Below are 57,671 nucleotides of genomic sequence, written 5' to 3'. Positions count from 1 at the left end.
TGTCGGAGTTGGAATTAGCCCGTCTTTTCAGCACGTCAGATCTATCCTTCGACTTCTTTCGATGCGAACTTTTGCCAAGAGGGAAGCCTTGGCGTCACCCACCTTTGATTCCCTGTTTGCTATTGTCGGCAACCTTAGGGATTTGCTTAGGCTGGCGGCAGATGCCCCAAACCCGGTCTGGGGGCGGTGTCAGGCGGCTCTGGGTTGTTGAGAAACGGTGTTGGTCGGCAGGTCAGACTGATGGCTGTGCTTACTTGGGACTTGTAGATTCTGGAGTCTGCGCTGCTTTCTGTTGACGCTGTAGGTTCTTGACCAATACATTGCGCAGCGTCTCGGCGATTTCGACATTTTTGAAGGGCTTGGTGATAAAGGCATCGGCCCCTGCCGACAGTGCGTCCTGGACGGAGTACTCCCCGGCGTAGGCAGTAATCAAAATCACACTGACATGGGCGTAGTTGGCTTTGATCTCGGAAAGCAGCTCAATACCATCCATGTTCGGCATTTTAATGTCTGAGATTACTATCTGGCAGGGCGTTTCGGCCAGAGATTTCAGGGCGTCCTTGCCGTCGGAGGCCTGGTGAACCTGGTACCCTTCGCGGCTCACAATTCGGGACAGGATTTGTCGAATGAAACTCTCGTCATCAACGACTAATACAGATGCCTGCGGATGCATTCATAGCTCCTGAAAATCACGACTCAATCACATCATGCGACGTATTATAGCGCCGTATGACACACTATTCTTCTAATCGGAACATTAGGGCGAACCTTAACACCTCAACGGCGAATTCTGTGGCCGTGACCAGCAATACCAGGCATCCTGCTGAATCGGTGCTGTAAGGCGACTCGCCTGACAGCCTGTGAAAAGGCAGGAGTGTGTCGGGCGGGATCGCCCAACACCACCTGCATAGTGCAGTGATGAGGTTTTGACTACAAGCCCCGGCTTTAGCCTTCTCCCCAGAAAACGTGAGCCCACGCCAAAAGGGCCACGGTAAGGCTGAACAACATTCCGACCAGAAAACCCATCCTGAATGTCTGATACCTGGCCAGCCGCGACTTCTTCTGATTCTTTCGGGCGACCATATCCGCCTGACAATGTTTGCAGCGGGTTGCTCCAGCCATAATCGGCTCAAGGCAGAAGGGGCACTTCTGAAGTTGCTTGACTACTGACATGAGAGCACCATGATGGAATCAACTCTGGAAATCAACCAAAAACAAGCTGACCGGAAAACCTGAGGATACCTTGTGAATAACGTGGAGGTTTGTTGAAGTATTACTTCTCGTCGTCACTGCGAACGACTAAAGGGAGCGCGGCATTCCCACACAACAAGCCCAGGTCTCTCAATACATGTGACAGACCGTTCAACTCCGCACTAAGGGTGCCGCAGGATACTCCACGGTGGCGAACCATTCCAGGTCGATGTCATCAAATAAGCAGTCTCGGGCTGAGCATTCTTTGAAGAACTCGGTGTCACCGGTGTCCAGCGGAGAACCTGCGAGCTTTTTCTCGGCCATGGCCGCCAGTCGCGTAAAGTCGTTAAAGTGTTCGCTGATTCTGAGTTCACCGTAATCCCGCGCCGACCAGGTCGAGATCAAAAATTGCCAATCCGAGGATGACAATAACATGAGTTCACGTGCAGCCTGTTTCAGGACAGCCTCCAATTCGGCGTCCTGCCTTTCGGTCCCGGACGCCCAGCGACGGGCCAGCTCGCACATCGTGTCTTCCGCTTCGTAGATATGTTTCCAGGTCCATTCGGTATGTTTGTTGAGCCAGATATAGTGATGGTTCCCTTGTCCCCAACTGCCTTCCGGGATGGATACCACACTGGTCGGTTTCCGTCGGGCCAGGTGTTCGTGCAGAAAAGTAGACTCGACATCGGCGCTGTGGTCAATATGGCGCAGCACCCGCTTGAGGAACTGAGGGCCTTCAAACCACCAATGTCCGAAAAGCTCGGCATCATACGGCGCCACCAGGATGCCGTCCTCACCACCGCTATCAGTGTAGTCGGTCAGAATCTCAGTCACTTTGCCGGCAAAGTGGTCGGCGTTCTCAGGTATGCGCTGAAGCGCTTTTTCGCGATAGTATGGTTTCTTGTCGGCCAGGTCGGCCTCGGCCGAGGTGACCGACCAGTAGCGGTGTCCACCGGGATGTCTCTTCTTATGAAAGTCAAGATAGGCACCGTCGCCGGGGTATCCGTGTTCGCCTGACCATACCAACAACCCGGTTTCCGGATCGCGCGTAAACACTGCGGTCGGCTTTTTGCCTTCCGGGGCTGAGTTTACCAGATAGATTTCACGCGGCGTCCTGTCCACAGCTTCACTACGTGGCTGGTACTGACTTTCGAACTGACCCCACAAGGTCTTCAGGGCGTCGAACCGATCAATATAAACGCCGACCGATTTCCCCCCCTTCAGCAAGGCCGAATCAATGATGAAGAAATCCAGGCCGTTCTCCGTCAGGAATTCATCTGCTCCTTTACGCGGATACGGCTCGGTAGCTACCCCGCTGCCGAGCGGGCGTTGCCAATCGTAACGCGGTCTATAGGCGCACTCCGGGAGCCAGATACCTTTGGGGTCGCGCCCGAAGTGTCGTTGGTAATTGCGCACGGCCATCTTGGTCTGAACCTGCAGCGACTCGTCGCGGGCCAGAAGCGGGTAGTAGCCGTGTGTTGCGCCGCAGGTGATGATTTCCAGATAGCCGGCATCCTGAAGTTTTCTGAACTCAAACAGAATATCCTGGCCGATACCGGCGAAGTGCTCCAGGGTATCGCGATAGAACGTCTCCCAATACTGAGACGTGGCCAGCATGGTGTTGTCGCCGAATCGGTAGAACTCCTCTGAGTCGTATTCGGCTGCCTTGATCTTGTGGTTAAGATAGTAAACGAATTCATCTTTGAACGAATTGTCGGCCAGCTGTTCGCACAGCACCGGCGACAGTCCGATGGTCAGTTTGGGATGACCGCCTTCACCTACCAGTTCGTTCATGATCCGAATAATCGGCAGATAGGTCTCGGCCGCCGCCTCGGTTAGCCAATCGGTACCATGAGGCCAGCGCCCGTGCGAAAGAACGTAGGGGAGATGACTGTGCAGGACAAATGCAAAGTAGCCTTGGCTCACTTGTTCTCCTCGTTGTTGCCTGAGTGATCGGACTCAAAGCCGATTGGATTGGAGCTTTTTTCTTTACCCCGGTGGATCTTGATCTCACCGAACTGCTTTTCAAATTTCTTCAGGTTGTCATCCAACGTCTGCAACATCATCTTCGCATGCATCGGCGTCATGATTATTCGTGCCAGGACGCGGGCTTTTTGTGAGCGGGGCATGACGCGCGCATAGTCCAATACTATCTCCGTTGGTGAGTGCATGATCATACACATGTTGGAGTAAATACCCTCGGCCTCGGTGTCACCCAACTCCACTTTAATCTGTTGCTGCGGGTGTTGCTGCATTTTATCATCGTTCCTTTTTTTCAAATGATAGGATTTCTTAGCTTGTACAAAACATCGCATTCTAATATATTCCTTTGCTAAGTCAACCTTAAATCAGGCTAAATGGCCTCGCAGGGATGACACAGGCAGCCAAAAAGGTGAGAAAATGCCGTTGACTAACGAAAGAATCGAACAAATCATCGGGAATCTCGGTCGCTCCAAGATACTCATCCTGGGCGACATCATGCTTGATGAATACTTGCTTGGCGTTGTCGACCGGATCTCACCCGAAGCACCGGTGCCGGTGGTCGAAATCACCTCCAGCAAGCAGCTTTTGGGCGGAGCGGCCAACGTGGCAGCCAACATCCGCACTCTCAGCGAGCAGCCGATTCTGTTGGGCGTGGTTGGGCCGGATGAAGCATCGTCCAAGCTGAACGGGTTGCTCAAACAGAAGGACATCACCGCCGACGCTATAATCTCCGATGAAACCAGGCACACCACTATAAAAACCCGGGTGATAGCTCACGGCCAACAGGTGGTGCGGGCCGACCGGGAAGACCGTCACGAGTTGTCGCCTGAGACCGAGCAGCGCGTTCTAAGTAAATTCGCCTCCTGGGCCGACGACATCCGGGCGGTGATCATCTCGGATTATGGTAAAGGTGTCATCACGGCCAGTCTGCTTGAGAAAGTAATCCGAATATGCCTGGACAAGGATATCTTCATCGCGGTTGACCCCAAGGAAACACATTTCTTCAATTATCGCCAGGTGTCGCTGATTACGCCCAACCATCACGAAGCGGGCTTTGCCTACGGGCGTCGGATTCGGACCGAGGCCGACCTTATGGAAGTAGGGGCCGGGTTGCTCAAGAAACTCGAAGCCCGTTCGATATTGATCACGCGCGGTCAGGATGGTATGTCGTTGTTTCAGGACGGCGCCGAACCGACCCACATTCCTACGTTTGCGCGCAAGGTGTACGATGTTACCGGCGCCGGTGATACCGTTATCGCCACTTTCGTGGCTGCCGTCGCCGCCGGGGCCGATCTGGTCGAGGCGGCTGTCGTAGCCAACGCCGCAGCCGGGCGCACTATCGGTGAGATTGGCACGGCCAGTGTCACACCGGCGCAACTGAGGCACGAACTACTGCTCAATGTCAAAAACGGCAATCTCATCACGGCCGGTTCCGGCGGGTGATGTTCAGAGCATGCCGGTCAAGAACCTGATACCCCGAACCAAAATCACAGCGCTGTCGAATCGTTTGAGACGAAGCGGCCAGCGGATCGTTTTCACCAACGGCGTTTTTGACATCCTGCATCGTGGGCATGTCGAGTATCTGTCCAAAGCCAGGTCGTTCGGCGATGTCCTGATCCTTGGGCTCAACAGCGATGCTTCAGTGCGTAGAATCAAGGGACCAACCCGACCCCTGCAGAAACAGACCGACCGAGCGGTGATCCTGTTGGCTCTTGAATCTGTCGACTATGTCGTTATCTTTGGCGAAGACACACCCGACAAACTGATCGGTCAGATCAAGCCGGACGTTTTGGTCAAAGGGGCCGACTACAAGATTTCCGAAATCGTCGGCGCCGATTTTGTGCGCTCTTATGGCGGTCGTGTCCGCCGCGTCCGGTTGACCAGAGGCCGTTCGACCAGCGGTTTGGTGAAGCGGGTTGTTCGGTAGTTTTTAGGCGGTCTCCTGCCTTATCAGGTTCCACGGGGGTTGATGCGTCTGAATCACCTACCTTTTATCCCCCCCTGTTCAGTTTCTGCACATAGCTGCCGATAAAGAAAACATGACAGCGAAGAAATCGACTTTAGAGCTTCGAAAACCGCCTACCGAAGACAAGCATGGGGCCGAGCGTCAGATCGCTCTCCAGATTCAGGCCAAAATCGACCGTGTCATACTCCCGATGTTGGACCAACTTGCCGGCAGTACCGAACCGCACCGGGCCGAACTGATTGCACGGATTCGGGCCGGTCTCAAAGAGATTTCAACGCCGTTTACCGGGAAGCTAAAGTACAGTTACTCCGCCCTTTCTCCGCGCGAGCTTGAAATCTGCAATATGATAAAAAACGGTTTGTCCTCCAAAGAGGTGGCGGCCACTCTGAACACTTCAGAAGGAACCGTGCGCAACCAACGCAAGAGCATTCGTCGCAAGCTCGGTCTTACCAAAGACAAGACCAATCTCCAGACAGCCCTCAAGACCGAGTAAGACCACTCAGTAACGACTTCCTCCATGAAACCCGGACTGAAGTCCGGGCCACCCGGCAGACAGAGGCGGGTCCGTCTTCGCCTGCGCGCCGCGGCGTGAACCCGCCGTTATTGCTTGTCAATCCGGGCTTTGACCCGGAATCCAGTACTCGACTCGAAGACTGGATGCTGGATCAGGGTGTAGGGCGGGTCCGTCTTCGCCTGCGCGCCGTGGCGTGAACCCGCCAATGTCAGCAGCGCAATGCTCCTGCCCTAGTTGGTTTGATCGTGGTGGACGAAATCCGGTCCCCATTTGCCGAAGGCAGCTTCCTTGAGCGCCTGCTCATAGTCGGTTTGATGATCGACCCGGTTTACGGTAACGAACAGGCATTCGTTGCCGACCGAGATCAGATACAGGCGGTCGCGTTGCACCTCGTAGATTCCACGACGACGCCTTGGTCCGGGACCGGGCAGTTCATCAAAGAGCATTAGCAACTCCTGCAGACCTTTGAACACCTGAGCGAATGATTTCCTGAACTGATCACTAACGGCCTGGCTATGGAAGAGTCCTGAGTTTTCAAGGCGGAAGATATGTTCGACGCCCGGCACCTCGCGCAATATATCCTTGACCGATTTTGCAGTCTCAGCCGGGTCCGGAGTTTCAGCCCCGGGTGGTTCCTCCGGGCGTTCGGTTGTTTCGGTTTGCAGTTGGTCGGGCCGGCGGCGAACGATTGCTTCTACTTCGGCGTGTTGCCGCTTCATGATATCTTCCATCAGTTGCTGCTCTTCGATGGAGCCTATCTCTTTTTCCAGACGCTTTTCAACTTTGTGCAGCACCTGCCCGGAAGATTGGATGGTGGTCGTGATACGAGGGTAGGGGTGGTAGGCGTACTCGGTCTGCAATTGCAGAGGGGTGGCGCCTGTCTTTACCAGAGAGGTTCTGCCTGCGGGTATGTATCTTTCAACCATCATAATAAGCGCACATTGGTTGATACCGTGCTACGCTTTAGTATCGGCAGTTTTAGCAGTTGGAATAACCGCAGGCGCGACACGTGAAGCAGCCCGAATCGAAAACCATGGCGCCCGAACACTCCGGGCAGATTTCATCCGGTGCGACGGGCTGTCCTGTAGAAGACCCGAAATGGGCGGCAAGCACCTGGGCGATAGCATCCGGAATCGACGACACTTTTGACCCGCCGGAGAAAACCGGGCTGGACCCGCCGATGCCCCGGAGTTGACCAATAATCCGATCCACCGGCACATGGGCGCGCAAGGCAAGCGAAACCAGCCGACAGATGGCCTCGGTATCAGCCATGGTGGTGTAGCCGGACTTGCCGATATGGGCGAATAGTTCGAACGGCTGTGAATTTCGGGTGTTCACGGTGACATACAGGTTGCCGTAACCGGTTCTGATTTTCTGAGTGAAACCGCTCAGTACTTCAGGTCGTTTCTCGACTTTCGATGTCGACTGAGACACCTGTTCGGCCGGGCCGGTAGTGGATAGCACCTGCTCAGGTCGAGAGCCGTCGCGGTAGATAGTCACTCCTTTGCAGCTTAAGTTGAAAGCCAATTCAAAAGCATGCCTGACTTCATCACGGTCGGCTGATTGGGCGAGATTGATCGTCTTGGAAACCGACGAGTCGCAGTGGTTTTGAAAGACCGCCTGCATTCGAGTATGGTCCTCCGGCGAGATATCCGCTGCCGTGAGGAAAACCGCCTTTATTTCATCGGGGACGCCATCAATGCTCTCAAGGGAACCCTCCCGCGAAACCTGGCTGATAAGCTCGTCGGAGTAAAAACCTCCTTGCTGCGCCGCCTGCCTGAAAAGTGGATTGACCTCGGTAAGGCGGGTGCCGTCGAGTACGTTTCGTTGGTAGGCGATGGCGAAGAATGGTTCGATCCCTGACGAGCAACCGGCAATTATCGATAGTGTCCCGGTCGGTGCGATTGTGCTCACGGTGCAATTGCGCATGATTAAGTTTTCTTGCGCAAATGATGAGTCTTCCCAGTTGGGGAATTTGCCGCGTTGCTTGGCCAACTCCGATGAGTGGTTGCGTGCCTCTGTCTGGAGAAAGGCCATCGTTCGCTCGGCTAAGTTCAGGGCCTCATCGCTGTTGTACGGTAGTCCCAATTGCACCAACATATCGGCCCAACCCATAACGCCCAGGCCAACCCGGCGATTTTTGAGCGTCTGTTGTCTGATTGACTCCAGGGGATAGCGGTTCTGATCGATGACGTTGTCCAAAAAGTGTACCGCGGTGCGGATTACCGAAGCCAGCCGCTCCCAGTCGATACCTTCATGCGGTTGCCCATTCGAGTAATTGGAGGGCAACGAGTCTTTGACAAAGTGTGACAGATTTATCGAACCGAGGTTGCAGGAGTCATACGGCGGCAACGGTTGCTCGCCGCAGGGATTGGTGGCTTCGATTGACTCGAAGGGATAGGTTGGGTTGGCCCGATTCATACGGTCCAGAAAAATGACTCCCGGTTCACCGGTGCGCCAGGCGCGGTCGACAATCAGGCCAAAGACATCCGCGGCATCAAGAGTCTGTTCGCGACCGTCCACGCTGTGGGTGGAGTCGGTGTGCGGGTTGTACAGCGGATAGCTCCCACCGTCGGCCAGCGCTTTCATGAAAGCGTCGGTGATACCGACTGAGATGTTGAAATTGGTAATCTGAGCCAGGTCATCTTTGCAGGTAATAAACTCGACAATGTCCGGATGATCGACTCTCAGTACACCCATATTGGCGCCACGCCGAGTGCCTCCCTGTTTGACCGCTTCGGTGGCCGCGTTGTATACTTTCATGAATGACACCGGGCCGGATGCCACGCCGTGCGTCGAAGCAACGATGGAACCGCGCGGACGCAGGCGCGAAAACGAAAAGCCGGTGCCGCCGCCAGACTGATGTATCAGTGCGGCCTGCTTATTGGTCTCGAATATCTCTTCCATCGAATCACCAACCGGCAGAACGAAACAAGCTGAGAGCTGGCCCAGCGCTCGCCCCGCGTTCATGAGAGTAGGGGAGTTCGGCAGGAAATCCAGGTCCGCCATAATCTCGAAGAAACTGGCTGCTGTGCTGTCGACCTGGGTGTCGTCACCTGAGTAATTGCGGTCGGCCTCGGCAATGTGACGGGCCACTCGTATGAACATCTCGCGCGGTGTCTCGACCGGGCGTCCTTGTTTATCCTTGCCGAGGTAACGACGCTTGAGCACGGTCAGCGCGTTTTCTGAGAGTTTGATTTCTTTTTTCGACCACATATTATGACTCCGTCGTCCTTGACTATATCGGTCCGATGGTCTCTATCTATTATAACGTCCAGAGCCGGGGGAGAGGGTCACATTTTTTTGCTGCGGAAGTGCTACAGCCGAGTCTGAAGACTCGGCCGGCACAACGCCTGCGGATATTGCCGGGTGGTGTTGGGCGACTCCGCCCGACACCCACTCTGCGTCCAGCCTGACGGTTTGGCGGGTTCACGCCGCGGCACGCGGGCGAGGACGGACCCGCCCTGCTTCCAGCACATAAAAAAAGGGGACACCGGAGTGTCCCCTACAGGAGCGTACTATGCCTTTGCAGGCTTAGAAATAATCTATCGAGAGAGATGACAGCCGCTCGTCCAGATCAACCTCGATCTGGGTTTTCATGCTGTCATAGCCATCGCTTTGGAAGGTGTCATCATCGCCGATCAAGCCCAGTCGTTCAAGATAACTGCGATACTCGGAGCCACGGACCCTCAGACCGACCGACTGGGGAATGCGCAACTTGAACCTGGAGTCCCTGCCGTCCACGACGATACGTACAAACGGCTCAAGCTCGCCAATCTTCAGATAAATAGTAGCGTCATCGGTATTCAGGTTCAAATGTTTGAGCGGCGTGGTCGACAGGTTCAGGTGCATGTCGGATTCGCTGCCGGTTAGAACCAGGTCCAATGGCGTCTTCTCATTGAACCAGACCCGCCAATCCAGGTCCTCTTCGATATCCATCTTTAAGGCGCCGCCGAAGAAGGCCAGCGGTTTGCTCTCAAGGGCTATCTTGGCCGTGTTACCCTCGAAGAGTTCCGTGATTACCGCTTTTCGGGTAAAGCGGTCAAACTCGGCGTACACGAGATCATCGCCTGAATCCCTGATAGTCAGGTTGGTACCGTCCAATGCGATCTCGGCTTGAAGGGTTCTAAGCCCCGGTTCGTAGCGGGTGGTGTGACTGCTTTCGGTGAAGAAGCTGCTTTGGTAACCTCCCGACCCGGAATAGAAGGCTATACCCAGTCCGCCGAAGAGCAGAAAGGCCGAGGTCAGATATGAAACAATCTGGACGCGGGTGCGGGTGAATATCTTCTCTAAGCCAATAGCGATCAACACCAGCGGCGAGTAAACCAGCAGCGCAATCCAGATGTCATCGTTGAAAACACCCATGTTGCGCAACAGTAACAGCAGGCCGACCGTAACCAGCAGGGTACCCCAACGTAATCGCGCCGGCGTCATGTGATCGGCCCTCCGTTAGACGGTTGAGCACTGCCGTTGTTAGCAGCAGGTTGTGTGTCACTCTTTCTGCCCCGTCTGAAAATGAGAGCTAACCCGGCCAGAATCATCAACACCGGCCAGAACTCCGACCAATCAAACCAGTAGAAACTCTCACGAATCAAAAGCACCGCCCCGATACCTATCAACACCAGCCCGGGGAGATACTTGCGCCACGATGTATCCGATTTCGGTTCTGAGGCGACTGGAGTTTCCGATTCGGCTTGCCCCTCACGCGACGGGACGATAATCCAGGCGGCGATATAGGCAAAAATCGCCACGCCGGTGGCTAAGGTCAGAATCACGGTCACTACCCGGACAAGGACCGGGTCGACTTCGAAGTACTCCCCCAATCCGCCACAAACCCCGGAGATGACTTTGTTGGTTTCCGACCGGTACAAACGTTTTTCCATAGCAACAGCTCCTGAAGATAAGGTAAGCCTGTCTCTGGTTATAAGGTACGTGGATTAACTGAGGAAGTTCAACCGTTTTACAGGCGGGAATCAGCATGAGATTATTATGGCTGTCGGGCGACTGGCCTGACAGCACTAATACAAGACCCGAGGACTTCCCGGCAACGGCTTGGCAGAAAGTGACGACGCGCCAAGCCCAAGGAAGCGACTTGTCGCCTTACCGGTGTCGGGCGAGGTCGCCCAACACCACCGACGAACGTGAACAGACAGTACCCACCTCACCCTGAGCGGAGTACCCACCTCACCCTGAGCGGAGTACCCACCTCACCCTGAGCGGAGTACCCACCTCACCCTGAGCGGAGTCGAAGGGTGAATCTTACCAAGCGTTCATGGTTCGACTCCGCTCACCATGAGGTGGAGTCCGGTGCGTAGTTCCTTGTGCCCTCTGAGTCTTCAGACTCAGAGGGTTTCCAGTACCGTCAGGCTACTACTCTTGAAGCTCATCGATCAGGTCGAGGTAATGACGGGCCCGATGCCGTGCCGGTGAGTATCTGTCTCTGGCGTGTTTCTCTATAACGACCAAGGCGCTGTCGTACTCACTTTCTCGGTCGGTCAATTCGGCAATCTTGTAACATGCTTCCAGGTATCGTTCCAGTTGCCTGGGTGACACCACGGTGTCGACTACGGGGGCAGGGGAAGCCGGTGGCGATGCCGACCCGTCCGTGGCTTCTATAGACTTTTGTGCCCTCAGGCCATATACCAACTGCTTATCCGCGAAATACGGTTGCAGTGAATCTCGCACCGCTCGCCAGTCGTCCAGGCTCTTAGTCGTATCCGGTTTTGCTTCGGCTTCCGGGGGGATTACGGCTATGTCCGATAGATCGATACTGCCTGTGGGGTAGTTTTGGTAGGCCTCTTTTGAACCGGGGAAGTCCAACGGCCCATCCACGTCCCGGGATAGACCCAGGTCCAGAGTGTAGCGAAGCGAATCGGTGGCAGAGGTGGTCAGATAGGTATCAGCTACCTCCTTCCTGGCTGAGTCTGGAGGTGCAGAGTCAACGATATACACGACCTCTCCAGCCCGGCCGCCTCGGATGAAAACATCACCATCGGCATCGGTAACCACACCAGCTCCTGATTCCAGTAGCTCATCGACCGACTCAGCCGGCTGTTCATCCGCTTCGAGTGCTGACGTCACATCCTCAGATTTGGACGGGGCTTTCTGTTTTTTGTCGACACCTCGCCCGGCGGCCTCTGCATCCTTGAGTTCTGTTATCACATCACTCTCCGCCGAAACATCAACGGGCGGGGGAGCCGCCGGTTCGTCGGACGGTGCCGCTTTACGCGCATCCGGCTCAGCCGCAGACTCGGGCGTTACTTCTGACTCGTCGGTCATGCCGACGGCGTCGATCTCATCTCGCGCCTCAAGGAGCCCGGTGTCGGGTGTCGGTGGGGCCATGATAGTGCGTGGACTTGTCTTCCCGATCCCTGAGGATTCATCGGACTTGATTGCGGTATCCCGGATTTCTCCTTCATGCAGGGCGACAAAGGTCAAGGCCGCAATCGAAGCCGCCGCCGCGGCCAGTTTCCACCCCAATCCGAACCATCCTGAACGAACAACGGTTACTTTGGATTCCTCAGCTACAGTGAGTCGGTCTTCGATCTTGCGGGCAGCAGTTTCCCAATAATCGGACTCACCCAGTCCGGCCTTGTCCTCGATCAGGCTGTCTAACCGGGCCAGATCATCCAGCCGGGCTCGACACTCGGCGCAAGACGTGAGATGCTCTTTGATCATCTGCATCTCTTCACCGGTGAGAGCCTGATCGAAGTAGGCCGAGAGTCTATCCTGATAGTATCCGTGGTTCATTTTACAACAGGTCCTTCAGACTGTCTACGAGCATCTTGCGGGCGCGATACAATCGCGAGTCGACCGTTCCGGGCGGTATTTTGAGCAAGGTGGCAATCTCGGTGTAGCTTTGGTCCTCAAAATGACGCATCACAAACACTGCGCGAAACTTGTCGGGCAATGCCTTAACCGCTTGATAGAACCTCTTTTGCGTCTCATCGTTCAAGAGATTCTCCAGAGGGCCCAATTGAGTTGACTCAGGCTCAAAGCCTTTTTCCTGCAGTTGTTCCAGCGATTCTTTTTTCTGCTCCCGTTCCAACAGGTTGAAGGCAGTGTTGCGGGCAATGGTGGCCAGCCAGGGGTAGAAACTGTGGTTCAGGTCAAACCGGTCGATGGCCTGATACGCTTTGACAAATGCTTCCTGCACAATATCCTCGGTTGCATCAAATGAACCCAACAAACCGTAAACAAATCGAAACAGCCGCTTCTGGTGGCTGCGAATCAGCAGGCCATAAGCTCTCTGGTCGCCGTTTTGTGCGGCCTCAATCAGGCTGCGCTCGCTGGTGGCGGCCTCACTTTTGTTTACCGGCGATCCGGCCTTTTCTTCCGGAGAAGTTTCATCCATCTAAAACTTGCCGCCGATCACTTTCAGGGCCAGAATCTCAAGCGCCGCCTCAGGTCTTAGGGCTTGTTTTCTAAACTCGGCATCGGTGGCGGCGATTTCGATAATAATCCGTTCCAGGCGACTCTGGTCATACAGGGCGGCTTGCTGACGAAACTTAGCAACCAGGAAACTCCGATTGCCCAACGGCTTTTTGCCGCTCTTGACAAGGTAGAGGCTGATAAAATGGGCCTGCAACAGTGAGGCGATGACAAAGGGGGCGTTTCCGTCGGCAATCAACCCGTCGATCATCTTGAGCACCGTCTGTGTTCGCCCGGCCACGATCTCATCGGCCAACGCGAATATGCTGTAGTCGGCATAACCGGAGCAGACCGATGAGATATCTTCCTCGGTCACCGTTTCGCCGGCTTGCTTGTAGTTGATCAGCTTGTTAATCTCAGCCTCCATCGGCCCGAGATTACCAGCCACTAACGCCGAGAGCAAGGTCAAAGCCTGGGGCTCAATCCCTATTTCGACTTTTTGCAGCCGACTGCGAATCGTTTTCTTCACGTCCTCCTGGGCAATCTTCTTGAATTCGACTACCTGCACCAGACTGTTCATCTTTTTGATGAAAGCGGACTTGCTCTTGGGCGCCTTGGCCACCGGAGAGGACAGGATGACCAGACGGTTGGGGTCGGCTGGTGTGAGCATCTTCAGGATTCTGTCGACTTCGGTCGGTTTGTAGCTTTGAAAGTTCGAGACAATCACGGCCTGTTTTTCACCAAGCATTGGCAGGGTGGCCAGCTCGGTGAGTACTTCGGTGCATGAAGCTTTACGAGCATCCATCTTGCGGCAATTGGTCAGTTTCAGCATGTCCGGCATGAAACTGTGGACCAGAAATTTCTGTGCCTCGACAATGCGGTAGTCGTCGGCGCCGAAAAAATAGTAGGCGGGATGAAATTTACCGGCGGATACCTCGGTCCTCAGTGTCCGGGGAGTTATCATATATGATTATACTCCCGGCAGGATGATGGCGTCAATCAAAAAGCTGATCGAAGATCGGATTGTCGCGGGCGGCGACCCAGTCGAGAGAGAAGCGATATTTGGAACGGTAGTCCAACGCTCTTTCCAAAAGGTTGGCGAATTCACCGGGCGGATGTTCGACACGGTTCACGGCGTTGATGACGTGGTGGTTGTTTCCAAATATCTGGTAGGTGTGGTTGGAAAAGTACTTCTGATTACTGTCGATGAATTCGAGCAAAGCCAGTAGCGAGGCAAAGTCGGAATGGTCCGAATTGGCTCCGGAAAACGGCGCCTTAAACGATATCCCGATATCCGGGATGATAAAAGTCACCACCGCGCTCTTGGCCAGCTGGTTATCGGACGGTAGCTCATACGAACCGAAGAAGCACTCCATGCCTTCCACAATGCAATTAGTGTGCCCCTTTAGACGACTTGCGTATCTTTATGTGAGACAGTAGAATACTCTCCCTTGCGATGGCGCAGCCGTGAAGTCGATTGCGGAAGTTTGCACAATTGTGCTTCTGCATAATCAACAAACTCCTCCACAAATCCCTTGTTGAAGCGTGGTTATAGCCTTAGCTTGAGCATGCGTTGCTACAGACTCTGACTGTGGCAAGTTCCACCTCCTGCCTCACTGACCCGAGCGCTGTACTTAGACAGAGGAGGTCCTGCGTGTTGAGTCAATCCCGATTTCCGGCTCTTTGCCGAGCGGTCGTATGCTGTTTTTTGCTGACGGTCACCACCGTATCTGCTCGCTCTCCGGCCGGGGACAACCCCCCTTCCAGCGGGATGAGTCTGGTCGATGAACCGGCTTACTGCAACACATTCCACAATGTCGGCAAACTGAAGCTGGCCGTATCAAATGTCGGCCGTCCAGGCGGATTTGTGATGAAAGAAAGGTATGGGGATGGGTATGGGGGTTGTTTTGAAATAATCAACTGGGATGCTCCTCAATGGGTCTGCGAGTATCCGAAACAAACGGGGCTTGAACATCTCCATAGTGCTGCCCTGTGGGTGGGCGCGATTGTGGGAATTGATACTCTGGTGACAAGCGGTGAAGATGACTGGTGGGGGCGAAGTGAGTTTGCACCGGATTTTGCGCCATCCGGACAGATGGAGCGCCGTTCGATTCTGGACCCCGAGTCACCCGAATATGAAGGAGCTCACTCTGAGCAAGATATTATCGCCGTTTACTATGACACCCTGGAGTCTCTTCACCGATGGGCGTGGGGCTCACGGCGTCCCAAACCGATAGGCATCAAGGTTACTCAAAAATCGTATGCCTGGTCTTACCAATACGCAGAGGACTTTGTGCTGTACGACCTCAAGATCGAAAACATGGATTACCGACCGCTAAAGGATGTATACATTGGACTATTTGTGACTTCCTCCGTAGGCTTCGCAGGGGGGTACGGTGACGACATTTGTGGTTTTCTGCGCACCTTCCCATCGCACCGGGGTTGCGAATTTGATGATACACTTAACCTGGCCTGGGCGGCCGACGCCGATGGAGATTGGTATGAGTATGTCCCACCGAGGAGGTGGTTATATCGAGCCGAACGGCTGTGGTACGGGGGGGCTACATGGTTGCTGAGTCGGTCGATCTTTAGCGTCGCCGGTACTGAAATCCTGCGGTCACCCTCCGCCGACTGGGACCTCTCGTACAACTGGTGGACATGGGGTTGGGGCGGGACTGACTTTGGCCCTCAGTCACGCGACCACTACAGGAGATTTGAAAGCGGTGGCACAGGAGTACCATACACGGATGCAGAAAAGTACTTCGTCATGTCCAATGAAGAGTTCGACTATGATCAGGTGCGCACCGGACGTATCGCACCGGGCCATCAAACATGGCCGTATCCGGGCCCGGAAATTGCCGACGGGGTGGCGCAAGGGGGAGGAATGCAGTACTTGTTGTCGTATGGTCCCTTCCAGGTGGGTCCATACGCTTCGCTTCCGCTTTCCTTTGCGACTGTGCTGGGCGAAAACTTCCACTCCGACCTTTTCAATGCCGACAATTTGCCTGACCGCCCTTACGAGTACTACTCCAATGTCGACTTCTCTGATTTGGCGCTCAATGCCAGGTGGGCGCGCTGGATATATGATAACCCCGGCTATGACACCGACAATGACGGTTATCGGGGTGAGTTCAGAGTGTGTGGTGTGGAATCGACGCTGTCTGACAGTGGATGGCTCCTGACCGAAGCCGACACTTTTTGGTATCGGGGCGACGGCGTTCCGGATTTTCGAGGTGCGTCGCCCCCACCGGCCCCGGAGTTCTGGGTCACGCCGACTGTTCGCGGGTTACACGTCCGGATTAACGGCCAGCGATCCGAAACCGAGAAGGATGTCTTTTCGGGCATTGCCGACTTCGAAGGTTATCGTATCTATATCGGACGCGACAATCGTAAAGCAAGCTTCTCTGTGGTGGCATCGTACGACCGTGAAAACTACGACCGCTACACCTGGGACAACGAACGTGTGGACGAAATCGGTTTCCCGGAACCCGGTTTTGTTCTGATGGATGTTCCATTCACGCTCCGTGAGTTGCGTTGTTTATACGGCGGCGGTTCTAATCCGTGCGACGATTCAAGCTTCCACCCTCTCCATTACCCCCACAGCCGACCCTTCTTCCACCGGGAGTTCGGTGACTCAGTGTTTTACTTCGTCCCGCACGATTTCAATACGACTCAATACCCGGAAGACATGCCAATTCGAAAACGCTTCCCGCAAGCCCCGGACCCCAGAGGGATACCTGTCGACGAACTGACCGACGATTACTACACTGAGGATAGTAGCCTGAAGTTCTTTGAGTATGAGTATACTATCGAGAATCTTCTGCCAACGGTACCCTATTGGGTGAGCGTCACGGCTTTCGATTTCGGCTCGCCCACCGGTGGGGTTGACGCTCTTGAAACAGTTATCACCGATGTTATGGTCGAAGCGTACCCTATCAACTCCGAAGCCGAAGCGTCCGGCGAGTTTGGCAATGTCTATGTCTATCCGAATCCGTATCGTGGCGATGCGGGCTTTCGAGACAAGGGCTATGAACTGCGGACGCGCTCGGACCTTCCCAAGTACCGCGTACATACGATTCACTTCACCAACCTGCCGCCCAAGTGCATCATAAGAATCCATACTCCCGACGGTGATCTGGTGCGTGAGATTCGTCATGATTTCGATCCTGCCGACCCGGTCGCGCGCGACCATGATTGGCATCTGGTGACACAGAATCATCAGTTGGCAGTGAGTGGATGGTATTACTGGACGGTGGAGTCACCCGACGGTCGTGTCCAGATCGGCAAGCTGGCCATTCTGTTGTAGTTTGTAAAACCCGGCTTTATTGGTCCCGTTACGTCAAGTTTCGTGCCCGGCAAATGTCCACATCTGCCGCCTCGGGTGTCCGGCTCAAACCTACAGGCTGTGTCACAATGTGGTTTCGCAGGGTCCTGACCACGCCCTAGGCGTGGTTGTGACCCTGCGATTATCACTAATGCGTTGTGTAAGAGCAGCCTTTGAAACCTCCGGTTCACACGCTCCCTTTCGGCGAACGCAGGAACCGGAGGAACTTGCATCTGCCGCCTCGGGTGGCTATCGCAAACCTTGTGTGGAGCGGGAATCCATCCGAGTAAGAACCACCCCCAAAGCGACTTTGAGGATGCCACCCAGAAACGCGCGAGACCCGTTTGATGGGTGCCACCCGGCAAGGCCTCGGGCGCTATTCATACTTATGAAATCTGCAGTACCAACCGACATAATAAAGACAATCGTGTCGTGGTTCGAAGTAGCACAAGAGAATAAAGAACTCTCTGGCAAGGAGGGAGATATGCAAACAAAAGTCGGAGAAACCGCCGGCAAGATCTGGGAAGCTCTGGCCGAACGAGGCGAAGTGAGCATCTCTCGCGTTCCCAATATCGTTAGCGAGAAACTGGTGATCACCTATCAGGCTCTGGGCTGGCTGGCCCGTGAGGGCAAGATCAAGTATTCATGTAAGGGCAACGGGACATACGTGTCACTACCCTGATTCTCACTACTGAATAATCTGCGCAAATCAACATGCTTCCCTGGGATGTGATGGTGATGCGGATGGTTCAGTACTTCAACGGTCGTCTGAAAAAGCTCAGCATCCTCGACCTGAAGCTGATTCAGGTAGCCGCCATGCTGTTCGCCCTGATTGCCGTGAACCTGGTTTCACTGCTTGTAACGGTGAACATCTGGTGGCTGTTCGGGATATTATTCCTGGCTTTGATCAGACCGACCTATGCGTTCTGCATAAAGACAGAGGCTGATTCAACAATCTCGACACATCCTGCAACGTACCTGTTCTGATACACCCCTCGACCCCAGGCTGTGTGATAATGTGGTTTCGCAGGTTCCTGACCACGCCCTAGGCGTGGTTGTGACCCTGCGATTATCACTAAAGCGTTGTCTAAGAGCAGCCTTTGAGACCTCCGGTTCACACGCTCCCCTTCGGCGAACGCAGGAACCGGAGGAACTTGCCTGCCGGGTCTTGGTCCCGCGTGGGACCAGGGAGGAACCGGTTTGTTTTACCTGAGATTCTTTTGACTTAGCTGGGCGAAAACCGTATTGTAGTCCTGTAGCCCGGGGAGGTGCTCCGGCGAGGACACAGAGTCTTGAGATCAGACAACACGGAGGATCCAGTGATGAAGAACATGTGCTTACTGATAGTCACCGTTATGCTAATGGCCCTTGCAGGTTGCGGGGATGACGGTGTGTCCACCGGCAACGGCCAGCCGACAGTCACATTTCCACACCGGGTCGGCACCATTTGGACCTATGACTACGAGAAGACCGAGATAAACGGAATCGATACTACGGTTGTCTCAGACTCGGTTGATGTCGTTGTGGTTGGTGATACCTTACTGGCTACCGGTGATTCCGCCACGATCTGGGTTTTTCGCTATGGTCACCAGGCCGTGCCGGACACTCACATTGTTGCCATGGCCGTGGACACTATAAAGCTTGAGTGGGACATCGAATCCCTGTTTGGAACAATGGTGTCCATCCTATGGCCGATAGACACCAGCCTCACCTGGGTCTCAGGTGACAGCCTTACCGACACCACCACTGTTTCCGGACCGGTCAATGTATCGGTGCGGGGTCACAGTTACCCGAACACCTTTTGGATTGAGCGACGCTGGGCGGGCCTGGAAGAAAGTGAACAAACAGATGTCTGGCTGGTCCCGAATGTCGGCATCGTGTGGTATAGGTTTGAATTTGAGCAATCAATGGCGCAGCCGTCCAAACGGATTCAGCGGTGGGAACTGCTGAGCTACGATATGCCATGAGTGAGAATTCTCGTGGCGCTGATCCATCGTGAATGATCGGTGTCGGCTCGCATTTTCGAGTCTCGAAGCTGACAATCCATCGCAACCCGGCGGTGGATGTCTCGTAGTCACTCTCATAAACTATGAATAACAGAGGAAGGTTTTTCATGAATCGCTCACTTGCAATGTCATTGTCGGTTTTGGTAGCATTCGCTCTGTCGGTCCCGACGGTGCAAGGCCAGCTCTCCGATCCCTATGAGATTCTCAATCGTCACTATGAGGCAATGGGAGGTCTGGAGAAACTAAAGGCCCAGAAAAGCTCGTACATGGAGGCGACTATCGATCTCGTGGGTACCGGGCTCAAGGGAACACTCCATCAGTGGTCTGCACCGCCGATCCGCAGTCGTCAGGATGTTGACCTGAAGGTTCTTACTCAAAAGAGTGGCGACAACGGTGAGTATGCATGGAATGTCGACTCGAACGGCAAGCTGCAAATCAGGCGCGATGAGGATACCGAGAAGCAGAGAAAACTGCAGGCCCTAATGGCTGAATTTGATCAACTCGAACCCAATTCGCAGACATTCAAGGTAACGCTGGAAGGTTCCGACACAGCGGCCGGTGTCGATTGCTACGTTGTGCAAATCACCAATAGTCTTAACGAAGATGTGTCCAGGCAGCATTACGATAAAACCACTTTCATGCTGCTGAAGACTGTCGCCGTTTCACCGCAGGGTGAGAGCCACACCTGGTTTCTGGATTACCGCGAGGTCGACGGCATAATAAACTCGTTCAAGCAAGAGTCGATCACACTGCCCGACGGCATGAAACAAATCGTTATCGTCACAAAGTTGGAAATCAACCTGCCGGTTGAGGCGTCGATTTTTGAGCCACCCGTCTCCGATGTCGAGGACTTCCGTTTCACTAACGGCCGTGATGCCTTGAGCATTCCATTTGAGTTCATCGAGAACCATATCTACCTGCCGGTCACGATTGGCGGCAAGAAACGACTGTGGGTACTGGATACCGGTGCCAGTGTGACCGTCATTGATAAAGCCTATGCGTTGGAGCTGGGGCTCACCCTGGAAGGACAGATCAAAGGACAAGGGGCGGGCAACCTGGTCGATGTTTCGTTCACCAGGCTGCCACCGTTTGAATTGGCCGGGCTTGAATTCGACGAACAGCGGGCGGCTTCGATCGAGGTCGCGAGTTTGTTCGATCGTTGGTTGGGCATGGAAGTTGTCGGCATTCTCGGCTACGATTTCCTTTCGCGCTTGGTGACCAGAGTCGACTATGCCAATGAGACACTGTCATTTTATCATCCGGACAGCTTCACTTATCATGGTGACGGTACCATCCTCGAATCGCCTATTTCACAATCCAATTTCTTCGAACTGCCGGTGTCAGTCGACGGTAAGCACGGCGGCAAGTGGATGCTCGACCTTGGCGCCGGCGGCATGAGTTTCCACTATCCCTACGCAGAGCAGAACGGCATACTCACAATGTCGGGAGTCGACGGCCTCGGCCACGGCGCCGGTGGTTCCCAACCAAAACGCAGCCTGCAATTTGAAACTATCGAGTTCGCCGGTCACACAATTGCTAATCCCATAGTGGGGACGCCCTTGGTGAAGGGGCAGGGCGGCTTTGGCCACACCGACCTAACCGGCAATATCGGTAACACGCTGCTGCGTCACTTTGTCCTGTATCTCGACTACAAGCGTGAGCAGGTGATAGTTGAAAAAGGTGACAACTTCGCGCACGTTTTCCCCCGTGACAATAGCGGAATGCAACTGGAAAACAGTGAGTCCAACCAGGTCAGAATAATCTTCGTGGCCGACAACACACCGGCTGCTCAGGCGGGATTCAATGTCGGCGATGTCCTGTTGGCCGTGGACGATGTTGATATGGCCGGAGTCGGTGGCGTCCTGGGTGTCAAGAAGCTGTTGCGGCAGCAGGCGGGCACGAGCTTGTCGGTGGCCATCAGTCGCGGCGACGAGAAAAAGAAACTTACTCTGACGCTGGCCGACTTGTACAACTGAGCCGGCGAGGTCGAGGGAAAAACAGAAGCCGACCCGCTGAAGAGCGGATCGGCTTTCTTACTGTCGCTGTTAATACAGGGTCAGTCTCAGGCAGGTATGGCGCTTTGCTTGCGCCGATAGACAAAGTACGCCGCTATCACCAACAGCAGTATGAGCAGGGCGGTGCCGTATGCCGACAGGCCCGGCACGGGCGCCGCCTCGACAATTATCACGGCCTGCATCGAAGGGTGTATCGCACAGTGATACGGATAGGAACCCGGTGTGTTGAATGTGCGTGACCAGAATTGTCCCTGATTTAATGTACCCGAATCCCACAAAGGGGCGTCAGAAGTACTAGTGTGGGGTGCTACGTCCTGGTTTGTCCATTTGACCTCATCACCTGCTGTGATTACCAGTGTGTCAGGCACGAATGTGAACCCTGAAATGTCCACATCGACCGTGGCGGCCTGCGATGTTGGCGCCATTAAGACTGCCGCCATTAGGACAACGGCGGTGGTAGCCAGTGTTTTTGTCGAGAGTCTGAGCATGTAGAACTCCTTGCTGTTAAGTAATATGTTCCTCGAATTGCACTGCGTATCTTTTCGCGATTTCGATGGTCGACTGATTCATCTTCTGTCTCAGCTGCGCCTGAGAATTAGAAGTAGTTAATGGGCTTATATACTCGATATACGTACCCATTAACCGGAATCGCCAACAATAGTTCCCCGGTTGCTCGTTTTCTGAAGGTGCAGGGCCGGATTTCATTAGAGCTTTGTTGCTCCCCAATCGCTATATTGCCATGCGAAAGAAGAGTTTCATTTAGAGTTGATGGTTCTCTGATGTGCAGACAGATTCTATATCTATTGATTTGTGGGATGGTCTCCACCGCTACCGCGCGAACGGTGAGTGACACGCCCAGTGGACGCCATCTCCCACGATCATTGGCATTGGCCGCGCCGGCACACCAACTGGCGGCGCATCGGATAGGTAAGATATCCCTGGCCGTGGCCAACAATGGGACGTTTGGCCGCGAATATCTGCCCGGGCCCAGCATTGACTGGTACACCGGTGAGGAAATCGGTTTCTCATGCGAGTATCCAAAGGGTTCTCGGGTCAACTATCTGTTCGGCGGCGCTTTTTGGATCGGAGCTGTGGTCGGGCGCGACACTCTTGTCTCGGTCGGTGCCGACGGTTGGCAGCAACTATATGAGATGTTCCCCGATCAAGCGCCGTTTGGCCGGATGAAGCATCGTTCGATCAAAGACCCATCCAGACCGGACTTTGAAGGTGCCGTCTCTGAGGAGGATTTTGTTGCCGTCTACACCGATACTTTCACCGACGGTATCCAAAATGACTATTTCGGGCGAGTGCACCGACCGCTGAACATTGAAGTGACCCAGTCCTCTTATGCCTGGTCGTATGCCTACGCTGAGGACTTCGTTCTCTTTGATTACCAGATTCAGAACATAGGGACCCGGACATTGCGTGATGTCTACATGGGTATCTACGACGACTGTATGATATGCTTCGATTGCTTTGGGCTACTGCCCGGTTTCACCGATGACCACAGCGGCTTTTTGCACACCTATCCCAACCAGTACGGCTCATGTGTCTTTGAGGACACGGTGAACATCGCCTGGCAGGCTGATGATGACGGTGACCTCGACTTGATCTACAGCGATGGCGGCAAGCATCCAACCGATGATGTGGTGGCAATGCGCATCGTAAGAACGCCGGCTGAGGAGTTGGACGTCAGTTTCAACTGGTGGATCGGCAACGGGAATGCAGCCCTGGACTTCGGCCCGCGTGAAAAAGGAAATGTCGGTCGTCTCGATGAACCGTTTCGCGACTTCGGCACCGGTGGCCTGGGAACGCCTGAGGGGGATGTGAACAAGTATTACGTAATGCGCAACCGCGAGTTCGATTACAACCAGGTCTTCACGGCAGCCATCCAGACCAATGACACGCTCTGGCTACATCCCAATCCGGAACAGGCAGCCGATTTTGCCGACGGTTTCGACACCCGCTACCTGCTGTCGTTCGGACCCTTCGAAATTCGCCCCGGGCAGACGTTACCTATATCGTTTGCCTATCTGGCCGGGGAGAATCTCCATCGAGACGTAGGCAACAGGGAGAACCTGCCGGATCGACCTGATCTGTATATTCAGAATCTCGATTTTTCCGACCTGGCTCTCAACGCCATGTGGGCGTCGTGGATCTATGACAACCCGGGGGTGGACACCGACGGCGACGGTTTCTCAGGGAAGATACGTATCTGTTGCGAAGATTCCACGATAAGGCTCGATACGGTAAACGAGGACCCGATTCAGGTCGACACGACCTGGAGTTTCACCGCCTGCGATACGATTTTCTATGAAGGCGACGGCGTGCCGGACTTTCGCGGTGCAGCGCCACCACCGGCGCCGGAGTTTTGGGTGGATACGCGCCCAGGTGCCTTAACCGTGCACTTCAATGGTCTCAGATCGGAAACAAGCAGGGACGCCTTTTCACGCGAGTTGGATTTCGAGGGATACCGTATCTATCTGGGACGTGATGAGCGCGCCCCCAGTTATCAGATCATCGCATCGTTCGACATTGAGGATTACAATAAGTTTTTCTACGACCGCACCGTGCGCCCCCGGGCTGCGTACAGACTGATGGATACTCCGTTCTCGCTGGACGAACTTCGCTGTCTCTATGCCGACTCATGCGGTGATACTCTGTTTGATCCTATGGCTTACACTCGCTCGCGACCATACGTGCATCCGGAGTTTTCGGACTCCGTGTTCTATTTCGAACCGCAGGACTACAACGTGAGCCGCCTGGGTGTTGACACCCCCATCCGTAAACTCTTTCCGATGCAACCACCGCCCTCCAGCCTGAACCCCGATTCGGCACAGTCGGATGAGTTAACAGCCGCCGGTCGTTTGAAGTACTTCGAGTATGTCTTTGAGATTGAGAACCTGCTGCCGACGGCGTCATATTGGATCAACGTCACCGCCTTTGATTATGGCTCGCCGCTGTCCGGTTTGGCCTCGTTGGAAACATCGGTTACGGTTGGGGCTGTGGAAGTGTACGCTCAGAGTTCCTGGAACGACATACAATCCGAAAATCTTAAGGCGTATGTGTATCCGAACCCATATCTGCTTGATGGCGACTATCGGGGACGCGGATACGAGGGGAGGGTGGAATCAGATCACCCCCACGACCGAACGCGCACGATCCACTTTGCCAACGTTCCACCGATTTGTACTATCCGCGTTTTCACGATCGATGGCGACCTCGTGCGTGAGATTGCGCACAACGACGGTACTACTCACGAGGAGTGGAACCTGATTACACGCAACACTCAGATGGTCGTGTCGGGTTTGTACTATTGGACGGTTGAGAGTGCCGATGGCGCCGTTCAGATGGGGAAGCTGGCGATTATTATGTAGGGTGATGCAATCTGGTAGGTCGAAACCCCTGACCCGAAGGTGTCGCGAAGCGAGGTTTCGACGTCTTTCTGTCGCAATGCAGAACCGAAGAATCCCGCGCCGCGCGGGATGTCGAAACCCGCCTGCGGCGGTCCTACGGACCAGGGGTGTCGACCTACGGTTTTCTTTAGGTGTGATACACCTCCGATTGATTCCCCGCCCCGTACAAGGTCTTGGGCGGCCACCCAACATCGTTAAGTGCTGTTTTGATGGGGTTGTGTCAACCGGTAGTTCAGCTCCCACAGTGCAGTGCGGTTGTCATCCCAACTCAGCAGTTCTCTTGCTGCGTCATAAGACAGCCAACGATACTCGGTGTGTTCCTCGGACAGTGTAAGACTCGCACTCTGGAGCCGAACGGCAAAGCAGTGCTGAGGAAGAACTACTACGTCATCACCCCACAAGAAGCCGCACACCGCATCGACCGGAAGTGTCGAGAAACTTTCCAGTTTTGTGAGTTCCGATTCGACCGGGATACCTGCTTCTTCAAACGCCTCGCGCCGGGCTGCTTGTTCGGGAGTTTCGTCATCTTCGCCGCCACCGGCGACAGGTTGCCAGTAACCACCGGTTGACGCATCCCGTTTTAGCAGCCCGTACAGAATCTCATCTTCGTCGGTGATCCGGTAGGGGAGAACCAATACTTGGAATGGAGCGCGGGCCACGGATTCAATCACTCGCCACTCAAGGTTCTACATCGTACAGCTTGGCCTGTTCCCACTCTTCGCCCAGGACGGAACCGGCGATTTGATCGGCCTCGCCCACAAACTCGCTCGGCACTAGCACCATGAATCCATCACTAGTCAACTCCTCCGATACCGACCCCATCTGACAGTTGTGTGTGCAAGGTCCGTTGTCGGATAGTAGCACTGCCGGGATGTCGTTGGAATGCAGCGCCTCCACCACTACCTTGGAATGTTGCATCGATGACAATAGGGCCAGTCGCACCCAATCATCGTAACTATCAGACTCTTTCGACTTATCGCGAAGTTGACTGACAAGTCGTTCGTTGCAGTCGGGGCAGACGGTAACAGTCTCTAAGTATTCGTAACGACAGTTGGGGCAGAACATGCTGTGTACCTCGTCATTCGTGCCAAGCTTACCCGGAAGATAGCAGATTATTCAGAGACCGTGTAGTAGAATTTGGCCAAACCTCACCCTGAGCACCCCCAACCTCACCCTGAGCGGAGTCGAAGCATGATCGTTCTTGTGCCCGCGTAATCTTCAGATCGCGCGGGAGTAGCTGAGACAGTAGGGCGGAACCCTCTCAGCGGTTCCGCCACACCGGTTCCGCTGGGTCCTGCACGCCGTAGGCGGGTGTGACCCTGCGGCCAGGGCGGCAGAACCAGACGCGGTTCTGCCCTACTCGTTTCAACCAATCAGTTTTGTCACCCCGAGCGGAGTCGAGGGGTGAGCGCAGCACGGTGGCGCGGGTCTCGACATTGAGCCCCCTTTCTAACCTCACCTCAGCACGAACGTCAACTTGTCCGCGCCGCGGTTGGACTTGAAATGAAAATGCACGTGCGGCACTTCCTGCCCCAGACCGTTATTGATCAGAATCTGAAAATGGTCACTGATACCCAACTTTTCGGCGATCATCTTGGCCGTCTGGTTCATCATGGCGAGTGCTTCAGGCGGTGTCTCGTAGAAGTTCTTGTATTCGGTTTTGGGGATGATCAACAAGTGCACCGGCGCTTGCGGACGATGGTCGGCAATTACGATCACTTCGTCCGTTTCATGGAATACATTGGCGGGCAGTTCGCGGTTTATTATCTGCGTGAATATAGTGGGCATGGTGGACAATCCTCATTCTGTGTATAACAATGTCAGACGGAAAGAAACAGAGAGTAGACCGGTTTAGGCAAGCAGAAACAGCTGCTGCAGCCCCCCAACTCCCTCTTGCCAAGTAAAGGCTGATTTGTTATTCTGAATGGCTGGAATCTGTCATCTTGGTGGACTTGGCAGGTCTAAAGACAGACCTACCTATGACTGCCACGCGCGAAGCGCGAAAGAGTGGCTTGCCGCCTGGCCTTCGCCAGAATGACAGATAAGATGGATTCCCGCCTGCGCGGGAATGACAAGGTCTGGGTGGCCCACAGCTTGCTGTGGGAGCCGTCGGTTCACACGCCTGCTAGCGCAGCCGCAAGAACCGACGCAACAGAGAAAAGAGTGGCTTGCCACCCCGCCTGCTCGGGAATGACAAGGTCTGGGTGGCCCACAGCTTGCTGTGGGAGCCGTCGGTTCACACGCCTGCTAGCGCAGCCGCAAGAACCGACGCAACAGAGAAATGAGTGGCTTGCCACCCCGCCTGCGCGGGAATGACAAGGTCTGGGTGGCCCACAGCTTGCTGTGGGAGCCGTCGGTTCACACGCCTGCTAGCGCAGCCGCAAGAACCGACGCAACAGAGAAAAGAGTGGCTTGCCACCCCGCCTGCGCGGGAATGACAAGGTCTGGGAGTGACGTATAGTGTGTTGAGTATATGAGAATGTTCAGATAAAGGGAGATTGAACCGATGTCAGGTCATTCAAAATGGGCGACGATTAAACGCAAAAAAGGGAAGGCCGACGCCGAACGCGGCAGAGTCTTCACCCGGCATATCAAAGAAATAACCATTGCCGCCCGTGAAGGTGGCGGCGATCCCGACGGCAATCCCCGCTTGCGCACGGCCATCGCGGCGGCCAAAGGGTCCAACATGCCGGCCGACAATATCAAACGGGCAGTCATGAAAGGTACCGGCGAACTGCCGGGCGTCACCTACGAGTCGATCAACTACGAAGGCTATGGCCCCGGCGGTGTGGCCCTCTACATGGAAGCGTTTACCGATAATAAGAACCGTTGCGTCGGCGAGGTGCGTCATGCCCTCACCAAGTACGGCGGTAATCTCGGGGCCAGCGGATGCGTGGCCTGGATGTTCGAAAAGCAGGGTCTGATCACGATAGACCTCGATGCGGTCGATGAGGACACGCTCATGGAAGTGGCCATGGACGCCGGCGCCGAAGATATCAAGAGCGAGTCAGGGTCCTACGAAGTGATCACGCAGCCGGCCGATGTTGACGCAGTCCGTTCGGCTATCGAGGCCAAGGGCATTCCGATGGTCTCGGCCGAAGTAACCATGATTCCCAAAGACTCGGTCAAGCTCGAAAAAGAGTCGCAGGCCAACTCGATGATGAAGTTGTACGAGATGCTTGAGGACCTTGACGACGTTCAGAAGATCTATGCCAATTTCGATATCTCCGAGGAGCTTCTGGAAAAGCTGGCCTGACGGATTGCCCCAGAACACCCAAAGCGTCATTGCGAGGCCACGCTCTTCGCGTGGCCGCGGCAATCTCCCTGGAAGATGCGAAGGTGCTGTCAGGCGATTCGCCTGACGGCAATATGGCGAACTATAGGTGTCGGGCGGATTCGTCGCGACACCACATGAGATTGCCGCTCTCGTCCCTCGCCGGTGGCGGGGGACTCGTTCGCAACGACGCGGGATAGAACTGTTTCAACTCTCGCATGTCGCCCGGGGACAATCAACAGCCTACTGTTACGAGTCAAAAAGGGGTTGACAGGCATGGCCCCCTGCATACTATAATCTGTATGAGCCAAGTTGTTGTAGTCAGGCATGAGGCAGGGATTCGAGGCGACCGATTGAATCTCGCCCAATATAAGCAACTGGTCTCCAGTGGTCTGACCACTCTAACTAATCAAACGTCGGTGATCGCAGCTATTCAAAAACTGCTACCCAAGGGTGCGGTAGGTCTGAAAACGAACTGCCTGACCGGGAAGTTCAACTCGACCCCGGTTCCGTTGGTTGGTGCTTTGGCTGATATTCTTGAGAATGCCGGATGGCAGCCCAACGATGTCGTGGTGTGGGAGCGCACCAGCCGCGAGTTGCAGCAGGCTGGATTTGAGCTGAACGCCTCGAATCTCGGCCGACGGTGTCTGGGTACCGATGCCAACGGTGTCGGTTACGGTTATGAGTTCCATAGCGCGGGGGAGTCCTCAAGTTTGATCAGTCGCATCCTGGAAAGTGCTGTGACCGGCAACATCAATCTGCCGGTGCTGAAAGACCATTCAATTGCCGGTCTGTCCGGTGGTATGAAAAACATGTTCGGAGCCATTAACAATCCGAATAAGTTTCATGGCAACAATTGTGATCCGCATGTGGCCGATGTTTCGCTTATGGTTCCTATTCGCACCCGGAACCGCCTCACTATCATCAACGCCGTGCAGGTGCAGTACAGCAACGGACCCGGTTATGATCCCGGCTTCATAGCTCCTTATGGTGGCATCGTGCTGTCCGACGATCCTGTGGCCGTTGATCGTGTCGGTCTTGAGATTGTGGAGCACTGTCGCAGGGAGGCTGGTTTGCCGTCGCTTGAAAAAGCGAATCGTCCGGCCAGGTATCTTCAGACGGCGCAGGCTCATGGTTTAGGTACGGCCGACATATCGAAGATCGACCTGCGGGTGCAAGTGGTGAACGACAAGGGTCGCATACAGGAAGGGAAGCTCTTCTGATGGAGCGGCGTCTATTTCTTAAGTGTATGGGGTCTGCTTCGGCAGTTGCTGCGGCTTCGCACTCGGAACTCTGGCCGGAGCTGCTCGGGGGTGTCCAGAACGTCTGTGCTTTTAACAACGGCAACAATCTGTCGTCGGTGGAAGCACGGCACTACAAGAAGCTCGACGAGGGTGGAATCGAGTGTCGGCTTTGTCCTCGGCACTGTCGCATCACCGATCTTGAGCGCGGCTACTGCGGCGTTCGTGAAAACCGAAAGGATACCTACTACACGCTTGTCTACGGTCGACCATGTTCGCTGAATATCGATCCGATTGAGAAAAAGCCGCTGTATCATTTCCGTCCGGGGACCAAAGCGTTTTCGTTGGCCACGGCCGGATGCAACGTGAACTGCAAGTTTTGTCAGAACTGGGAGATATCCCAGGCGCGTCCGGAGCAGATAGACAGCGCGGATCTCCCGCCCAATGAGCTGGTCAAGGTTTGTAAGGAGCGGAGCGTCCCAACGATAGCGTACACTTATTCCGAGCCGGTGATTTTCTACGAGTACATGTATGACATCGCTCAACGAGCTCATGAGCAGGGTGTATCATCGGTCATGATAACCGGGGGGTATATCGACAAAGAACCTCTGGCCGAATTGTGCCTGCAAATGGACGCGATCAAGGTCGACCTGAAGTCGTTTCGAGAGGACTACTACCGAAAGATCGTCAACGGTGAACTCGGGCCGGTATTGGACGCTCTGATACAAATCAAAAAGGCGGGAGTGTGGTTGGAGATAGTCTACCTTGTTGTACCCACGCTGAATGATTCCGACCAGGAGTTTACCGATCTCGCACGATGGATAAAAGGCAATCTCGGCTGTGATACTCCAATTCACTTCTCCCGTTTTCATCCGCAGTATTTGCTGCGTCACCTGCCGTCGACGCCGCTTGAAACACTTGAACGCGCCCACGCTATCTGCAAAAGTGAAGGCTTGCACTACGTCTATCTCGGAAACGTTCCCGGTCACGCGGCCGAATCGACCTACTGTGCCGGATGTGACAGAGTCCTGATAGAGCGACGCGGCTATCGCATTGTCAGGAACGATCTAAAAGTCGGCAGATGCCAACACTGTCGGCGCCTGCTCCCCGGAGTCTTCTAAATGACCAAGGGCAAACCGTTCCTGCTCGGCTTCTTTTCGGTCGCAGGACAGGTGCTGCTCTTGCGTGAACTTGTCTCATCGTTCAACGGCGATGAATTGTTCATCGGTCTGGCTTTGTTTGGATGGCTTTTGGCGGTAACTCTTGGTTCATATTTGGGCGGACGTGACACCCATCAGCCCGGAGCCGTTGCTTTGTTCATAGCCGGGTGTGCAGTCTTGTGCGTGTTGATACCGGCGGTCAGATTATTGCCGCTGTTTGTCAGCGAGGTGGCCGGACAGGTTATCCCGTTCGCTACCGCCGGAGCCATGGCTATACTTGTGATGTTACCGCCGGGCCTGATATCAGGCTGGTTGTTTTCGGTCATTGCGAAGGAGGGATGGGGCAGTGAGGGCGCCGTCGTAACCGTCTATCTGTGGGAGGGCGCAGGAGCCTTCGTGGGCGGTGTGTTGATAGCAATGTTCAGCCGAGGTGTCCTGTCAAATATGGCTTTGGCTTTGGCGGTTGTTGTGGTCGCCGTCGGTTTCCTGACGCTGAATCATAGGGAGAGGTCCCTTGCGGCCACGGCGCTGTTCACACTGATCACGACAGGCCTTCTGTTCGGATCGGTATGGATAGCAGGGCGGATTGATAGTGCTCTCGACGGCATAAAATACCAGCCCTACCACGTGGTGCAGTCGTTCGACACCCCATACGGTCGGCAGACCGTGCTTTCTCGTGACAATATGATCGTACTTCTGACCGACAACAAAGTGGAGGCGGTGCACCCGGATGTGCGGACGGCGGAGAACCTGCTGTTGCCGGCCATGCTCTACCAGCCAATGGCTCGTGAAATCCTCTACTTCGGTCGCAGCGAATTCGGACTGGCTCAGTTGACGTTGCGCCTGGAGCCGTTGCACCTTACCGCGGTAGACCCACGTCGAAGCCTGAATGGGCCGGCCGAAAATGCAACATCTTTTGGGGGCGGAGTGACCCGCCTGACCGACGATCCACTCTCGTTCATTAACGAGCGGGCCGGGCGTGAGCGATTTGATGTGATAATCATTGATGCCGGTGAACCGGACAATTACCAAACCAATCGATTGCTGACACCGGAATTCTTTCGGCAAACACAGCGGCTCCTGACGGAAAGTGGGTTGCTTGTCATTCCCACAGCATACGACACCGACCGATATGTCAGCGACGATGTGGCGGCCTTGCTCTCGATTATTCGAAACAGCTTAGCGGCGTCTTTCGATCAGGTCGTGGTATGGCCGGGGGGGGAGACTTTGTTGATGGCGTCGAACGCTTCGTTATTCGGAGTAAGTACAGACAGTCTGGTTGTTCGCATGAACAGGCTTGAGTACGACCCGACTTTCCTGAGCGAGAGCTTTCTTCGTGATCGGCTCAACGAATTCAAACGGGAGCGGCTTACCTCCGCATTGTCATCGGACTCCGATGTCAACAGCGCAGCCAGACCGGTTTTGCCGCACCGGCAGGCGCTGTACCGTTCGACGGGCGACAGGGATCGATTGATCTTGTCGTTCTGGCTTGAACAGCCATACGGATATACGCTGGGACTAGTGCCTATCTTCGGCTTGTTAACCTACGCATCTGTCGGTCGGGATCGTCGTCGTCGATTTGGCCTGTTTATGTACTTGGTGGCCGGACTTATCTCTATTTCTCTGGAACTGCTTTCGTTCTATGTTTTTCAGACCACCGCCGGATCGCTCTATTCGGAACTGGCCGCACTGGTCGGCTCCTTCATGCTTGGTTTGGCCGTCGGAACGTATTACGCCCAGCAGTTGAAAAGCAGACACCTGGAGTATCCGGCGCTTGTGGTCCTGATATTAGCAGGCGCCATTTTCGGTTTGACATGGAATCGCATCGAACCGTCAACGGCCATTGGATACCATCTGCTTTTCCTGTTCGTCATGGCTCTGGCCACCGGTTCACTTTTCGTGGCCGCCACCCGGCGTTACTACGAGAATCGTCCCCTGCGCAACCGAGGTATCGGCTATGCCGTGGAGGTCTTGGGCTCGGCTATCGGAGCGCTTCTGACGCTCACTCTTTTGTTGCCGATGTTGGGAGTTACAGGACTGCTCGTGACTCTCGAACTCATTTTGGCCGTCGCCTTGGTGGGTGCGATTATCACCGCACGAAGCTACTGATCCGAAAGGATGCTCAAACGGTCATCCGGTCATATCCTATTGGATTGCGTCCAGCCAATCATCCAGGAACGCCTGATGTTCAACGGAGAAACCGACCATGCCGACCATTTGGCCGCCCTTAATACCGGCTACTATCTGGCCATAGTAGCTGTCGTTGATACCGATTGCTTTGCCATCGTCAAAGGTCAGATCAGCCGGGGCGTCAACCAGCTTGCCCGCTTCTTCTGCCCGGTGGGACCACTCCAGCAGCTTGGCGCCCCCGTCTGCCTGACACAAGAACAGAGTCACCACCGAGCTGTCCATTTGGTAGTCACGGCAATACACCGAGGTCAGAAAACTCTGGCCAAGATACGCCTCGGTGAAGTACTTGGCTGATCCGTCGACTACCTCTGCCGATGGAAACGACTCAAAAGCGGTCGGCAGTTTGGTTGCGCCGGGGAGTTGTTTGTTGATCTCATCGGCGAGATTGATCAAGGCCAGCCCGGTCTCGTCCGAATCGTCGTAGCCTATCACGCGCACCAGAAGATCCCCTTTGACAAACTCGATTTTTGACGGCGCCAAGAATCCCTCCACCCCCAGCCGGGTCAAATCTGCTTCATCCGGTCGCAGCATGGAGTAGAGTCCAAAGGCGTTGAGCGGCGAGTCGAAACGATAGAGGTCCACGACCATTTCGGTCGCGCCTTTCTTGTAGTCGGCGGTGGCCACTTCCTGGAAACCATATAGATGGTACAACTCAGCGCCGCCATTGATATACTCATACAGGTCCTGTCCCACGAACAGACGCGGTGGGGCAGCCCGGTCGATACCGACGGTGGCGTAGGCCTCAGCCAGGTGGTCAACGGTTGCCGTGTCGACTTCAGTCTGCTCACCTGAGCAAGCAAGAGTGAGGGCCAATAGGGCTATGGCGACAAGAATGACTCGACATGGACGTATCATGGCGTTTCTCCCGGTGGAATTGTGGTCGGTTTTTTTCGTCTTAACAGAATCTGGTTGTCCGGCGAACGCGATTCACCCACCGATGTCACGTAGACAGCCGGTTGGTCGACCACCGGACAGGCGAACTCGCAGGCGCCGCATCCGGTGCAAAGATCGGGGTCGATATAGGGGCGTTGGACACGCACTTCCTTGCCTTGGCGGTCGGTTACGAGTTCCTCTTTTAGGTAGACGGCTTTGGGGGAGGTCGGGCACCACTCTTCGCACACGATACAGCGAGTGGCCATCGCCCACGGCAGGCAGCGACCACGATCGAAGAATGCGGTGCCGATCCGGTTCGCCGGCGTCTCTTTGTCACCGACTTTTTCCAGAAGAGTGAGTTCTAAGATAGCACCGGTGGGGCAGACCTGCCCGCAAAGTGTACATGAAGGTTCGCAGTAGCCAACTTTTGGAATCAAGATAGGTGTCCAAACACCTTCCAGACCGGACTCCAGCAGGGTGGGATGCAGGGCGTTGTTGGGACAGACACGCATGCATTGGCCGCAGCGAATACAGCGGGCGAGAAAATCATCCTCGATCACCGAGCCGGGTGGGCGAATCAGACGCGAGTCGGCGTTGATTTCAAAAGAATCGCCGGAGCGCAGCATAGGGAAGAGGGCAGCCCCGGCAGCCAGCGAGGCAACGGTCTTTCTTTTGGTGATATCTACTCGTTGATTGGGGGGTGGATTTGTCCTGGTGCCCTCAAGCGTCGGGAAAAACTTGAAGTCGAGCGAACCCTGCGGACATGCCGCCTGACAGTTAAGACAGACATGACACTCCGTCTGACGCCAGCGTGTGCCCACATCCGGATTGTCAGCACCCTGACAACTCTGGAGACAGAGGTTGCAATGGTCGCAACTCTTCTCATCCTTCTGCAGTCCGAAAGTCGCATATCGCGAAAAGATACCTAACATTGCACCCAGCGGACAAAGACCTCGGCACCAGAACCTGGTGAACACTCGGTTGGTAACCACGATGCCACCGAAGAGAATCGCAATACTGACGATGCCGTGAAAATGTACCTGTCGGAAATTCAGCAGGAATGGTGCGAACATATCGTAAACAAACTGGGCGGCACCGGACAGCGGTTTGAACCCGAAGGATTTCACCCAGCCCAGCACACCATCGGCTGCGGCATGCGCTGTCGGCAACACTAAGGTACCTATGGAACGAGCCATCAACGGTAGCGGGTCGAGCAGACCGGACTGCAGAGTGCCGAACAGGGCGGCAGCGATCATGAACAGAAATATGTAGTACTTGATGCGCTGGTACTTCTTGTAGCGATTCGATTCGATTTTTCCCTTACCGCGAAAGCTGATTCGTTCCGAGCGTATCTCGGATATCCAATGATTCAGCGTTCCCAAAGGGCAGACCCAACCGCAAAAAAACCGACCAAGGAAGATAGTGGGGATCAAGACCGCCAGGGACCACAGCAATCCCTTGAAGAGAGTACCGTTGGCCAGCAAAGTGGTCAAAGCGACCAGGGGATCGAATTGCAGGGCGATAGATACCGGATAGGGAAGAAAAACCTCAGACACTGTGTCGGGACTAATGGCTACTTCAAAATTGGTCTTAAGTACCAGCCAGCAGAAAACGCCAAAAAACGAAACCTGCGAAAAACGTCTTAGGTTCCTGACCGTTCCGACTGTCATCCAAGGTTCTCTTTGTATCCGGCCGCACGGTAATCGATCAAGCCGAGTCCGGCCTTTTCGGCCTGCACGATGTGCGCAACATCAGCCGCCGCCAGCCCCAAAAACTCAACCGCTCGGGCATCGGCGGCAACTTGATCGGTGGCACAGATCACCGAATGTTCGATGTTGACATCGTCGAGCGATCCGCCCTGCGGTCCCCCGCGCATCAACACACGGGTAGCGTCGACCACCGTCAAGGTGGGACGACTGAACATGGCCAGGTCGACTATAGACTGGTCTATCTCCTGATGAAGCTGGTTGCGTCGACCGCCGAGGATGCCGTACAGGTTCTTCATGCCCACGGTGCACATGGACAGCGAATGATGCTTCACGATCGGCATATTGATCAGCCGATCGGTTTCTACAAAATGTCTCAGCACCGGCCAACTGGTGAGCAGCCTGCCCTTAAGGTCCATCACCAGGTAATCGTCCTCGACCGCAAGAATAACCTTGGCGCCTGCTTTCTCGGCTGCTTCTTTGATTCCCGAGCGCAGGAAACACCGGCGGGCTTCGTTGCAGGTCACGTCGGTAACAATTACTTCAGCCGCTCCCGCGTCGAGACATTGCCTGACCATCTCGCCGACCAGCACTGGCGAGGTGTTGGCCGCCTGAGCGGCGGTGCGGTCCCAGCCGACGTTCGGTTTGACCGTTACCCGCTCACCTGCCCGGACAAAACGCGCGATACCGCCAACAGCATCAAGTGCATCTCTCAGGGCGAGGACATGATCCTGGTTGCGGCTGAGTGATATCTGGGGATAGGCGTTGTCCGGAGCAATCTGGAAGTCGGGTTTGTGCACGATTGGTGGTTCATACTTGAACCACTCCCGGTCGTGAAAGAACCATCCGCCACCGACACACACGGCTGCCAGACCGGTGGCTTGCGAAGCTCGCTTGATAAATTCGCGTCTTTTCACTCGATCGATGCCTTTCGGTCTGATGCGTCCGTTTTCCTGGAGGGGCATCTACTCATCTTCGGGGTCCGTCTGTTGAAGAGGTTTGGCGGTTATTCGTGACTCTTCCTCTTTGCACACGAAAGGCGCCAGGGCCTTACGTTGTTCGTCGGTTAGACGCTTGGTGGCGCAGAGTTGTTTAAACAACGCTCGGGCATTCAAGTCAAAGTACTCATCGAAGCCCATCTCTCGCGCCAGAGCCGACAGCGCGGCGAAACCGTCGCTGTCGCGAGTCTTGGTTATGAATTTCTCCACGGTACCCAGTTTCACACCAACGTGGCCCAGGCTGCCGACCATCTTGGTGGGGCCACCGTCGCGTACTACCTGGCGGAGTTCCTCCTTGAGTGCATCCATTTCTGCCTTGGCCTTGTTGCTCTGTGAGTACAGAGCAAGATAGCGATCAGCCAGATCGGCCAATCGCTCGGCCTCGTTGGTCCCGTCGGGAGGATGATCGTCGGGTTGTTTCGCCAACATTCGCTCATGCCGTTTGGCCGGGCAGTACGCCTGATAGTCGCAGTAGCGACACATCGGGCTTTCTTGAGCCGGGAAGTTCTGGGTGCGATCGGCCTGATGAATCTCCATGACCACATTGCGGATATCCTCGGTCAATAAATCAAGATCGTCGATAGTCATGCGATATCGCACGATCTCATCCTGGCGCAGAAAGTGCTGTGCCACTTCGATGGTCTCATGCTGTGGCCAGGTCGCCCGCACGGCCAGTTCGTAGATACCCATCTGCCATCGGTAACCCTCGTCTTGAGGCCTGGCAATCGTCATCCCGGTTTTGTAATCGCAAATCTCCACTGTTCCGTCGACGCGACGCCAGAGTTTGTCGATGTAACCGCGAACCTTGAACGGCGTGTTGGGAAGTTCAAAACTGAGATACAGCTCCGTCCCCAGAAGTTTCCCGAAGTTGAACGGCTGGTATTTCTCATAGTGCTGCCTCAGCATATCTTCGCCGATTCGAATATAGTCGTCGACAGTATAATGCTCGCTCTGCACCTGCAGATGGGCCAGATCGATTTTGTTCCACTCAGTTTGGTATTCGGCCACAGCCTCTTCAAGAGGCATGACTATCTGGTCGGCGCCCAGCTTGTAGAGTTTTCTGAGGATTCGGTGGACCGCCGTTCCGAGATAGGTGTCCGGCGTGATAACCCTGGGGACTTTCAGTTTGTCGACGTATCTAAATTGAAACTGTTTCGGACAACGGCGAAAACTTCCAAGGCTTGAATGGCTGAAGGTCGTCAACATGGCCACAAGATAGCGCGACGAATTCTTATACGCAACGTCAATCGCGAACGGTTCCCACGGATCAATTATCGGGGCCGTTGTTTGTTGAGCAGCTTGCTGACGATTTCATAGAGAAAGCCGAAACCAAGGCCGAAATGAATGGTGGGGAAAACCAAAGGACCATGGAGCAGGCAGCCTACGTGACGATGTCGCTGCGACAGATAGGCCGAGTAAAAAACGACCAGGAGCAGGTACAGACCGATGGCCGTCCTGAACCATGAGGCAGCCCACGATGACACCAGGGAGACCAGCAACAATAGACCCAGCCCGGCCACTCCGGAGGCGGCCAACGACATGACCGGCGAAAAGAGTTTGTGTTTTTCGGCCAATCGAAACCGGCCGCGTCCATACCGCACCATTTGACGCCACAGACCGCCCAGCGATGAGCGCGGATAATAGCACACCGTTAGCTTCGGCGAGGTCCACGCCTTGAGACCGTGCTGATGAACCCGATAGTTGAAGTCGACATCCTCGCAAGCGTCGAACGATTCATCGAAGGCACCAACCTTCTCAAACACTTCTCTCACATACATGGCGCCGGACGAAGTGGGATCGACCTGGGCCTCAATATCTGAGTATATCTCCGAGCCCGGCTTGTGGCCCAGCCCCGAACCGCGACAAAGAGCCACGGATTTTTCAAATTCATTGATGTCCGGCGGCGTGAGCGGTTGGGGGCGACACAGACAGGCGGCGCCACTGCTTTCAAAGAGACCCACCATGTCTTTAAGGAGCGTTTTGGAAGGCAGGTGAGTGTGGCCGTCCAAAACCAGAATAAACCGGGAATTCGAGTTCCGAGCCCCCACGTTGCGGCCGGCCGATGACAGCCGTTTGGGATTATCCAGCAGTTTCAAAGATCCGAACCGATCCTTGAAAGTACTTACGATTTCCCGGGTCCTGTCGGTCGAGCCGCCGTCGGCAACGATCAACTGCACTCGGTCCATCGGATAGTCCTGCATGTAAATCTGGTCCAGGGTGGTGCCGATATGTTTCTCTTCATTCAGTACCGGCATGATCACGGCGATATCAAACTGATGAGCATCGGTCGTCATAATCTCAACGTCCGTCTTTGGTCAAGCGACTAAGCGTCGGTCCCGGACCGAGCGTACTTCTCTCAGCCGATAGTACATTGGATAGCGGATAGGTCCAACAAAAAAACCTGGAGCGCAGGAAGAGTGAAAAGCCAGTATCGGTCTATGTCTGTTGGTGCGAGTGGTGACCGGCGGCAGCGGCAGTGGCAGTGCGACGTGTCGTGCGCAGTCTTCGATAACAACTCGACCACCGTCGGCCGATCCTGGACCAGGTATGATCGGCCACAGAGAGTCGGGCGTTTTCGGTGAGTTCGCCGATCAATCGAGGTGTTTCGACCAGCTCGATGATGCGGTCGGCCAACGCGCCCGGGTCGTTCTCACGGTAGGTCAGGCCGTTTCTACGGTCAACGATCAACTCGTCCCGATAGAATCCTGCGGCCGACACTACCGGGAGCCCGGATGCCATGGCTTTTTTCATCGGTCGCAGCCCCCCGACGACCGAGGAGTTGACAAACATGTCTGCTTCGGCATAATATGAAGATGTCTGCTCGGCGGTGAGTGCGGCGGCGACAGTGATGCTCGATCGTGCGCCGTCGCCTGTCAGTTGTCGAGCGGCGTCACCGTCCGAGTCATCGGCAAGCACCGTCATTTCGGCTCGTGGGTATTTTGCTTTCACAGAGTTGAACGCTCTTACCACACATTCTGTAGCGCTCCGATCAGCCTGCGAATAAACTGTCAGGACTTGCGGTTGCACCGAGTTTACCTTTCTGTCGGTGAACTCAGAAGGCGCCAACGCCTCAGGAATCTGTTCTACGTGGACACCGCGCCGGGCAAGTATGGTGGCCGCATGTTCCGATGTCACGACCGCCACGGTACATAGACCCAAAATCAGCCGGAGGGCCAATGGGGGATGTTCAAAACTCTCCTCGTCGATACTGAAACCAAGGTCGGCTACGACCGCTTTTCCAAAGAAACGCGCAACCAGTGTTTGACCCACGGCCAACATTGTCCAGGCTTCGGGTTCGGCCAGGTTGCAGTGGACGATTTCGCAGGAGGGTACTGTGCGAACAAAACGTCTGAGGTCTAAGGCGCCGGCGCCACGGCGATGCCTGGCGCTGGAATCGGCTGAGTGATCGATCTTGTGTAGGCGATTCTGGTCGTCCAGGAGACCTTCAAGCAGGCTGAACCGTACTGCTCTGACGGCCGACCGTGGCCGCTTGTTGGTTACCAACAAGACCTGAGGGGAATCGTCACTCTTTGTACCATGATCCACCGGGCCGCCCAAAGCCAGTGAGGACAGGAGCAGGTTGGGTTTTGTGTTATTTCGCTTCATTCCAGTCTCGAACAGCTTCCTAAACGTCTAAGACCTTGTACTCATTTCTTCGGTATGGGTTGACGGAATATTCAATATTTCACGCAGGTCAGCCTGATTGGACTGAAAAAAAACGCGCCGTTGTGTTGGGTCTTGATCCCGCCGAAGGCGTGACGGTGACCCGACACACGATTAGAGTGGTGTTGGGCGATCCCGCCCGACACCTGGTATTCCAACTGCAGCGAAGCGACAGGTGGGTTCCCTTTGAACAGATAGAATCCCACCCGCCGCAAAGCCTCTGGGTGGGGTACCGTGAAGAATCCCGCGGCCATAAATGGCTTTTTGGGCGCGGGATGTCAGGACCACAAGGGGTCCTGACCTACGGCTGTGCGGGCTTTTGACCAGATAGGTTTCCACCCGCCGCAAAGCCTCTGGGTGGGGTGCCGAAGAAGTGAAGAATCTGTTTCCCACAGCAAGGGGTCTGTTGACAAACCCACGGAATCGTCATTTTGAAGAGCGCCTTGCGTGCCGTGGCAATCTCAATTCATTGTACACCTGTCATGCCGAGCGCAGTCGAGGCGTGAGATTGCCGCGCTCCTCCGCCCCGCCTGCGGCGCGGATCGCTCGCAATGACGGCCACCGGGGATTTCCAGCAAGGCCCAATCTGTCGGCCACTCTGCTTCAGACTTAAGGAGCGAATAGCGCGAAAAAGCAGGCTTGCCTGCTTGCCTGCAACCAAGTTCTCACTTGCCCGCCCGTTGCGATTCTGGTATCGTACAGCAAGTGAACTGTGAACGAAGCACGTATTGACTGGTATGCGACCTCTAATCGAAGAAAAGCTGCTGCCCTATGTGGTCAAACCGGGCCGATATGCCGGCGGTGAGCCGGGGCAGATCGTCAAAGAGCCCTCAGGTCGTGTCAACTACCTGATAGCCTTTCCCGACAAGTACGAGATCGGTTCATCCTACTACGGTTTACAGATTCTCTATCACCTGGTCAATTCAGACGACCGCTTTTTGGCTGAGCGCGTCTTTGCCGTCGATCGTGACGCCGAGGAAATCATGCGACGTGAGAACATCCCCCTGTTTTCGCTCGAGTCCACACGACCGGCCGGAGCTTTCGATGCGATTGGTTTCACCCTGACCTACGAGCTCGTTTCCACCAACGTGCTGGCCATGCTTGACCTGGCCGGGATACCGCTGCGCGCCAAGGACCGTCTGGATGACCATCCGCTGGTTTTCGCCGGTGGTCCCGCCGCCTACAACCCGGAACCGATGGCCGGGTTCATTGATCTTTTCTTCATAGGTGACGCCGAAGACGGTTTGGTCGAGATGCTCTCGGTGCTTCATGATATGAGAACGGCAACACGCGAGGAAAAACTGACCCGGTTGGTTCAAGAAGTCACCTCAGTCTATGTGCCGCGCTTTTATGACGATCAGGGTCGACCCACGGTAGATTTCGCTCCGGCCAGGATCCAAGCTCGACTGATGACTGACCTGAAACCAACCAACTACCCCAGCCAACCGATAGTCCCACTCATCGAAACGGTGCATCCACATCTGGCTGTGGAGATCATGCGCGGTTGTCCTCAGGGTTGTCGTTTTTGTCAGGCCGGTCCCATCTACCGACCGGTACGGGTACGTTCGCAGAACGACATCCTTCAGCAAATATCCACCCAAATGAGCACAACCGGATACGACGAAGTTTCACTGGTATCTCTATCGTCATCCGATTATCCCCAGATCGACCAGTTGGCCAACACGGTGTCACGCAGGCTCGAATCGCAGCGCGTTTCAATAGCCCTGCCCGCCTTGCGGCCCGGCACGATTAGTGCCACGCTGCTGGATGCAGCCAGCCGTGTCCGCAAGTCCGGTCTGACCCTGGCGCCCGAAGCGGGCACGGAACGTCTGCGCGCATTCGTGAGAAAAGATGTTACCGACGCCGCCATCTATGACACTATCCGGCTGGCCTACGAAAAAGGCTGGACTACGATCAAGCTCTATTTCATGATCGGCCTGCCGTCGGAGACAGAAGAAGACCTGCGCGGAATTCTCACAATCCTGCAGGAGATATATCGCATCGGACGTGAGTATCCGGGTCGGAAGACGATCAATATAACTCTGTCTCCATTTGCGCCCAAGCCGCATACGCCGCTGCAGTGGGACGAGATACTATCCGTGGCCGAAACACTGAACCGTTTGCAGTTTATCAAGCGCAACTGCCGCGTACGTGGGGTCAACTTCAAACACCACAATGTCGAGTCTTCGCTTTTGCAGGCGGTTCTCGGGCGTGGTGATCGACGGTTTGCCGATGTCATCGAAACGGTATTCAAAAAGGGGGGGCGCTTCGACGGCTGGAGCGAGGATTTCGATCACCAGCTTTGGTTTTCCGTTTTGGACGAGAATGGGATAGACCTCGACTCTTGTCTAAAACCGATTCCCTTCAGCAGTGACCTACCCTGGGCGCACATTGCCAAGGGTCCGACGGCTGAACATCTGCAGGCGGAACGGCAGCGCACTTCCAACCAGTTAAAGAGGCACGATCCGGTTTCGTCGAATGCTGCCCCCCAACCGCGGAGCGAACCGTCACCGACTTTCGGCCGGGCCAAGAAGAAAGTAGCCGGACGAAGCACTCTCTCGGCGCCGACCAGAAATCGAGTCCGTCTGCGCTGGGGGAAAACGACGCGGTTGAGATACATGTCGCACCTTGACAACATGCGCGCTCTGGAACGGGCCATCAGAAGGGCGTCGGTGCCGGTCGCCTACAGCCAGGGATTCAATCCCTCGATGAGATTGTCGTTCGGACCTCCTCTGCCTTTAGGATTCACTTCCGGGTCCGAATATGTCGATATAACTCTTGAAGAGAATCTTATGCCTGATATGATACAAAACCTGAAGCGAACCATGCCGGATGGTATGGAGATTCTGGATGCCAAGGTTGTCTATGGTAAGCCCCAGTCTCTATCGGCGGCGTTAAACAGAGTGGTCTACGTAATCTCTGAGAACGCGAGGTTGAACGCGATGGGCAAGGACACCATCGCCCGGCAGATAAGCGCTCTGATGACGGCTGAACGACTCGACGTGGAACGTGAAACTAAATCTGAAGTCAAGACTGTCGATGTCCGTCCGGGAATCTATGATCTCACCTATCAAAACGACCGGCTGGAAATGGTGCTGGGTGTCGGCCAGTCTGTCTACGTGCGCCCGACCGAAGTGGTCAGGCTGTTGCTTCCCGACCTGGGTGAAATGGTGCCGGCCTTCACGTTTCATCGGCAGGATATGTACCGGATGGAAGATGACGGATCAATCCGTCCGGCTATGGAGTTGTGAAAGCTATGACAGATACGGCCAAAAGTCCAGCATCGCACAAAGTCGATCCGGTCCGCGCCGCGGCGCTGCAAGCCTTGGTCCTGATCCAACAGGGAGACCAAACCGACTATGCCGTCAGTAGCGTGATGGCCGAAAAGGAATTCCGGCCGCTTGATCGACGCTTTCTCATGCAACTGGTCAATGGCGTGACCAAGATGCGGCGACGGCTGGACCACGAGATCAAGTTCTACCTCTCCCGGCCTTCGCGAGACTTACCGCTGATGCTGTCCAACATTTTGCGCCTCGGTCTCTATCAACTGCGCTTCACCGACCGAATCCCCGATGCTGCCGCCGTTAACGAGTCGGTCAATCTGGCCGCCCACATGCTTGACCGGTCCCGGGCCAATCTTGTCAACGCGGTTCTGAGAGCCAGTATCCGTGAACCGAATAAAGTCCAGTATGTCGACTTTGAGGAGGAGCCGGTAAGGTTTCTGGGAGACTTTTACAGCTACCCGGACCACTTCGTCGGGTATTGCTACGAGGAATTCGGCCTGGAGCAAACCAAAACATTGCTCGAACGTTACAACCGTCCACCGCAAGTTACCTATCGCGTGAACTACCTCAAGTCCAAGCCGGACGAGGTGGCCAGACTTCTTCAGGAAAACGAAATCGATTTTTCGTTCGGCAAGTATTTGCCTGAGTTCATACATGTCGAATCGGGCGGTCTGCCGATGGAGGCTGAGTTGATCCGGACCGGCAAAGTGTTCGTACAGGACGAATCGGCCGGGTTAGCCGTGCGTCTATTGAATCCCCGACCCAACACTACGGTGGTCGACCTAACTGCGGCGCCGGGCGGCAAGGCAACCTACGCTGCCATACGCATGCGCAACCGGGGACGGGTGACGGCTGTTGACAAATCGCATCAGCGGCTGGTGCCGTTGGTCGAAAACGCGCATCGTTTGGGTATCAAGATCATCGCGCCCGTTGCATCCGATATGCTCGAATTCAAAGCCGGGCAGTTTGATCGAGTATTGCTTGACCCGCCCTGTTCAGGATGGGGTACGGCCGGCAAGAACTCCGACTTGCGCTGGACCAAAACCGAAGAAGACATCACGCACCTGGCCAGGATTCAGAAACGTATGCTGGATCATGCCTCGACGCTGGTCAAGCCGGGCGGTATTCTGGTATACTCCACCTGTACGATTATCCGCACCGAGAACGACCAGGTTGTTGAGGAGTGGTTATTGAAGCATCCCGACTTCGAAGTCGATTCGGCCGCTCAGTTCTACGATGATACCATTGTCACCGAGCGTGGATTTGTCAAGACCTATCCAACGCATGAAAAGCTCGATGGTTCTTTCTGCGCCCGCCTGAAGCGCCGGGCGTAGCGATAAATCACCTTTTTGCGCTTCGCGCGCCCCTTCTGTCATGCCGGACTTGATCCGGCATCCAGTTCTTTTTCTTCGATATCAAGCTGAGAGTAGGGCAGGTCTCTCCACTCTTAGAGACCTGCCAGTATCGGCGTGTCCGAAGACGGACCCACCCTACAAGAATTGGATTCCGGCCTTCACCGGAATCCCCAAGCTGACGGGCCACCCACCCCCACGTTTTAATCTTGATTCCGATGCGCTGCCCCTATATAATCAATACACCATGGCACAGCTACACGCGACCAGACTCGACCGCTTGAAAAAACAACGCTCTGGCTTTCTGGCCAAGCAGTTGCCTTTCGGAACGCTCAAGCGCAAGATCGTTCTGTGGGTAGTTGCACCGCTTTTGGTATTGGCTCTTTTGTACGTCGTCATCGACGACATCGTCATGCCCAATATCACCCGCCATGGATCGGAGTTCACGCTGCCCGATTATGCCGATCAACGCCTGATCGAAGCACGAATCGAGCTGGACAATCTGAACCTCCGTTTCGAAATCTCATCCGAAGAGTTCTCGCCCGGGATTCCTCAGGGGGTGATCCTGAGCCAGTACCCGGTAGCCGGCACCAAAGTCAAAACCGGGCGGATCATCAAGTTTGTCATCTCCGCGGGACAGAAGATGGTGAGTATCCCCGACCTGTCCGGACTGTCGGTGCGCCAGGCTCTTTTGGATTTGGAAACAGCCGGTCTGGAATTGGGGGAGATCACCTGGGCCTTTTCCGATGACGTCGCGGAGAAATTCGTGGTACACACCTATCCGACAGCCGGCAGCGAAATCGCGCTGGGATCGCAGGTGACTTTGATGGTCAATCATGGTCGGAGAGCAGACTTTACCTTCGTACCCAGGGTGGCCGGATTGACATTGGATGAAGCACGAACGATTCTTGAGTCCAAGCAGTTGCGGATCGGGGTAGTCACCAGTCGATTTGCCGATGACCTCCTGCCGGAAACTGTTCTGGAACAGTCGGAGACAGCCGGCACCGAACTTGATATCAACACCGAGATCGACTTGGTGGTGAGTACGCTGGAGTAGAATGGACCCGGAACGCGACTTCTGGTCGGGCAGGTCTGTCGACGGTCGTGCCAACAAAGGCGGAACCGCGCCGCAGCGGGCCGGCGAAGACGAACCTATCCTACTCTTAACCTCTTGCAATAGAGACAAATAGGAGACCTTGGCGACAAGCCTCAGCCCCCCGTGCTCCCCCTATAAACTTCTTGCCTAAAGTCTCAGTTTTCATATATTAGGTGGCTCGATTCCACCCGGTTGGGACCTTTGGTGTGATTCTATAGATAAGCGGTCCTGCCGGAAGTGGTAAAGTACAGGCCGTAGTACGGCCTAAAACTGTTGTTGTAAGTCTGTTTGTATGTTTGAGTCGCTGTCTGACAAACTTGAAGTCGTTTTTAAGAAACTTCGCGGTGCAGGAAAACTGTCCGAGAAGAATATCAAAGACTCCATGCGCGAGGTCCGGCGGTCTCTTTTGGAGGCCGACGTCAACTATAAGGTCGCTCGCGATTTCATCAAAGCAGTCGAAGAAAAAGCGATAGGCTCAGAAGTCCTGAAATCTATCGACCCCGGTCAACAAGTCATCAAGATTGTCCACGACGAACTGGTGGGTCTGTTGGGCGGCAAGAATGAACCGATCGCACCGGTCGACAAATCACCCACCGTCTATATGGTTTGCGGGCTTCAGGGTTCGGGTAAAACCACCCTGGTGGCCAAGCTGGCGCTGGCCAATAAGCGTAAGAACAAAAAACCGCTGATGGTGGCAGCAGATATCTACCGGCCGGCCGCGGTACAGCAACTCAAAGTCCTGGCCGACCAAATCAATGTCGAGCACTTTCATCTTGAGGGCAAGAAGCCGCAGCATATCTGCCGCGAGGCCGTCAAGTATGCCGAGAAGAACTTCATCGATCTGGTCATTCTTGACACCGCCGGACGGTTGCATGTTGATGATGAACTGATGACTGAGTTGGAAGAGATCAAATCACAAGTCAATCCCGACGAATTGCTCCTGGTGGCCGACAGTATGACCGGACAAGACGCCGTCAAAGTGGCCGAGGAGTTCCATCGTCGTCTGGATATCACCGGCGTGGCTTTGTCCAAGCTCGACGGTGACGCTCGTGGTGGCGCTGCGCTTTCGATTCGCTCGGTCACCGGATGTCCCATCAAGCTGGCTTCGATAGGTGAGAAGGTCTCTGATCTCGAACCGTTCCATCCCGACCGAATGGCTTCGCGCATTCTCGGCATGGGGGATATTGTCTCACTGGTCGAGAAAGCGGAAGAGACTATCGATGTCGAAAAAGCCGAGAAGATGCAGAAGAAACTGCTCAAGGCCCAATTTGACTTCGAAGATTTTCTGGACCAGATGCAGCAGCTCAAGAAGATGGGACCGTTGGAATCAATAATGGGGATGATTCCCGGGGTCGGTAAGGCGCTCAAGAATGTCAAAGTAGACGAGGGCGCAATGGAACGAATGGTGGCGATTATCAAGTCGATGACCATCGAAGAGCGCCGCCACCCCAACGTTATTGACGGCTCACGGAAAAAACGAATCGCTTTAGGGTCCGGCAATTCGGTGCAGGCGGTCAATCAGTTGCTCAAGCAGTTTTTTGCCATGCAGAAGATGTTTCAAAATATGAATAAAAAGAAGTTCAAAGGTCTTCCCGATGGGCTGATGCCCGGAGCCTTTGGCAATTAGTAGAAACGGAGGATTTGTTGGCCGTTCATCTTAGACTTCGCAGAATGGGAGCCAAAAAAAGAGCTTTCTACCGCATCGTGGCAATCGACTCGCGGCGGGCCCGGGGTGGAAGCTACCTTGAAAACTTAGGCACCTATAATCCCATCACCAAACCGGCAGAGATCAGTGTCTCGGAGGAAGGACTGACCCGTTGGTTGGACCAGGGCGCCGTCCCCACCGATACCGTTAGATCGCTACTAACGCAAATCGGATACACTGTAAAGTACCAAAAAATCAAAAAGGGAGAGGATGTCTCGGAGATTTCCCTTAAGACAACCATTACGGAACGCCCCAAGAAGACGCGGAAGATGAAAAAGGCGGCCGTGGCAGCAAAGGCTGAAGCTGATGCAAAAGCGGAAGCTGCTGCCAAGTCGGCTGAAGAGCCGGCAGCCGAGGCGGAAGAAGCGTCCGAGCCGGACAAGGAGTCGTGAGCAAAGACGCCTGAGTCACTCGCCCTGGTTTGTCGGATGATTGCACATGGAAATGTTACAGTTCCTACATCGCAACCGGAAAGCAGAAAGGAACTTTGCCATGAAGGATTTCGTCGAAAACATCGTCACACATCTGGTTGATAATCCCGACCAGGTCAATGTGACTGAAATTGTCGGAAGCCGGACTACTGTGTACGAATTGCGTGTAGCACAGGGTGATTTGGGCAAGGTTATCGGTAAACAGGGCCAGACGGCAAAATCCATCCGAACCATACTGGCGGCAGCGGCGGCTCGACAAGGAAAGCGAGCGGTCCTGGAAATTCTCGAATAACCGGTGGGATCGGATGAACTCGTCATCGTCGGCAAACTGGGCCGACCGAGAGGGGTGCAAGGCGAAATGTACATTACGCCACTCACCGACTTTCCCGAAAGGTTCAACGGCATGGAAGAGATCCACGTCAGGTCGAGAGACGGTTGGGAAAAAATGAAAATCGTTTCCGCCGGTTTGATCGGCCAGAGACCGGTCATCAGATTCGAAGTCGTCGGATCGCCGGAAGAAGCAGCCCGAATGACCAACCGCGAGTTGGCCATACCGAAGGATGAGTTGGTGACTTTGCCGGAAGGCGAGTACTTTGTTTTTGAGTTGATAGGATGCGATGTGTTTGAACAAACCAGCGGCCAACAGATCGGAGAACTGATTGATGTCGAAAAGTATCCGGCCAACGATGTTTACATTGTGCAGGCAGCCGATGACAAACAGTTGCAGGTGCCGGCGGTTGGTGAGTTTGTTAAGGAAATCGATGTGATCGCCAAGCGCATTTTGATCGACACATCCGGTCTGGCGGATTATTGACCGCCGACGAATTGATGAGGACTCGACCGATCAGGTGTCGGGTTCACGACGATGAAGTTTGAGATTGTAACGCTATTCCCGGACTACTTCGCACAGCCCCTTAGGCAGTCGTTGTTGGGAAAGGCGATTGATAATAAGCTCTTTGAAATCGAAATCATTAACCTTCGCGCTTTCGCCGAAGATCGTCATCACACCGTCGACGATCGACCGTTCGGCGGCGGCGGCGGCATGGTGCTGATGATCGAACCGATTGATCGATGCTTACAGAAGCTGGGTTACCCGAGACGTTCGGACGGACCTATCGATAACGGGTCACGAATCGTCCTTACCTCGGCGGCCGGCGAGACTTTCGGGCAGCCGAAGGCGATCGAGTATTCGCTTGGTGAGCGGCTGACGATCATCTGTGGCCACTATCTCGGTGTTGACGACAGGTTGATCCAGCTGTACGACATCGATGAAGTATCGCTGGGTGACTTTATTCTATCGGGCGGCGAACCGGTAGCCATGTCGTTGATCGATGCCATCGCACGCTTGATTCCGGGCGTCATGGGGAACTTCGAATCGGCTATGGACGATTCACACATGGAAGGATTGCTGGGCGCGCCCTGTTACACGCGACCGGCCGAGTATGAAGGTTTGGCGGTGCCTGAGGTGCTGTTGTCCGGCGACCACAAGGCAATCGAGCAGTTCAGGCAACGCCAGGCGATTGAAAAAAGTAAAGAAGTCAGGCCGGATTTGTTAAAGGCCGGCGACCAGGATGAAGAAGAAGACGAGTGAATCTTCGGTGACATAAACCGGAGACATGACGATAAGAAAAGAAGAGATGGGTTGATAGAAAGGATACCCGGATGAAACGTATAGCCCAAATTGAAAAAAAACACACTCGGGATGACCACCCCGAATTCAAAACAGGCGACACCGTGCGTGTGCATGTTCGAATTAAAGAAGGTGACAAAGAGAGAATTCAGGTTTTCCAGGGTGATGTCATAAGTCGCCGAGGTTCAGGTACCGGTGCCTCGTTCACGGTGCGCAAAGTGTCCTCAGGGATCGGTGTCGAGCGTGTTTTCCCGCTGCAATCGCCCAACCTGGCCAAGATTGAGCACCTCCGTTCGGGCGTGGTCCGTCGCAAGAAGCTCTACTATCTGCGTGAGCTGACCGGTAAGTCGGCCCGTATTAAAGAGCAGATTGTCGGCGCCTCGAAGAAAGGCAAGACCGGGACCAAGGCACAGGCCAAAGCGGCGGCCGCCAAGGCTGCTGCTGCTTCAGACGAGGGAGCCGCTACGGAGTAACATCCTGTTCGTCAGTTTGAAAATCAAGCGCCTCTGTTATTATACAGAGGCGCTTTTTTTGTTGGAGGTTGCTTTACGCATACGCAGATCACGTCATTGCGAGGAGGCTCCGCCTTTGGCGGAGACGACGCGGCAATCTCAAACCTCTTCCGGGTGCTGTCAGGCGACCCCGCCTGACGGCTCGGGTCGGTGGCCCGGACTTCAGTCCGGGTTTCATGGCAGATGTGGACATCTGCTGTGCACTTAGCGCTTTTTTTGTTAGGGGCTTCTTAAACTGTTCGCAGTTACCGTCATTGCGAGGAGTCCCCCGCTGCCAGCGGGGGACGACGCGGCAATCTCAAGTTCCTCGCGTAGCGGTGGGGCTTGTCTCCGCCGAGGAAGAACCCAACACGTTGCGCTGGGTCCTTTCCGCCCGGGCGGATGAGACCCTGCGCCTTGTTTCTGTGGGCGGCAGACGCCTTCGTCTGCCCCGACTGTCATTCCTGCGAAGGCAGGAAACCACCTTCTCTTGTAGGTCGAAAACCCTGGCCCGAAGGGCATAAATGCCATTTATGGCCGCCGCAGGCGGGTTTCGACATCAAGCTTCCAACCTGTCATACACAGAGGAACCCACCTGTCGCTTCGCTTTAGGTGGGGTACAAAACGAGAACCACGCGAAGCGCGTGATGTCGAAACCGCAGGGGTTTCGACCTACGGTTGAAGACCTTCTTCAAAGTCCCCTCTTGAGAGGGGATTCAGGGGTGTGTTATTCTACGGCTTAAGTTATTTACAAGCTTGCCAACAAAGGCGGGTTCACGCCGCGGCGCGCAGGCGAAGACGGACCCGCACTACGAAGATTGAAGAAAGAAACACGGACGAACGTCCGGGCCACTGCAGGTCAGACGCGGCGCACGAGGACGTACACCGCGCACGTTAAGAGTGAGATTGCCGCGCTCGTCCGCGAAACACGGACTCGCTCGCAATGACGGAGCTAGGGCTGCAGCCGCAACACTGTAAACGTTGTGTTGCCGTACTTGCGCTGCTGCTCAATCGTGAAGTCGAGAAAGTCAATGTCGCGCGTCTCCAATGTATCATGCTGACATAAAAGCAAACCTGAGGGTGCTACTATCGGATGCGCTTTCAAACACTCAAGTGTCCGGTCAACCATACCCTGATACTGAGGCGGTGCGATCATCACGATGTCGAACAGCCGTCCGAAACTTTCGAGCTTAGGTATGGCCTCGAACACGTCCTCCTCGCGGCACTGCAATCGGTCGGCCACGTCATACTTATCAGCCCAACGCATGATCGCCTCGACCATCTTGGTTTCACTCTCCACGCCCAGCGCCGAGGTGACACCGCGAGACACGGCCTCAAATAGATACGATCCGGTGCCGCTGAACAGATCGAGATAACTCGCACCCGGTAAATACGGTTTCAAGAAATCAAAGATGGACTTACGCAACCTACTCAAAGGCGGCCGGGTATGCCCAAGGTTGGGCGCGTTGATGCGACGGCCTTTCAACTCTCCGGCGATGATCGTAAACTCAAATCTGTCGTTGCTTCTCTTTTTCATTTTCTCACTAAACCAGTTGGTCAGGCCGGACGCTTCTCCTCCTGACAACTACAAGATTATTCCGACGATCCCACAGCAAGCTGTGGGCCACCTCGGCAATCTCATACCTCGACTCCGCTCGGCATGACAGATTGACTCCGCTTGGTATGACCGCTGTACAACCAAGCGAGATTGCCACGGTGTCCGCCGCTGCCAACACCTCACAATGACGAACCGGTCGTCTCGCATCACACAGTGTAATAAAACGGCTTGACCGCCGATAACAAATATAGAAATATTTAATTGATCACGAGCCTGAAATTGACCAACATTAGGTTATGCAGATGAAGATCGCATTTGATGATTTGCACGGCAACTTCGATTTCACTCAGATGGAATCGATGCTGGTCGGAAAGGGATACGAGTCCATTTGTGGTGTCGATGAAGTTGGACGCGGCCCGTTGGCCGGCCCGGTGGTGGCGGCGGCGGTAATCATACCGTGCGGAGATGCCGTCGCTGGGATTGACGACTCCAAAAGACTCTCGGCTCATCGCCGTGATGAACTCTTCGACCAGATTGTCGAGCGCGGTTGGCCCTGTGCGGTGGGAGTGATCGACAGCGAGAGCATCGACAGTATCAATATCCTTCAAGCTTCGCTCATGGCCATGCGCAAAGCGATCATGGATATCAATCCAACGCCCGATTTCGTGCTGGTCGACGGCAAGTTCGACATACCGAACATTCCGCAGCCGCAGTGCGCCATCATCGGCGGGGATCGGCGATGTCGGGCGATAGCCGCCGCCTCGATTGTGGCCAAGGTCACACGTGATCGGATCATGGATCGATACCAGGTGCTGTATCCATCGTTTTCATTTGCCCAGCACAAGGGTTATCCAACCCCTGTGCATCTTAACGAACTCAAACAACACGGTCCCTCCGAGATTCACCGTCGCACTTTCAAACCGGTGGCCGATTTGGTCAGCGAATATGTCCTCTTCTGACAAAGGCGGTTCCTCCGGCCGACCGGATCCGGCTTGGCGAGGTTTTGAAAAACTAGCCGCGCGTTTTTTCGAACAACAAGGGTACGAAGTACTGGCCCGCAATTGGCGGGCCGGCAGGCTGGAGATCGATCTAATTGTAAAGCGCGAAGATCTGATTGTGTTTGTCGAAGTCAAATCGGCAGCATCGAAACGATTCGGCCACCCGGCTGAACGTATCGATGCCAAGAAGACGATAAATCTCACCCGCGCGGCGCAGCAGTTTATCACCGAACAAGAAGTGACGGGCTGCGACCTGCGTTTTGACGTCGTGACCTTTATCGATGGTCAATTAGAGCACTTCCCAAACGCCTTCGAGGCGCAGGAGTGATCAATCGCCGGTGCTGTCGCTGGCCGGTTCCGTGAGTGAGTCGACAAAGGTTTTTACCAGTCGCACGTAGGGTGTGTAAAACTCAGGTCGTTTTTTGTGCTCTTGCAGATAGCTGTTGAGTTCGTCCAAACTGAACCCGGACGCCTGGCAAAGGGAATCTCGCACCCTGAGAAAACCTGAGTTGTCGTTGCGATAGACAGCCGTGGCCAACCACACTTGAGCCGTCACCAGGGCGTACTTGCGTGCCAACCGTTCGTTCTCGACCATCCGGTTTTCGGTGTACTCGGTATATGAAAACCACGCGGCGCCGATCAGCACGAGCGGCAGAATTCGTTTCAACCAGATCATTTTCGTTCAACTTCCTGTTGCCAAGCTGCGTAGAACCTCCTAAACTAAAGCACTCTGTGCAGTCGGTCAAGTATGGATATGGACAACACACTTTCTACAAAACGACGAAAAAGTCGCACCGTAAAAGTCGGCGAAGTTTTGATCGGCGGCGGCTTTCCGATATCGATTCAATCGATGACCACCAGCGACACTCGCGATGTAGGCGCTACCGTGGCCCAGGCCAACCAGCTCTTTGAGGCCGGTTGTGAGATCGTGCGGCTCTCAGTGCTGAACAAACAGGCGGCAGCCTGTCTGCCTGAGATTCGCAAACAGATAGATCGACCTCTGGTGGCCGATATTCATTTTAACTACAAGCTGGCCCTGGCCGCAATCGAAGCCGGCCTTGACAAGATACGCATCAACCCCGGCAACATCGGCGACACCTGGAAAGTACGCGAGGTTACGAAGGCGGCCAAAGACTCAGGCGTTCCCATTCGTATCGGCGTCAACTCAGGTTCTCTGCCTGAAGACTTGCTCAAGCAGTATGGTCATGACGACCCGCGCGCATTTGTCAACGCGGCGTTGCGCGAGGCGGCGGTGCTCGAGGAGATGGAGTTTCAAGATATCGTCATCTCGGTCAAATCCTCGAGTGCGGCCAAGTCGTTTCAAGCTTACTCTGCGCTGGCTGAGCGGTGTGACTATCCGCTTCACATCGGCATCACCGAAGCCGGGACGCTTGAGAGCGGCACCATCAAATCGTCGGTCGGGCTGGGGGCGCTCTTGCTCCAGGGGATCGGCGATACCATGCGCGTATCGTTGACAGCCGACCCGGTGAATGAGGTCCGCGTGGCCAAGCAGATTCTGAAATCGTGCGAGTTGAAAGCTGATGGAATAGAAGTCATTTCATGCCCCACCTGCGGTCGGTGTCAGATCGACCTGATCCCGCTGGCCGAATCGATCGAGGCGAAAACGAGGCATATCAAGACGCCCTTGAAAGTTGCAGTCATGGGTTGTGCCGTCAATGGACCCGGTGAGGCGCGTGCGGCCGATGTCGGAATTTCCGGCGGGTCGGGACGAGGGCAGCTTATCAAGAAGGGCGAGGTGGTCTCGAGTTTTGCCGAGTCCGAGCTTGAAAGCAGGCTGCTCAACGAAATTGAAGCTATGACCGGGGAGAAAATCGAGCACCCATAAATGGGTTCTACGCTTCGCATCACGCGACAATCTCAAGCAGTGATTGAGGAATAACGCGCGTAGCGCAAAAAAGCCGGCTTGACCGGCCGGTTCCAGCCGTGTATATTGCCCGCCAAGTGACCGTGGATGACAACGACAGACTGAAGGTAGACCGATGAAAATACTGACAATCGCACTTCAAAAAGAGGGCCAACCAATACCGGCCTCATACGAATTGATCGAAGCCGCCAAATCGCTCGGTGGCGATATTATGACCGCCTTTCTTTCCGACAGCGACAATGGTGCGGCCGACCTGGCCACCCGCGGCGGCGGCCAGGTGCTTACGGTGACGCATGAAAGTTTGAAACTGTTCAATGACGAAGTCTACTGCAAAGTGCTCAAGGCATTGATCGAAAAACATACACCCGACGTGATACTGGGTCCGGCCTCGTTCTACGGAAAATCGTTGATGGGCCGTTTGGCCGCCGTGTGCGGTGGCGCGATGGTCTCAGATGCCACCGGCCTGGCTATGGACGGCGACAAGTTGACGGCCACCCGACCAAGTTATGGCGGTTCGGTGATATCGCAGGTGGTTGCTACAGGCGGCGCGTTTTTTGCCACCGTGCGCGGCAAGATGTATGCTGAGGCCAAAGATGGCGCCGGTGAAGTTGTGGCTGAAACTGTCGACGCTGCCGCCTTTGAAGCTAAAATGACCGTGACCGAGCGCAAGGTCGAGTCGGCCGGCGCTGTGAACCTGACCGAAGCCGACATTATTGTGGCCGGAGGACGTGGCATGAAAGGACCGGAAAACCTGCCGCTGGTAGCCGACCTGGCCGCCGCCATGGGAGGTGCCGTAGGCGCCTCACGGGCCATTGTCGATGCCGGTTGGGCACCCTATTCGCAGCAGGTTGGCCAGACGGGTAAGACCGTGAATCCGAAACTTTACGTCGCCGTTGGCATCTCCGGAGCCATCCAGCATTTGGTGGGGATGCGTTCTTCGCAGACAATCGTGGCTATCAACCGTGACAAGGACGCGCCCATCTTCAACGTTGCCAACTATGGCATCGTGGGGGACGCAATGGAGATCGTGCCGGCCCTGACCGCCAAATTCAAGGCTGAGCTGGGGAATTAGCAATACCGCGCGGGCGATCCACGAACAGTCTACACAAGCTCACCCTGAGTATCCCATAACCTCACCCTGAGTATCCCACATCCTCACCCTGAGCGGAGTCGAAGGGTGTTCCATCATACGAAGTTCATACTTCGACTTCACTCAGCATGAAGTGGATCGGACTAGGCGTGTGAGTGAGATAATATTTGACGGCGTGGTGTACGTCCTCGTGCGCCACGGATGGATTCCCGCCTGCGCGGGAATGACAAAAGAGCGCGGGGATGACAAAAGAGCGCGGGGATGACAGAAGCGCGCGGGAATGACAATGGGGCGCGGGAATGACAAGTGTGGGGTTGGGTGGCCGCCTCAAACCTGGTTGGGGCGAAACAGAACGCAAACGTCATCGGTTGGCCGATGGGTCTCGGTGTCGGCGAAATGCTCCCCCGGTGTCCATCGTATCAATGACAATAGTCTGCTCAATGGTATCTGATTGGCAGCAGTTGCCGACTACCAGGGTAGTGGTGTATGTTCCGCTATCGGCATACTGATGAGTGACCACCTGTCCGAGGGCGGATTGACCATCACCGAAAGTCCAGTTCCATCCCAGCATATTCCCCGGCGTGGTGTCGGTAAAAGTGAACACCACCGAGGTATCCCCCTGAATACCTGCCGCCGTGTCGGCATCCGGTCCCACAATGAAACCGGCCAGGTCGGATTCGTATGGCCACGAAACGCAGACATAATCAACGACCGTATTTATCAGGGCCTCGTTGCCGTCTTCGTAGCATGAGCCGTAGGTCGCAATAGTCACCGAATACACACCGGCATTGGTATAAGCATGATTCACTTTGAACGGCAGTGGATCGTTGGGATTACTTCGTTTTCCGTCGCCAAACACCCAAATAAGACTGTCGTAGGCCGAGGTATCAGCATGGGCCGGAATGGTCGCTTCGAACGGGACATAGAAGAGCCAGTTATCATCCAGACAACCCTCGGTCTGGCCAAGGGCCACAATCGTAACTTCCGGGGGTCCCCAGACTTTTATGAGATCAACTTCAGTGGTGTCGTCGGCCCCGCCTTCGCTCCATACGCTTAAACTGACTGTGTATATTCCGGCAGTGTCGAACACCCACTCGAAGAACTCCTGGTTGGAGCTATCTTCTCCGATTTGCCAATAGGCGCTATCCTTGGCAGCGCCCCTGTAATCTGAAGTGTCGGCGAACAAGACCGTACAAGGAGCGCAGCCCTCGAGCTTATTGGCGGCGATTAATGCCACCGGGCATGCATCGATGGTTATCAGACTGTCGTAGCCGACAACCTTGGTGCCGCAACCACCGGTAACGGTCAGGGTGCATGCGAAACTACCGACCGAATCATAGATGTGGGTCGGGTTGGAGTCGCCGACTGCATTGCTGCCGTCGCCGAAGTTCCAACTGTAGCTGGTAATACCACCATAGTCGATGGGCGTGAAAGTGATCTCCTGACCGGGACAACCTGTGGCGGCGTCAACAGAGAAACTGTCGGCAGTCGTCCCCACTATGATAAACCGGTTCTTAATCTCTATGTCGGCGCCCGGCTCCTCATCGACGGTGGAATCCAGTATTGTCAGCGAAACAGTGTAAGTCCCGGCGGTGGTGTAGATGTGGACCGGGTTGGTGTCCAGCGATGAATCACCATCACCGAATTTCCAAAGCCAACTCTGACGCGGCCCGATCGACTTATCGACAAAACCGACCGTCAACGGCGTACAACCGGAATCGACGCTCAAAGAGTCGATCCCAAACTCGGCCGTCGGGTGCCCGGCGATTTCAAAGTTGTTGACTTCGGTAACCAGAGTATCGCAGCCCGGCAGATACAGACCCCCCAGGCAGATTGTCAGTGCCAACAGCGGCAGGAGCTTACGCAAGCTTATCAAGTAGATTTCCCTTCCATAATGTTCTTCTGTCTATATACACTCCAGTGAGCCGCTGTGTCAATTTATTTGTGCCTGCGGGCCGGCAGGCAAGCCTGTCCTTTTCGCTATGTGCGCTCCCCCTGACATCCTGAGCGCAGTCAAAGGGTGATAAATCACCTTCTCGCGCCACGCGCGTCCCCTCTGTCATTCCCGCGCCACGCGCGTCCCCCCTGTCATTCCCGCGCCACGCGCGCCCCCCCTGTCATTCCCGCGTAGGCGGGAATCTATCTCCCTTTACAGCGAGCATCCACCAATCTCCCCTAAGATTTCTGGCAACCTCACCCTGAGCGCCCCCCCTAACCCTGAGCCCCCCCCACCTCACCCTCGCCGGCGTCGAAGGGTGAA

51 protein-coding genes and 1 pseudogene (1 of these 52 running past the window's edge) are annotated in these 57,671 nt (G+C 55.0%); 26 read left to right on the top strand and 26 right to left on the bottom strand.

The window, feature by feature from the left end; genetic code table 11:
- From OEV49_09670 to OEV49_09650, 5 genes are all read right to left on the bottom strand, one after another.
- On the bottom strand, positions 1–34 hold the 5' portion of the coding sequence (locus tag OEV49_09670) for a PAS domain S-box protein (protein ID MDH3891338.1). The gene continues 4,013 nt to the left of window position 1, outside the view; the window shows 34 of its 4,047 coding nt (coding positions 1–34); it begins with the start codon at positions 32–34; its stop codon lies off the left edge, out of view.
- A 216-nt stretch (positions 35–250) separates the two neighbouring features.
- The gene (locus tag OEV49_09665; GenBank protein ID MDH3891337.1) at positions 251–673 is read right to left on the bottom strand and encodes a response regulator; all 423 of its coding nucleotides are present in this window, start codon (positions 671–673) and stop codon (positions 251–253) included.
- A 272-nt stretch (positions 674–945) separates the two neighbouring features.
- A complete protein-coding gene (locus tag OEV49_09660) occupies positions 946–1,173 on the bottom strand; it encodes a hypothetical protein (GenBank protein MDH3891336.1) in 228 nt (75 codons plus the stop codon).
- A gap of 189 nt (positions 1,174–1,362) precedes the next feature.
- Complete coding sequence (locus OEV49_09655; protein MDH3891335.1) at positions 1,363–3,117, bottom strand: DUF1957 domain-containing protein; 1,755 nt, start codon at positions 3,115–3,117, stop codon at positions 1,363–1,365.
- On the bottom strand, positions 3,114–3,506 hold the full coding sequence (locus OEV49_09650; protein ID MDH3891334.1) for a DUF3467 domain-containing protein: 393 nt from the start codon (positions 3,504–3,506) through the stop codon (positions 3,114–3,116). The genes OEV49_09655 and OEV49_09650 overlap by 4 nt, the downstream gene beginning before the upstream one ends.
- An 85-nt stretch (positions 3,507–3,591) precedes the next feature.
- Here OEV49_09650 and rfaE1 point away from each other — a divergent pair, with 85 nt between their 5' ends.
- From rfaE1 to OEV49_09635, 3 genes are all read left to right on the top strand, one after another.
- Positions 3,592–4,617: a D-glycero-beta-D-manno-heptose-7-phosphate kinase gene (rfaE1, locus tag OEV49_09645; GenBank protein ID MDH3891333.1), complete on the top strand. Its 1,026-nt coding sequence runs from the start codon at positions 3,592–3,594 to the stop codon at positions 4,615–4,617.
- A gap of 10 nt (positions 4,618–4,627) precedes the next feature.
- Positions 4,628–5,101, top strand: coding sequence for a D-glycero-beta-D-manno-heptose 1-phosphate adenylyltransferase (gene rfaE2, locus OEV49_09640; protein MDH3891332.1), 474 nt, complete (start codon positions 4,628–4,630; stop codon positions 5,099–5,101).
- A 112-nt stretch (positions 5,102–5,213) separates the two neighbouring features.
- Positions 5,214–5,633 (top strand): LuxR C-terminal-related transcriptional regulator, encoded by a 420-nt coding sequence (locus OEV49_09635; GenBank protein ID MDH3891331.1) that lies wholly within the window; start codon positions 5,214–5,216, stop codon positions 5,631–5,633.
- Between the two features lie 251 nt (positions 5,634–5,884).
- On the opposite strand, the gene OEV49_09630 is transcribed toward OEV49_09635, so the two are convergent.
- From OEV49_09630 to OEV49_09595, 8 genes are all read right to left on the bottom strand, one after another.
- Positions 5,885–6,583: a hypothetical protein gene (locus OEV49_09630; GenBank protein MDH3891330.1), complete on the bottom strand. Its 699-nt coding sequence runs from the start codon at positions 6,581–6,583 to the stop codon at positions 5,885–5,887.
- 49 nt (positions 6,584–6,632) lie between these two features.
- Positions 6,633–8,870 carry a vitamin B12-dependent ribonucleotide reductase gene (locus OEV49_09625; GenBank protein MDH3891329.1) on the bottom strand — a complete coding sequence of 746 codons (2,238 nt, stop codon included), beginning with the start codon at positions 8,868–8,870 and terminating at the stop codon, positions 6,633–6,635.
- Between the two features lie 318 nt (positions 8,871–9,188).
- Positions 9,189–10,088: a DUF5668 domain-containing protein gene (locus OEV49_09620; protein MDH3891328.1), complete on the bottom strand. Its 900-nt coding sequence runs from the start codon at positions 10,086–10,088 to the stop codon at positions 9,189–9,191.
- Complete coding sequence (locus tag OEV49_09615; protein MDH3891327.1) at positions 10,085–10,537, bottom strand: PspC domain-containing protein; 453 nt, start codon at positions 10,535–10,537, stop codon at positions 10,085–10,087. The genes OEV49_09620 and OEV49_09615 overlap by 4 nt, the downstream gene beginning before the upstream one ends.
- A gap of 487 nt (positions 10,538–11,024) precedes the next feature.
- On the bottom strand, positions 11,025–12,404 hold the full coding sequence (locus tag OEV49_09610) for a zf-HC2 domain-containing protein (protein ID MDH3891326.1): 1,380 nt from the start codon (positions 12,402–12,404) through the stop codon (positions 11,025–11,027).
- Between the two features lies 1 nt (position 12,405).
- Entirely contained in the window at positions 12,406–13,008 is a 603-nt protein-coding gene (locus OEV49_09605) for a sigma-70 family RNA polymerase sigma factor (GenBank protein MDH3891325.1), read from the bottom strand.
- Entirely contained in the window at positions 13,009–13,989 is a 981-nt protein-coding gene (gene holA / locus OEV49_09600) for a DNA polymerase III subunit delta (protein ID MDH3891324.1), read from the bottom strand.
- 31 nt (positions 13,990–14,020) lie between these two features.
- On the bottom strand, positions 14,021–14,401 hold the full coding sequence (locus tag OEV49_09595) for a hypothetical protein (GenBank protein MDH3891323.1): 381 nt from the start codon (positions 14,399–14,401) through the stop codon (positions 14,021–14,023).
- 278 nt (positions 14,402–14,679) lie between these two features.
- Between OEV49_09595 and OEV49_09590 the strand changes: the two genes are divergently transcribed.
- The 5 genes from OEV49_09590 (at position 14,680) to OEV49_09570 (ending at position 21,331) form a co-directional block, all read left to right on the top strand.
- Positions 14,680–17,331 (top strand): hypothetical protein, encoded by a 2,652-nt coding sequence (locus tag OEV49_09590; protein ID MDH3891322.1) that lies wholly within the window; start codon positions 14,680–14,682, stop codon positions 17,329–17,331.
- A 502-nt stretch (positions 17,332–17,833) separates the two neighbouring features.
- On the top strand, positions 17,834–18,031 hold the full coding sequence (locus tag OEV49_09585) for a winged helix-turn-helix domain-containing protein (protein MDH3891321.1): 198 nt from the start codon (positions 17,834–17,836) through the stop codon (positions 18,029–18,031).
- Positions 18,032–18,093: 62 nt separating this feature from the next.
- Positions 18,094–18,336, top strand: coding sequence for a hypothetical protein (locus OEV49_09580; protein MDH3891320.1), 243 nt, complete (start codon positions 18,094–18,096; stop codon positions 18,334–18,336).
- A gap of 332 nt (positions 18,337–18,668) precedes the next feature.
- A complete protein-coding gene (locus OEV49_09575; protein ID MDH3891319.1) occupies positions 18,669–19,316 on the top strand; it encodes a hypothetical protein in 648 nt (215 codons plus the stop codon).
- Positions 19,317–19,462: 146 nt separating this feature from the next.
- Positions 19,463–21,331 (top strand): aspartyl protease family protein, encoded by a 1,869-nt coding sequence (locus tag OEV49_09570; GenBank protein ID MDH3891318.1) that lies wholly within the window; start codon positions 19,463–19,465, stop codon positions 21,329–21,331.
- Between the two features lie 86 nt (positions 21,332–21,417).
- Here the strand turns inward: OEV49_09570 and OEV49_09565 are convergent, their stop codons facing one another.
- Positions 21,418–21,858, bottom strand: coding sequence for a cupredoxin family copper-binding protein (locus OEV49_09565; GenBank protein ID MDH3891317.1), 441 nt, complete (start codon positions 21,856–21,858; stop codon positions 21,418–21,420).
- Between the two features lie 291 nt (positions 21,859–22,149).
- Here OEV49_09565 and OEV49_09560 point away from each other — a divergent pair, with 291 nt between their 5' ends.
- On the top strand, positions 22,150–24,747 hold the full coding sequence (locus OEV49_09560) for a hypothetical protein (GenBank protein ID MDH3891316.1): 2,598 nt from the start codon (positions 22,150–22,152) through the stop codon (positions 24,745–24,747).
- A 233-nt stretch (positions 24,748–24,980) separates the two neighbouring features.
- On the opposite strand, the gene OEV49_09555 is transcribed toward OEV49_09560, so the two are convergent.
- The 3 genes from OEV49_09555 to OEV49_09545 form a co-directional block, all read right to left on the bottom strand.
- A complete protein-coding gene (locus tag OEV49_09555; protein ID MDH3891315.1) occupies positions 24,981–25,454 on the bottom strand; it encodes an NUDIX pyrophosphatase in 474 nt (157 codons plus the stop codon).
- 10 nt (positions 25,455–25,464) lie between these two features.
- Positions 25,465–25,851: a hypothetical protein gene (locus OEV49_09550; protein ID MDH3891314.1), complete on the bottom strand. Its 387-nt coding sequence runs from the start codon at positions 25,849–25,851 to the stop codon at positions 25,465–25,467.
- Between the two features lie 390 nt (positions 25,852–26,241).
- Positions 26,242–26,574: an HIT family protein gene (locus OEV49_09545; GenBank protein MDH3891313.1), complete on the bottom strand. Its 333-nt coding sequence runs from the start codon at positions 26,572–26,574 to the stop codon at positions 26,242–26,244.
- Between the two features lie 718 nt (positions 26,575–27,292).
- Here OEV49_09545 and OEV49_09540 point away from each other — a divergent pair.
- The 4 genes from OEV49_09540 (at position 27,293) to OEV49_09525 (ending at position 32,570) form a co-directional block, all read left to right on the top strand.
- Positions 27,293–28,042 carry a YebC/PmpR family DNA-binding transcriptional regulator gene (locus OEV49_09540; GenBank protein MDH3891312.1) on the top strand — a complete coding sequence of 250 codons (750 nt, stop codon included), beginning with the start codon at positions 27,293–27,295 and terminating at the stop codon, positions 28,040–28,042.
- A gap of 320 nt (positions 28,043–28,362) precedes the next feature.
- A complete protein-coding gene (locus OEV49_09535) occupies positions 28,363–29,283 on the top strand; it encodes a DUF362 domain-containing protein (protein ID MDH3891311.1) in 921 nt (306 codons plus the stop codon).
- Entirely contained in the window at positions 29,283–30,422 is a 1,140-nt protein-coding gene (gene amrS, locus OEV49_09530) for an AmmeMemoRadiSam system radical SAM enzyme (GenBank protein MDH3891310.1), read from the top strand. Before OEV49_09535 ends, amrS begins: the two co-directional genes overlap by 1 nt.
- Complete coding sequence (locus OEV49_09525) at positions 30,423–32,570, top strand: hypothetical protein (protein ID MDH3891309.1); 2,148 nt, start codon at positions 30,423–30,425, stop codon at positions 32,568–32,570. It begins immediately after the preceding gene.
- A gap of 36 nt (positions 32,571–32,606) precedes the next feature.
- Here the strand turns inward: OEV49_09525 and OEV49_09520 are convergent, their stop codons facing one another.
- The 6 genes from OEV49_09520 to OEV49_09495 form a co-directional block, all read right to left on the bottom strand.
- Positions 32,607–33,506 (bottom strand): hypothetical protein, encoded by a 900-nt coding sequence (locus OEV49_09520; protein ID MDH3891308.1) that lies wholly within the window; start codon positions 33,504–33,506, stop codon positions 32,607–32,609.
- Entirely contained in the window at positions 33,503–35,194 is a 1,692-nt protein-coding gene (locus OEV49_09515; protein ID MDH3891307.1) for a 4Fe-4S binding protein, read from the bottom strand. Before OEV49_09515 ends, OEV49_09520 begins: the two co-directional genes overlap by 4 nt.
- On the bottom strand, positions 35,191–36,147 hold the full coding sequence (locus OEV49_09510) for a DUF362 domain-containing protein (protein ID MDH3891306.1): 957 nt from the start codon (positions 36,145–36,147) through the stop codon (positions 35,191–35,193). Before OEV49_09510 ends, OEV49_09515 begins: the two co-directional genes overlap by 4 nt.
- Before the next feature lie 48 nt (positions 36,148–36,195).
- Entirely contained in the window at positions 36,196–37,434 is a 1,239-nt protein-coding gene (locus OEV49_09505; GenBank protein MDH3891305.1) for a PD-(D/E)XK nuclease family protein, read from the bottom strand.
- 65 nt (positions 37,435–37,499) lie between these two features.
- Positions 37,500–38,522, bottom strand: coding sequence for a glycosyltransferase family 2 protein (locus OEV49_09500; protein ID MDH3891304.1), 1,023 nt, complete (start codon positions 38,520–38,522; stop codon positions 37,500–37,502).
- Positions 38,523–38,664: 142 nt separating this feature from the next.
- On the bottom strand, positions 38,665–39,834 hold the full coding sequence (locus OEV49_09495) for a glycosyltransferase family 4 protein (GenBank protein MDH3891303.1): 1,170 nt from the start codon (positions 39,832–39,834) through the stop codon (positions 38,665–38,667).
- Between the two features lie 794 nt (positions 39,835–40,628).
- Between OEV49_09495 and OEV49_09490 the strand changes: the two genes are divergently transcribed.
- The 9 genes and pseudogenes from OEV49_09490 (at position 40,629) to rplS (ending at position 49,757) form a co-directional block, all read left to right on the top strand.
- Positions 40,629–43,142 (top strand): TIGR03960 family B12-binding radical SAM protein, encoded by a 2,514-nt coding sequence (locus OEV49_09490; protein MDH3891302.1) that lies wholly within the window; start codon positions 40,629–40,631, stop codon positions 43,140–43,142.
- Between the two features lie 5 nt (positions 43,143–43,147).
- Positions 43,148–44,509, top strand: coding sequence for a 16S rRNA (cytosine(967)-C(5))-methyltransferase RsmB (gene rsmB, locus OEV49_09485; GenBank protein ID MDH3891301.1), 1,362 nt, complete (start codon positions 43,148–43,150; stop codon positions 44,507–44,509).
- Positions 44,510–44,774: 265 nt separating this feature from the next.
- Positions 44,775–45,584 (top strand): PASTA domain-containing protein, encoded by an 810-nt coding sequence (locus OEV49_09480; protein MDH3891300.1) that lies wholly within the window; start codon positions 44,775–44,777, stop codon positions 45,582–45,584.
- Positions 45,585–45,915: 331 nt separating this feature from the next.
- Complete coding sequence (ffh, locus tag OEV49_09475) at positions 45,916–47,250, top strand: signal recognition particle protein (GenBank protein ID MDH3891299.1); 1,335 nt, start codon at positions 45,916–45,918, stop codon at positions 47,248–47,250.
- A 17-nt stretch (positions 47,251–47,267) separates the two neighbouring features.
- Entirely contained in the window at positions 47,268–47,720 is a 453-nt protein-coding gene (gene rpsP / locus OEV49_09470; GenBank protein ID MDH3891298.1) for a 30S ribosomal protein S16, read from the top strand.
- A 100-nt stretch (positions 47,721–47,820) separates the two neighbouring features.
- Positions 47,821–48,051, top strand: a complete 231-nt coding sequence (locus OEV49_09465; GenBank protein MDH3891297.1) for a KH domain-containing protein — start codon at positions 47,821–47,823, stop codon at positions 48,049–48,051.
- 3 nt (positions 48,052–48,054) lie between these two features.
- Positions 48,055–48,573, top strand: a complete 519-nt coding sequence (rimM, locus tag OEV49_09460; protein ID MDH3891296.1) for a ribosome maturation factor RimM — start codon at positions 48,055–48,057, stop codon at positions 48,571–48,573.
- A gap of 51 nt (positions 48,574–48,624) precedes the next feature.
- Positions 48,625–49,350, top strand: coding sequence for a tRNA (guanosine(37)-N1)-methyltransferase TrmD (gene trmD / locus OEV49_09455; protein ID MDH3891295.1), 726 nt, complete (start codon positions 48,625–48,627; stop codon positions 49,348–49,350).
- 71 nt (positions 49,351–49,421) lie between these two features.
- Positions 49,422–49,757: pseudogene (gene rplS / locus OEV49_09450) on the top strand (50S ribosomal protein L19).
- A 1,075-nt stretch (positions 49,758–50,832) separates the two neighbouring features.
- Here the strand turns inward: rplS and OEV49_09445 are convergent.
- A complete protein-coding gene (locus tag OEV49_09445; protein ID MDH3891294.1) occupies positions 50,833–51,417 on the bottom strand; it encodes an RsmD family RNA methyltransferase in 585 nt (194 codons plus the stop codon).
- Between the two features lie 323 nt (positions 51,418–51,740).
- Between OEV49_09445 and OEV49_09440 the strand changes: the two genes are divergently transcribed.
- Positions 51,741–52,397 carry a ribonuclease HII gene (locus OEV49_09440; protein ID MDH3891293.1) on the top strand — a complete coding sequence of 219 codons (657 nt, stop codon included), beginning with the start codon at positions 51,741–51,743 and terminating at the stop codon, positions 52,395–52,397.
- The gene (locus OEV49_09435; protein ID MDH3891292.1) at positions 52,384–52,764 is read left to right on the top strand and encodes a YraN family protein; all 381 of its coding nucleotides are present in this window, start codon (positions 52,384–52,386) and stop codon (positions 52,762–52,764) included. The genes OEV49_09440 and OEV49_09435 overlap by 14 nt, the downstream gene beginning before the upstream one ends.
- Here the strand turns inward: OEV49_09435 and OEV49_09430 are convergent, their stop codons facing one another.
- On the bottom strand, positions 52,765–53,112 hold the full coding sequence (locus tag OEV49_09430; protein ID MDH3891291.1) for a hypothetical protein: 348 nt from the start codon (positions 53,110–53,112) through the stop codon (positions 52,765–52,767).
- Between the two features lie 78 nt (positions 53,113–53,190).
- On the opposite strand from OEV49_09430, the gene ispG reads away from it, so the two are divergent.
- Complete coding sequence (gene ispG / locus OEV49_09425; protein MDH3891290.1) at positions 53,191–54,282, top strand: flavodoxin-dependent (E)-4-hydroxy-3-methylbut-2-enyl-diphosphate synthase; 1,092 nt, start codon at positions 53,191–53,193, stop codon at positions 54,280–54,282.
- Between the two features lie 154 nt (positions 54,283–54,436).
- On the top strand, positions 54,437–55,393 hold the full coding sequence (locus OEV49_09420) for an electron transfer flavoprotein subunit alpha/FixB family protein (GenBank protein ID MDH3891289.1): 957 nt from the start codon (positions 54,437–54,439) through the stop codon (positions 55,391–55,393).
- A gap of 379 nt (positions 55,394–55,772) precedes the next feature.
- Here OEV49_09420 and OEV49_09415 read toward each other — a convergent pair whose 3' ends face one another.
- Positions 55,773–57,287, bottom strand: coding sequence for a PKD domain-containing protein (locus tag OEV49_09415; protein MDH3891288.1), 1,515 nt, complete (start codon positions 57,285–57,287; stop codon positions 55,773–55,775).
- Between the last annotated feature and the right edge of the window lie 384 nt (positions 57,288–57,671).

This window comes from Candidatus Zixiibacteriota bacterium (assembly GCA_029860345.1).
Lineage (GTDB): Bacteria > Zixibacteria > MSB-5A5 > GN15 > FEB-12 > JAJRTA01.
The sequence above is the reverse complement of the archived record's forward strand: the minus strand, read 5'-3'. Positions and strand labels throughout refer to the sequence as shown.

What these genes read in the sequence shown, in the direction of transcription:
- OEV49_09665 (MDH3891337.1), bottom strand. Translation starts at nt 673, where the DNA reads ATGCATCCGCAGGCATCTGTATTAGTCGTTGATGACGAGAGTTTCATT.
- OEV49_09660 (MDH3891336.1), bottom strand. Translation starts at nt 1,173, where the DNA reads ATGTCAGTAGTCAAGCAACTTCAGAAGTGCCCCTTCTGCCTTGAGCCG.
- OEV49_09650 (MDH3891334.1), bottom strand. Translation starts at nt 3,506, where the DNA reads ATGCGATGTTTTGTACAAGCTAAGAAATCCTATCATTTGAAAAAAAGG.
- rfaE1 (MDH3891333.1), top strand. Translation starts at nt 3,592, where the DNA reads ATGCCGTTGACTAACGAAAGAATCGAACAAATCATCGGGAATCTCGGT.
- rfaE2 (MDH3891332.1), top strand. Translation starts at nt 4,628, where the DNA reads ATGCCGGTCAAGAACCTGATACCCCGAACCAAAATCACAGCGCTGTCG.
- OEV49_09635 (MDH3891331.1), top strand. Translation starts at nt 5,214, where the DNA reads ATGACAGCGAAGAAATCGACTTTAGAGCTTCGAAAACCGCCTACCGAA.
- OEV49_09630 (MDH3891330.1), bottom strand. Translation starts at nt 6,583, where the DNA reads ATGATGGTTGAAAGATACATACCCGCAGGCAGAACCTCTCTGGTAAAG.
- OEV49_09625 (MDH3891329.1), bottom strand. Translation starts at nt 8,870, where the DNA reads ATGTGGTCGAAAAAAGAAATCAAACTCTCAGAAAACGCGCTGACCGTG.
- OEV49_09620 (MDH3891328.1), bottom strand. Translation starts at nt 10,088, where the DNA reads ATGACGCCGGCGCGATTACGTTGGGGTACCCTGCTGGTTACGGTCGGC.
- OEV49_09615 (MDH3891327.1), bottom strand. Translation starts at nt 10,537, where the DNA reads ATGGAAAAACGTTTGTACCGGTCGGAAACCAACAAAGTCATCTCCGGG.
- OEV49_09610 (MDH3891326.1), bottom strand. Translation starts at nt 12,404, where the DNA reads ATGAACCACGGATACTATCAGGATAGACTCTCGGCCTACTTCGATCAG.
- OEV49_09605 (MDH3891325.1), bottom strand. Translation starts at nt 13,008, where the DNA reads ATGGATGAAACTTCTCCGGAAGAAAAGGCCGGATCGCCGGTAAACAAA.
- holA (MDH3891324.1), bottom strand. Translation starts at nt 13,989, where the DNA reads ATGATAACTCCCCGGACACTGAGGACCGAGGTATCCGCCGGTAAATTT.
- OEV49_09595 (MDH3891323.1), bottom strand. Translation starts at nt 14,401, where the DNA reads ATGGAGTGCTTCTTCGGTTCGTATGAGCTACCGTCCGATAACCAGCTG.
- OEV49_09585 (MDH3891321.1), top strand. Translation starts at nt 17,834, where the DNA reads ATGCAAACAAAAGTCGGAGAAACCGCCGGCAAGATCTGGGAAGCTCTG.
- OEV49_09580 (MDH3891320.1), top strand. Translation starts at nt 18,094, where the DNA reads ATGGTTCAGTACTTCAACGGTCGTCTGAAAAAGCTCAGCATCCTCGAC.
- OEV49_09570 (MDH3891318.1), top strand. Translation starts at nt 19,463, where the DNA reads ATGAATCGCTCACTTGCAATGTCATTGTCGGTTTTGGTAGCATTCGCT.
- OEV49_09565 (MDH3891317.1), bottom strand. Translation starts at nt 21,858, where the DNA reads ATGCTCAGACTCTCGACAAAAACACTGGCTACCACCGCCGTTGTCCTA.
- OEV49_09560 (MDH3891316.1), top strand. Translation starts at nt 22,150, where the DNA reads ATGTGCAGACAGATTCTATATCTATTGATTTGTGGGATGGTCTCCACC.
- OEV49_09550 (MDH3891314.1), bottom strand. Translation starts at nt 25,851, where the DNA reads ATGTTCTGCCCCAACTGTCGTTACGAATACTTAGAGACTGTTACCGTC.
- OEV49_09545 (MDH3891313.1), bottom strand. Translation starts at nt 26,574, where the DNA reads ATGCCCACTATATTCACGCAGATAATAAACCGCGAACTGCCCGCCAAT.
- OEV49_09540 (MDH3891312.1), top strand. Translation starts at nt 27,293, where the DNA reads ATGTCAGGTCATTCAAAATGGGCGACGATTAAACGCAAAAAAGGGAAG.
- OEV49_09535 (MDH3891311.1), top strand. Translation starts at nt 28,363, where the DNA reads ATGAGCCAAGTTGTTGTAGTCAGGCATGAGGCAGGGATTCGAGGCGAC.
- amrS (MDH3891310.1), top strand. Translation starts at nt 29,283, where the DNA reads ATGGAGCGGCGTCTATTTCTTAAGTGTATGGGGTCTGCTTCGGCAGTT.
- OEV49_09525 (MDH3891309.1), top strand. Translation starts at nt 30,423, where the DNA reads ATGACCAAGGGCAAACCGTTCCTGCTCGGCTTCTTTTCGGTCGCAGGA.
- OEV49_09520 (MDH3891308.1), bottom strand. Translation starts at nt 33,506, where the DNA reads ATGATACGTCCATGTCGAGTCATTCTTGTCGCCATAGCCCTATTGGCC.
- OEV49_09515 (MDH3891307.1), bottom strand. Translation starts at nt 35,194, where the DNA reads ATGACAGTCGGAACGGTCAGGAACCTAAGACGTTTTTCGCAGGTTTCG.
- OEV49_09505 (MDH3891305.1), bottom strand. Translation starts at nt 37,434, where the DNA reads ATGTTGACGACCTTCAGCCATTCAAGCCTTGGAAGTTTTCGCCGTTGT.
- OEV49_09500 (MDH3891304.1), bottom strand. Translation starts at nt 38,522, where the DNA reads ATGACGACCGATGCTCATCAGTTTGATATCGCCGTGATCATGCCGGTA.
- OEV49_09495 (MDH3891303.1), bottom strand. Translation starts at nt 39,834, where the DNA reads ATGAAGCGAAATAACACAAAACCCAACCTGCTCCTGTCCTCACTGGCT.
- OEV49_09490 (MDH3891302.1), top strand. Translation starts at nt 40,629, where the DNA reads ATGCGACCTCTAATCGAAGAAAAGCTGCTGCCCTATGTGGTCAAACCG.
- rsmB (MDH3891301.1), top strand. Translation starts at nt 43,148, where the DNA reads ATGACAGATACGGCCAAAAGTCCAGCATCGCACAAAGTCGATCCGGTC.
- OEV49_09480 (MDH3891300.1), top strand. Translation starts at nt 44,775, where the DNA reads ATGGCACAGCTACACGCGACCAGACTCGACCGCTTGAAAAAACAACGC.
- ffh (MDH3891299.1), top strand. Translation starts at nt 45,916, where the DNA reads ATGTTTGAGTCGCTGTCTGACAAACTTGAAGTCGTTTTTAAGAAACTT.
- OEV49_09465 (MDH3891297.1), top strand. Translation starts at nt 47,821, where the DNA reads ATGAAGGATTTCGTCGAAAACATCGTCACACATCTGGTTGATAATCCC.
- trmD (MDH3891295.1), top strand. Translation starts at nt 48,625, where the DNA reads ATGAAGTTTGAGATTGTAACGCTATTCCCGGACTACTTCGCACAGCCC.
- OEV49_09445 (MDH3891294.1), bottom strand. Translation starts at nt 51,417, where the DNA reads ATGAAAAAGAGAAGCAACGACAGATTTGAGTTTACGATCATCGCCGGA.
- OEV49_09440 (MDH3891293.1), top strand. Translation starts at nt 51,741, where the DNA reads ATGAAGATCGCATTTGATGATTTGCACGGCAACTTCGATTTCACTCAG.
- OEV49_09435 (MDH3891292.1), top strand. Translation starts at nt 52,384, where the DNA reads ATGTCCTCTTCTGACAAAGGCGGTTCCTCCGGCCGACCGGATCCGGCT.
- OEV49_09430 (MDH3891291.1), bottom strand. Translation starts at nt 53,112, where the DNA reads ATGATCTGGTTGAAACGAATTCTGCCGCTCGTGCTGATCGGCGCCGCG.
- ispG (MDH3891290.1), top strand. Translation starts at nt 53,191, where the DNA reads ATGGACAACACACTTTCTACAAAACGACGAAAAAGTCGCACCGTAAAA.
- OEV49_09420 (MDH3891289.1), top strand. Translation starts at nt 54,437, where the DNA reads ATGAAAATACTGACAATCGCACTTCAAAAAGAGGGCCAACCAATACCG.